The 57,671-nt window shown below is 42.4% G+C and carries 53 protein-coding genes and 1 riboswitch (2 of these 54 cut by a window edge); of the genes, 40 read left to right on the top strand and 13 right to left on the bottom strand.

All coding sequences use genetic code 11. The features are described 5' to 3' along the window. The 6 genes from LJD61_RS14070 to LJD61_RS14045 form a co-directional block, all read left to right on the top strand. A protein-coding gene (locus LJD61_RS14070) for an acetamidase/formamidase family protein (RefSeq protein WP_255228185.1) crosses the window boundary here: on the top strand, positions 1-619 show its 3' portion. The gene continues 263 nt to the left of window position 1, outside the view; 619 of the gene's 882 nt are visible here — the last part of the coding sequence; its start codon lies off the left edge, out of view; it ends in the stop codon at positions 617-619. Positions 620-669: 50 nt separating this feature from the next. Further along, the gene (locus LJD61_RS14065) at positions 670-2,253 is read left to right on the top strand and encodes a PucR family transcriptional regulator (RefSeq protein ID WP_255228184.1); all 1,584 of its coding nucleotides are present in this window, start codon (positions 670-672) and stop codon (positions 2,251-2,253) included. A 126-nt stretch (positions 2,254-2,379) separates the two neighbouring features. After that, on the top strand, positions 2,380-3,078 hold the full coding sequence (locus tag LJD61_RS14060) for a DUF5058 family protein (protein WP_255228183.1): 699 nt from the start codon (positions 2,380-2,382) through the stop codon (positions 3,076-3,078). A gap of 19 nt (positions 3,079-3,097) precedes the next feature. Then, positions 3,098-3,772, top strand: coding sequence for a hypothetical protein (locus LJD61_RS14055; protein ID WP_255228182.1), 675 nt, complete (start codon positions 3,098-3,100; stop codon positions 3,770-3,772). Between the two features lie 23 nt (positions 3,773-3,795). Further along, positions 3,796-4,983 (top strand): M20 metallopeptidase family protein, encoded by a 1,188-nt coding sequence (locus LJD61_RS14050; RefSeq protein WP_408615511.1) that lies wholly within the window; start codon positions 3,796-3,798, stop codon positions 4,981-4,983. Between the two features lie 15 nt (positions 4,984-4,998). Further along, positions 4,999-6,120: a M42 family metallopeptidase gene (locus LJD61_RS14045; protein WP_255228180.1), complete on the top strand. Its 1,122-nt coding sequence runs from the start codon at positions 4,999-5,001 to the stop codon at positions 6,118-6,120. Between the two features lie 8 nt (positions 6,121-6,128). Here the strand turns inward: LJD61_RS14045 and LJD61_RS14040 are convergent, their stop codons facing one another. After that, positions 6,129-6,791, bottom strand: a complete 663-nt coding sequence (locus LJD61_RS14040) for a GntR family transcriptional regulator (protein ID WP_255228179.1) — start codon at positions 6,789-6,791, stop codon at positions 6,129-6,131. Between the two features lie 196 nt (positions 6,792-6,987). On the opposite strand from LJD61_RS14040, the gene LJD61_RS14035 reads away from it, so the two are divergent. The 3 genes from LJD61_RS14035 to LJD61_RS14025 are packed head-to-tail and all read left to right on the top strand — an operon-like array spanning position 6,988 to position 10,213. Then, positions 6,988-8,928, top strand: coding sequence for an FAD-dependent oxidoreductase (locus LJD61_RS14035; protein ID WP_255228178.1), 1,941 nt, complete (start codon positions 6,988-6,990; stop codon positions 8,926-8,928). Continuing rightward, a complete protein-coding gene (locus LJD61_RS14030) occupies positions 8,925-9,209 on the top strand; it encodes a 4Fe-4S dicluster domain-containing protein (protein ID WP_255228177.1) in 285 nt (94 codons plus the stop codon). Before LJD61_RS14035 ends, LJD61_RS14030 begins: the two co-directional genes overlap by 4 nt. 5 nt (positions 9,210-9,214) lie before the next feature. Next, positions 9,215-10,213: a M42 family metallopeptidase gene (locus LJD61_RS14025; protein ID WP_255228176.1), complete on the top strand. Its 999-nt coding sequence runs from the start codon at positions 9,215-9,217 to the stop codon at positions 10,211-10,213. Between the two features lie 47 nt (positions 10,214-10,260). Here the strand turns inward: LJD61_RS14025 and LJD61_RS14020 are convergent, their stop codons facing one another. Further along, positions 10,261-10,857 (bottom strand): TetR/AcrR family transcriptional regulator, encoded by a 597-nt coding sequence (locus tag LJD61_RS14020; protein ID WP_255228175.1) that lies wholly within the window; start codon positions 10,855-10,857, stop codon positions 10,261-10,263. Positions 10,858-11,140: 283 nt separating this feature from the next. On the opposite strand from LJD61_RS14020, the gene LJD61_RS20575 reads away from it, so the two are divergent. The 24 genes from LJD61_RS20575 (at position 11,141) to nagB (ending at position 37,453) form a co-directional block, all read left to right on the top strand. Next, the gene (locus LJD61_RS20575; RefSeq protein WP_255228174.1) at positions 11,141-12,103 is read left to right on the top strand and encodes an ABC transporter permease; all 963 of its coding nucleotides are present in this window, start codon (positions 11,141-11,143) and stop codon (positions 12,101-12,103) included. An 11-nt stretch (positions 12,104-12,114) separates the two neighbouring features. Further along, complete coding sequence (locus LJD61_RS14010) at positions 12,115-12,978, top strand: ABC transporter permease (protein ID WP_255228173.1); 864 nt, start codon at positions 12,115-12,117, stop codon at positions 12,976-12,978. Positions 12,979-12,980: 2 nt separating this feature from the next. Beyond that, the gene (locus LJD61_RS14005) at positions 12,981-13,949 is read left to right on the top strand and encodes an ABC transporter ATP-binding protein (RefSeq protein ID WP_255228172.1); all 969 of its coding nucleotides are present in this window, start codon (positions 12,981-12,983) and stop codon (positions 13,947-13,949) included. Beyond that, positions 13,950-14,945 carry an oligopeptide/dipeptide ABC transporter ATP-binding protein gene (locus LJD61_RS14000; protein WP_255228171.1) on the top strand — a complete coding sequence of 332 codons (996 nt, stop codon included), beginning with the start codon at positions 13,950-13,952 and terminating at the stop codon, positions 14,943-14,945. 15 nt (positions 14,946-14,960) lie between these two features. Next, the gene (locus LJD61_RS13995; protein ID WP_255228170.1) at positions 14,961-16,550 is read left to right on the top strand and encodes an ABC transporter substrate-binding protein; all 1,590 of its coding nucleotides are present in this window, start codon (positions 14,961-14,963) and stop codon (positions 16,548-16,550) included. Positions 16,551-16,939: 389 nt separating this feature from the next. Continuing rightward, positions 16,940-18,328 carry a M14 family zinc carboxypeptidase gene (locus tag LJD61_RS13990; protein ID WP_255228169.1) on the top strand — a complete coding sequence of 463 codons (1,389 nt, stop codon included), beginning with the start codon at positions 16,940-16,942 and terminating at the stop codon, positions 18,326-18,328. A 12-nt stretch (positions 18,329-18,340) separates the two neighbouring features. After that, entirely contained in the window at positions 18,341-19,492 is a 1,152-nt protein-coding gene (locus LJD61_RS13985; RefSeq protein WP_255228168.1) for an amidohydrolase family protein, read from the top strand. Further along, the gene (locus tag LJD61_RS13980) at positions 19,483-20,634 is read left to right on the top strand and encodes an amidohydrolase family protein (protein ID WP_255228167.1); all 1,152 of its coding nucleotides are present in this window, start codon (positions 19,483-19,485) and stop codon (positions 20,632-20,634) included. Before LJD61_RS13985 ends, LJD61_RS13980 begins: the two co-directional genes overlap by 10 nt. 366 nt (positions 20,635-21,000) lie before the next feature. Next, a complete protein-coding gene (locus LJD61_RS13975) occupies positions 21,001-21,219 on the top strand; it encodes a hypothetical protein (protein WP_255228166.1) in 219 nt (72 codons plus the stop codon). 132 nt (positions 21,220-21,351) lie between these two features. Then, positions 21,352-21,435, top strand: a riboswitch (cyclic di-GMP riboswitch). 121 nt (positions 21,436-21,556) lie between these two features. Next, complete coding sequence (locus LJD61_RS13970; protein ID WP_255228165.1) at positions 21,557-22,024, top strand: chemotaxis protein CheX; 468 nt, start codon at positions 21,557-21,559, stop codon at positions 22,022-22,024. Between the two features lie 105 nt (positions 22,025-22,129). Continuing rightward, a complete protein-coding gene (locus LJD61_RS13965; RefSeq protein ID WP_255228164.1) occupies positions 22,130-23,233 on the top strand; it encodes a serine hydrolase in 1,104 nt (367 codons plus the stop codon). A gap of 79 nt (positions 23,234-23,312) precedes the next feature. Beyond that, positions 23,313-24,656 carry an MATE family efflux transporter gene (locus tag LJD61_RS13960; RefSeq protein WP_255228163.1) on the top strand — a complete coding sequence of 448 codons (1,344 nt, stop codon included), beginning with the start codon at positions 23,313-23,315 and terminating at the stop codon, positions 24,654-24,656. A 15-nt stretch (positions 24,657-24,671) separates the two neighbouring features. Then, a complete protein-coding gene (gene nagA / locus LJD61_RS13955; RefSeq protein WP_255228162.1) occupies positions 24,672-25,802 on the top strand; it encodes an N-acetylglucosamine-6-phosphate deacetylase in 1,131 nt (376 codons plus the stop codon). Positions 25,803-26,450: 648 nt separating this feature from the next. Next, a complete protein-coding gene (locus tag LJD61_RS13950) occupies positions 26,451-27,311 on the top strand; it encodes a MurR/RpiR family transcriptional regulator (protein ID WP_255228161.1) in 861 nt (286 codons plus the stop codon). A gap of 4 nt (positions 27,312-27,315) precedes the next feature. Further along, complete coding sequence (locus LJD61_RS13945) at positions 27,316-28,623, top strand: anhydro-N-acetylmuramic acid kinase (protein WP_255228160.1); 1,308 nt, start codon at positions 27,316-27,318, stop codon at positions 28,621-28,623. A 25-nt stretch (positions 28,624-28,648) separates the two neighbouring features. After that, complete coding sequence (locus LJD61_RS13940) at positions 28,649-29,149, top strand: GNAT family N-acetyltransferase (RefSeq protein ID WP_255228159.1); 501 nt, start codon at positions 28,649-28,651, stop codon at positions 29,147-29,149. 15 nt (positions 29,150-29,164) lie between these two features. After that, positions 29,165-30,232, top strand: coding sequence for a serine hydrolase domain-containing protein (locus LJD61_RS13935; RefSeq protein ID WP_255228158.1), 1,068 nt, complete (start codon positions 29,165-29,167; stop codon positions 30,230-30,232). A 16-nt stretch (positions 30,233-30,248) separates the two neighbouring features. Continuing rightward, the gene (locus LJD61_RS13930; RefSeq protein ID WP_255228157.1) at positions 30,249-31,790 is read left to right on the top strand and encodes an ABC transporter substrate-binding protein; all 1,542 of its coding nucleotides are present in this window, start codon (positions 30,249-30,251) and stop codon (positions 31,788-31,790) included. A gap of 165 nt (positions 31,791-31,955) precedes the next feature. Further along, a complete protein-coding gene (locus LJD61_RS13925; RefSeq protein ID WP_255228156.1) occupies positions 31,956-32,900 on the top strand; it encodes an ABC transporter permease in 945 nt (314 codons plus the stop codon). 44 nt (positions 32,901-32,944) lie between these two features. Next, positions 32,945-33,751: an ABC transporter permease gene (locus LJD61_RS13920; protein WP_408615509.1), complete on the top strand. Its 807-nt coding sequence runs from the start codon at positions 32,945-32,947 to the stop codon at positions 33,749-33,751. A gap of 15 nt (positions 33,752-33,766) precedes the next feature. After that, a complete protein-coding gene (gene murQ, locus LJD61_RS13915) occupies positions 33,767-34,702 on the top strand; it encodes an N-acetylmuramic acid 6-phosphate etherase (protein WP_255228154.1) in 936 nt (311 codons plus the stop codon). Between the two features lie 2 nt (positions 34,703-34,704). Next, a complete protein-coding gene (locus tag LJD61_RS13910) occupies positions 34,705-35,691 on the top strand; it encodes an ABC transporter ATP-binding protein (RefSeq protein WP_255228153.1) in 987 nt (328 codons plus the stop codon). After that, positions 35,684-36,649 carry an ABC transporter ATP-binding protein gene (locus LJD61_RS13905; protein WP_255228152.1) on the top strand — a complete coding sequence of 322 codons (966 nt, stop codon included), beginning with the start codon at positions 35,684-35,686 and terminating at the stop codon, positions 36,647-36,649. Before LJD61_RS13910 ends, LJD61_RS13905 begins: the two co-directional genes overlap by 8 nt. 75 nt (positions 36,650-36,724) lie before the next feature. Then, positions 36,725-37,453 carry a glucosamine-6-phosphate deaminase gene (nagB, locus tag LJD61_RS13900; RefSeq protein ID WP_255228151.1) on the top strand — a complete coding sequence of 243 codons (729 nt, stop codon included), beginning with the start codon at positions 36,725-36,727 and terminating at the stop codon, positions 37,451-37,453. 257 nt (positions 37,454-37,710) lie between these two features. Here the strand turns inward: nagB and LJD61_RS13895 are convergent, their stop codons facing one another. The 8 genes from LJD61_RS13895 to LJD61_RS13860 all read right to left on the bottom strand — a co-directional run bounded on the left by LJD61_RS13895 (position 37,711) and on the right by LJD61_RS13860 (position 44,455). After that, positions 37,711-38,388, bottom strand: a complete 678-nt coding sequence (locus LJD61_RS13895; RefSeq protein ID WP_255228150.1) for a HesA/MoeB/ThiF family protein — start codon at positions 38,386-38,388, stop codon at positions 37,711-37,713. 268 nt (positions 38,389-38,656) lie between these two features. Beyond that, on the bottom strand, positions 38,657-39,658 hold the full coding sequence (locus LJD61_RS13890) for a 5-oxoprolinase subunit C family protein (RefSeq protein ID WP_255228149.1): 1,002 nt from the start codon (positions 39,656-39,658) through the stop codon (positions 38,657-38,659). A gap of 4 nt (positions 39,659-39,662) precedes the next feature. Beyond that, positions 39,663-40,397 (bottom strand): 5-oxoprolinase subunit PxpB, encoded by a 735-nt coding sequence (gene pxpB / locus LJD61_RS13885; RefSeq protein ID WP_255228148.1) that lies wholly within the window; start codon positions 40,395-40,397, stop codon positions 39,663-39,665. Between the two features lie 19 nt (positions 40,398-40,416). Further along, on the bottom strand, positions 40,417-41,604 hold the full coding sequence (locus tag LJD61_RS13880) for an NRAMP family divalent metal transporter (protein ID WP_408615507.1): 1,188 nt from the start codon (positions 41,602-41,604) through the stop codon (positions 40,417-40,419). A 136-nt stretch (positions 41,605-41,740) separates the two neighbouring features. After that, complete coding sequence (locus tag LJD61_RS13875) at positions 41,741-42,514, bottom strand: LamB/YcsF family protein (RefSeq protein ID WP_255228146.1); 774 nt, start codon at positions 42,512-42,514, stop codon at positions 41,741-41,743. A gap of 521 nt (positions 42,515-43,035) precedes the next feature. Next, entirely contained in the window at positions 43,036-43,824 is a 789-nt protein-coding gene (locus LJD61_RS13870; RefSeq protein ID WP_255228145.1) for an IclR family transcriptional regulator, read from the bottom strand. A gap of 142 nt (positions 43,825-43,966) precedes the next feature. Next, positions 43,967-44,242 carry a spore coat protein gene (locus LJD61_RS13865; protein WP_255228144.1) on the bottom strand — a complete coding sequence of 92 codons (276 nt, stop codon included), beginning with the start codon at positions 44,240-44,242 and terminating at the stop codon, positions 43,967-43,969. A 12-nt stretch (positions 44,243-44,254) separates the two neighbouring features. Continuing rightward, positions 44,255-44,455: a hypothetical protein gene (locus LJD61_RS13860; RefSeq protein ID WP_255228143.1), complete on the bottom strand. Its 201-nt coding sequence runs from the start codon at positions 44,453-44,455 to the stop codon at positions 44,255-44,257. 181 nt (positions 44,456-44,636) lie between these two features. Here LJD61_RS13860 and LJD61_RS13855 point away from each other — a divergent pair, with 181 nt between their 5' ends. After that, positions 44,637-45,095, top strand: coding sequence for a hypothetical protein (locus LJD61_RS13855; RefSeq protein WP_255228142.1), 459 nt, complete (start codon positions 44,637-44,639; stop codon positions 45,093-45,095). Here the strand turns inward: LJD61_RS13855 and LJD61_RS13850 are convergent. Next, entirely contained in the window at positions 45,092-45,742 is a 651-nt protein-coding gene (locus LJD61_RS13850; protein ID WP_255228141.1) for a YigZ family protein, read from the bottom strand. The genes LJD61_RS13855 and LJD61_RS13850 overlap by 4 nt on opposite strands. 156 nt (positions 45,743-45,898) lie before the next feature. Here LJD61_RS13850 and LJD61_RS13845 point away from each other — a divergent pair, with 156 nt between their 5' ends. Then, positions 45,899-46,903: a hypothetical protein gene (locus tag LJD61_RS13845; RefSeq protein ID WP_255228140.1), complete on the top strand. Its 1,005-nt coding sequence runs from the start codon at positions 45,899-45,901 to the stop codon at positions 46,901-46,903. 40 nt (positions 46,904-46,943) lie between these two features. On the opposite strand, the gene LJD61_RS13840 is transcribed toward LJD61_RS13845, so the two are convergent. Continuing rightward, complete coding sequence (locus tag LJD61_RS13840; RefSeq protein WP_255228139.1) at positions 46,944-49,520, bottom strand: calcium-translocating P-type ATPase, PMCA-type; 2,577 nt, start codon at positions 49,518-49,520, stop codon at positions 46,944-46,946. Positions 49,521-49,702: 182 nt separating this feature from the next. On the opposite strand from LJD61_RS13840, the gene LJD61_RS13835 reads away from it, so the two are divergent. Then, a complete protein-coding gene (locus LJD61_RS13835; protein ID WP_255228138.1) occupies positions 49,703-50,254 on the top strand; it encodes a hypothetical protein in 552 nt (183 codons plus the stop codon). A gap of 4 nt (positions 50,255-50,258) precedes the next feature. Here the strand turns inward: LJD61_RS13835 and LJD61_RS13830 are convergent, their stop codons facing one another. Then, positions 50,259-51,428 (bottom strand): class I SAM-dependent rRNA methyltransferase, encoded by a 1,170-nt coding sequence (locus LJD61_RS13830; protein WP_255228137.1) that lies wholly within the window; start codon positions 51,426-51,428, stop codon positions 50,259-50,261. Between the two features lie 426 nt (positions 51,429-51,854). Between LJD61_RS13830 and LJD61_RS13825 the strand changes: the two genes are divergently transcribed. From LJD61_RS13825 to LJD61_RS13810, 4 genes are all read left to right on the top strand, one after another. Further along, entirely contained in the window at positions 51,855-54,239 is a 2,385-nt protein-coding gene (locus LJD61_RS13825) for a hypothetical protein (RefSeq protein ID WP_255228136.1), read from the top strand. Then, entirely contained in the window at positions 54,239-55,168 is a 930-nt protein-coding gene (locus tag LJD61_RS13820) for an ABC transporter ATP-binding protein (RefSeq protein WP_255228135.1), read from the top strand. The genes LJD61_RS13825 and LJD61_RS13820 overlap by 1 nt, the downstream gene beginning before the upstream one ends. Further along, positions 55,165-56,067, top strand: a complete 903-nt coding sequence (locus tag LJD61_RS13815) for an ABC transporter permease (RefSeq protein WP_255228134.1) — start codon at positions 55,165-55,167, stop codon at positions 56,065-56,067. Before LJD61_RS13820 ends, LJD61_RS13815 begins: the two co-directional genes overlap by 4 nt. A 102-nt stretch (positions 56,068-56,169) precedes the next feature. Next, positions 56,170-57,671, top strand: partial view of an SMC family protein gene (locus tag LJD61_RS13810; protein WP_255228133.1) — the 5' portion only. 61 nt of this gene lie beyond the right edge of the window; only the first 1,502 of its 1,563 coding nucleotides appear in the window; it begins with the start codon at positions 56,170-56,172; its stop codon lies off the right edge, out of view.

Raw genomic sequence — 57,671 nt, 5'->3', positions numbered from 1 at the left:
TGTGATGGCAGCTATTCCAGGCGGTGGTATTTTTGGAGGCAATATTGGGGAATCAAGCATAAAGATATTGCCAATAATAGAAGGTAAAGCAATATTTAATGATAGCATATACATCCCGTGCAAGCCTATGATAGGAGTTATAGGCGTAGTTCCGGACGGAGATGCTATACCTAACGGAGAGCCCGGATCTCATGGCGGCAATATGGATAATAGCAAAATTGCCGAAGGTGCTGTCCTATATCTTCCGGTTTTTCATGCAGGCGCGCTGCTGGCCATGGGAGATCTTCATGCCGCTATGGGGGATGGTGAGGTTATGGTTACCGGCATAGAGATTGCAGGCAAGGTAAAAGTAAAAATAGATTTATTGAAAAATCATGAAATAAGGAATCCCATATTGGAGTATGAGGATAAAGTATACACCATAGCCTCTCATGAGGATTTGTTACAGGCTGTAAAAATCTCAGCCGAAGACATGCTTTACAGGGTTATACGAAAACTCCATATGGATATTAATGAAGCGGGCATGCTTTTGAGCGCCATTGGAAATACGGAGATATGCCAAGTGGTAGATCCCAAAATGACAGCGAGGTTTTCAATGCCCAAATGGGTCTTTAAATAAAGCTGGAGTTCATGATACAAATGAGATATATACGATTTTGAGGTGACGCATTGTTTACAGTAAAGGAAATGATTGAAAAATGTGGCCTAAGCGATTTAAAAGTGTTAGCCGGAGGAGAGGGCCTCGATAACGAGGTAAGCTCTGTTACAGTTTTTGATGCCCCTGATGCATACCGCTGGTCAAAAGGCGGAGAGTTTATAATCACTACGGGTTACTGCCTTAAAGATACTCCGGAGCTTTTTGAAGAAATTATTGAAAACATTAAGACCAGAGGAATGGCTGGAATCGGAATAAAAACAGAAAGATTCCTGCATAGCATACCGGATAATGTTATTAACAGGGCTAATGAGTTAAATGTCCCGATCATTTATATTCCCAGCCGCTATGCATTTATTGAGATCATCAATCCGGTTCTGGCCAAAATAATAAACGATCAAGCCGATAAATTAAAGAAATCAGAGACAATTCACAAATCTTTTACTCAATTGGTTATTAACGGCGGCGATATAAAGGATATATTGGTAAACCTAAAGAGGATAATTGAGTTTGAATCCGCCTATGCTGATTTTTACTTCAATACCGTTGTTTATGAGTCGGCGGATTCGAGCTTTATAAGCACCATAGAGAGTATGAAGCTTTTCAACTTTCAAAAATATAAGGTTTATGAAATATCCTATGAAAACAGGATATACGGATATCTTGTCATAAATACAAAAAAAGAGCTGGATCAGCTTGAAGAGATAGCGGTTGAACATACCTGCACTGTGCTGAAGCTTTATATACAGCGCAAAATATCCAACAACCAGATAGAGATGAGATATAGAGACGAGTTTGTAAGGGACCTGATAACAAAAAACATAAGATCCATTGAAGAGGTAAAGAAGAGAGCCAAAATCTTCGGATGGGAGTTTAAAGGCAAAATTGTCGTAACGATGTTTGATATTGATAATTATAAGTCCGAGTATTTTAAGATGAGCCATAAAAAAGACAATTTAAATCTTGAAATGACCAGGGAAAAAATATTCAAAACAATCACAGAAAGCGTTAAGCGGGATTTTTCTCAGTCGGCATATACAACATTGAGCGACAGCATAACCTTTATCTTGAATGTCGACAACTCTGATAAAATAAAAAGCAAGCTTTCAAAAACCTGCAGCGAGCTGCTGCTTAAGGTTAAAAACGAGACAGGATTTACATTGAGCATTGGAATCGGAGGAATTAAAGCCGGGATCATGCTGGCAAAGGAAAGCTATACTGAAGCCTTCCGGGTCGTTCAAATAGACAGGCTTTCAAAAATGACAAACAGCTATAAATTTTATGATGAAGCAGGTCTGTATAGGCTGTATTATGATATATCATCCACTGGCTATGGAAAGGAATTTTGCAGGGAGAGCCTCGATAAGATCATTGAATATGATAAAATCAATAAAACATACCTCTTTGATACATTGAATCATCTGGTGGAAAACGAATGGAGCCTGAAGGAAACCGCCAAGAACATGTTTATACATTATAATACGATTAAATACAGGTATAGAAGGCTTTGCGAGGTATTAGGCGTGAACTTCGACAGCTTTGAGCAAAGGATGAAATACACGGTTTCCGTGAGAATATATAATATACTCTGTCAGTAATTGTCTGACAGGTATATTTTTTTTATTATCTTTTTATACTATAAAGACAAAGCTAATTCAAGCTAAGTATTGTAAGATCAATTAGGAGAGGTTGTGAAATTATAAACAAATTATGGAGGTGTATTTATGAATCAAGAAATTTTAAGGGTAGCTAACGAAATAGGAGTTTGGTTGGCAGCAGCTCCTGTAGTAATCCTTACGGCTATTCAAGCCATTATTTACACCAGGCTTGCAAGAAAGACCGCCAGGGAATTGAATATTCCTGATGAAAAGTGTGACAGAGCTTTTAAGACCGGTCTTTTGACTGCTATCGGGCCTGTAATTGCTATTTTTATAGTAATGGTAGGCATGATGTCTGTTATCGGCGGCCCTATAAGCTGGTTAAGATTATCTATAATCGGTTCGGCGCCGACAGAGCTCACGGCTGCCAAAACAGGTGCGGATGCTCTTGGTGTCAGCTTTGGAGGAGCAGATTACGATTTAAATGCTCTTGCTACAGGATGGTGGACTATGGCTGTTAATGGTGCTGGCTGGCTCGTCTTTGCCGGACTTTTTACCCATAAGCTGGAAGGCATAAGGAATAAAGTCGGCGGCGGGGATGTCAAGTGGCTTGCCGTGTTAAGCTCTGCTGCAATGCTTGGGGTATTCGGCTATTTGAACTCGGGAGACATTAAAAATGGCGGCGGCGGGCTTATAGCAGTCATAGCAGGGGCTATTTCCATGGTCGTGGTCATTAAGCTGACTGAGAAGCTTCCGAAGCTTAAAGAATATGCTCTGGGTATTGCTATGCTCGTTGGCATGCTCGCAGCAGTAATATTTGGATAATAAACAGGGAGGTGGAATTATGGATAATAAAAGATTTGAGGAGCTATGGTTCAAACCGGTTATAAGGGTTGGAATGGTAACATTATTGCTAGCGGCAGCTTTAAGCTTCTTTCCAGTGATTTTCCTTTATATGAAATATGGCGTGTTTCCTCCTTTTGAGGTGGCTATGAAATCCTGGGGCATGATTGCAGCACTGTTTGGTGCATTTTATGTGGTTGAGCCTATATCATATTACTCAGTGCTTGGTATGTCGGGTACTTATCTCTCATTCCTGTCGGGAAATATTTCAAACCTGAGGCTTCCATGCGCGGCAATGGCTCTTGAAGTAACAGATACCGAGCCGGCGACTAAAGAAGCCGAAGTGATATCCACTCTCGGTATTACAGGGTCAATTATAACAAACCTTATCGGCACTACCCTTGCGGCTTTCGTAGGGGCGGCTCTTATCAAGGTACTGCCTCCGGTTATTGCAAGCGCATTCACAAATTATACAGTCCCTGCAATCTTCGGAGCGGTTTTCGGACAATTTGCCATCAAATATCCAAAGCTGGCAGTAGTGGGAATAGGAATCCCCGTAATACTTCGATTTACAACAACACTTCCTGCCTGGGTACTCATAATTGCTTCTGTATTTGGAACAATTATAATAGCCAGATTATTTTACAATATGGAAAACAAATCAGTAAAAAGCTAGCCTTGAAAGGAGGATTCAAATTGATTGACATTGTAAGTGAAGCGAAAAAGCTTCAACCTGATATCGTGTGCTGGAGGAGGTACCTTCATCAGATTCCGGAGGTGGGCCTTGAGCTTCCTAAGACAGCCGCTTATGTGGCAGAAAGATTAAAGGAAATAGGAATTGAATATAAAACAGGCGTAGGAGTATCCGGAATAGTGGGAATCATCAAAGGTGAGAAACCCGGAAAGGTTATAGGCCTTAGAGCAGATATGGATGCTCTTGCAATAAAGGAGGAGGCGGATATATCCTTTATCGCGACCAACGGCAATATGCATGCCTGTGGTCATGATACTCATACTGCAATGCTTCTGGGAGCAGCAAAGATATTGCATGAGAATAGGGACAAGATACATGGAACCATCAAGCTTATCTTTCAGCCGGATGAAGAGGGCAGCCATGGCGCCAAGGCTATGATAAAGGATGGCGTATTGGAAAACCCCAAGATGGATGCCGTATTAGGGCTTCATATAGGAAGCATCTTTAAAGAAACAGGCCCCGGCCAGATATCGATAAGCTATGGAAGGGCAATGGCATCCTTTGATAAGTTCAACTTAAAAATCAAAGGGCATGGCTGCCATGGAGCGATGCCCAATATGGGCATTGACCCGGTTGTCATGGCCGGCCACGTGATCATTGCTCTTCAGACAATAGTGAGCAGAGAGATGAAGCCCACACATCCTGCAGTTGTCACTATAGGCAAGGTCCACGGGGGAACAGCCTATAACATCATACCCGATGTGGTTGAGATAGAAGGAACCTTCAGGGCTATAGACAATGAAGAGAGGGAAATGATCGCAAAGAGGATAGAAGAAATAGCCCAGGGCGTTACAAAGGCTATGAGAGGATCCTACGAATACGACATCACCTGGGGAGCTCCGCCTGTAGTAAACGATGCGGAATTTACCAGGGAATTTTATGAAACAGCTAAAAAGGTCATCGGTGAAGAAAATATCTTAGAAATCACAGAGCCCACAATGGGCGGAGAGGATATGGCCTATTACCTGTCAGAGGTGCCGGGAACATTCTTTTTCCTGGGCGGAGCTAATCCTGAGAAGGGGCCGGTATACCCGCATCATAATTCAAAGTTCATAGTAGACGAAGATGTTTTCTGGAAAGGGACTGCCCTTTTAGCCCAGGGAGCTTTTGACTGGCTTGAAAATAATAAGTAGAAGAGATGCTTTACTGTGAATAAACTTAGGATAAGGGGCGATAAAGTGAAGGAAGCTATAAGAAAAAGGTTGAAAGAACTGACCTCCATAATCGGCTTAAGCGGTTACGAATGGGATGTTGCCAGATATGTAAAAAAAGAATTGGAAGGATATGCAGATTCCATTGAGGTCATGAAAAACGGAATGCTGGTGGCTGCAAAAAAAGGTAAAAAGCCAGGGCCCAGGGTCATGATCAGTGCCCACATGGATGAAGTGGGGTATGCGGTAAAAACAATATCCCCTGACGGGTTTCTATATTTCTCAAAGGTGGGCCTGGCTTCAGAAGCATGCCTTCCCGGAAGAAGAGTGCTGGTAAAAGGAGATAAGGGAATAGTGCCCGGAATAATCGGGACACGTTCGGCCCATTTGCTGACCCCGGAGGAAATGGCGAGACCCCAAACGGTGAAACAATCATATGTTGATATATGCGTGAGCTCCAGAGAAGAGGCGGAGGCGTTGGGCATACGAACAGGCTCCCAGATCATTCCTGATTCGCCCTGCGTTGAAATGCTCAATACAGATTATTTATCAGGACGTGCCATAGATGACCGAGTTGGCTGCGCTATCCTTATAGAAGCCATGAAAAATCTTAAAGCCGAGGACATCCATGGAGAAGTGTTCGCGGTATTCGGCATTCTGGAGGAAAGCACTGTCAGTGCTGTTTCTTCGGCTGTAAACTATTTGAATCCTGATTATGGCCTGTTTATAGATACCGTTCCGGCAGGTGATGTTCCTGACAGCGATTATTTGAAGGAGCTTCCCGTAGGCCTTGGGAAGGGGCCGGTGATCATTATTTCTCAGGCCTATGCCGGAGCGATGATCTATGCGGCCAGCCATCCGAAATTGGTCGAGGCACTCCGGGACTCCGCATCCTCTGCCGGGGTCAAGCATCAGGAATTCGCTTTCATAAATGCCGCTTATGTCACTGATGGAGCGAGATGCATCTATGCGGGCAATGGCATGGCCGTTGTGTCATTGGCTATACCCAGGAGATATTCCCACTCGCCGGTTGAAGTATGCAATCTTAACGATGCGGTTGCTGCATTGAAGATTACGGAGGATTTCCTGAAGAAAAATATTGATCTCACTATGATATAGTCAGGGTTTTAATAAATTTCTTCTCCAAGGGATTTCAATAAATAATTCTTGCTGTGTTCAAAATGCCTTGTCATAAGTGATGAGGCATTTTCTATATCCTTTGATTTTATTGCTTCAAGGATTTCCTTGTGTCCGGCTAAAATCAACGCTCCTGCATTCAAGAAATTTTGATATTTGGTGGTCAGTATGGTAAACTGGCTTCTGATATTTTTGGCAGCATCATAGAGACGTGAATTATCCGCATACTTATATAATATGTCGTGGAAATTGTCCGAATGCAGCTTGAAGCTCTCCATACTCCCGTTATCTAAGCAGATTTCTTGAGACTTTATGCAATTTTCCATTTCCTGAAGCATTTCATCAAATCTATCGCTGTTGATTGCGAATCTGAGAGCAGCAACATCCAGAACAGAACAGAAGTCGTAAATTTCTCTGATGTCTTTTTCATCTATGTCGATGACTTTTGCACCTACATTGGTGACATGCTCAACCAGGCCTTCCTGGCTTAATCTTTTTATAGCTTCCCTTATCGGGGTGGAGCTGATATCGAATCTTTCCTGCAGGGCTTTTAATGTAAGCTTCTCACCGCATTCTATCCTCTGATTTATGATGTCGTCTCTCAAAACGGCATAAATTTGATCTCCCAATGTAGCTTTAATAATATCTATCATGGCTATGCTCCCTAACTTTTCTATTATTTACTCGGCGGCATTTTGTGCCCCTTGTTTTCACCGCATATTTTAGCATAAAAAGATATACAAGGCAATAGCATTTAACATTTTGCAAAATGCAATATATATATTGCAAAATACCCGCTGCTGTGTTAACATCATTATAAAAATATTTAAACAGTTTGGGAGGGTTATTATGCATAATTATGAATGGCCTTATCCCCTGGAGTATGACAAGGAAGAGATCATAGCCGCAGATGTTCTGGTGCTCGGAGGGGGCATAGCCGGCTGCATGGCTGCCATTGCTGCCGCCAGAGCAGGCCGGAGTGTTGTGCTGGTGGAGAAAGGCGCCACCAGGAGAAGCGGAGCAGGCGGCTCCGGCTGCGATCATTGGGAATCGGCGGCTGCCAATCCTTGTTCCAAGGTTACTCCTGAGGAATTGGTGCAAGCTATGCTGGATGACAATGAAGGCTTCAACAATGGAATATCTCACTATATAGAGTGCAGGGAGGGATATGACAGGCTTTTGGATATCGAAAAAATGGGAGGCAAAATAAGGGATACAGATGATGAATTCGCGGGAGCGGAGTTTCGTGATGATGAAACAAAGCTCATGTTTGCATATGATTATGAAAATAAATTTACTTTGAGGATCTGGGGTTCAACCTTTAAGCCCGCGATGTATAACGAGCTTCGCACGATGGGGGTAAGGATTCTGGATAGAGTGATGATAACATCCTTGCTCACGGAGGATGGGCGGCAGGGGGCCAGATGCATAGGCGCAACAGGCATACACACGAGGACAGGCAAATTTTATATTTTCAGCGCCAAATCCAGTATAATATGCATGTCCCGGCCGGCCAGGGTGTGGCTTTTTTCTGCCGAGCTTCCCGGCCTATGCGAATTCAGGCCCACACAATGCATCGGAGATGGACATGCCATGGGCTGGAGGGCCGGCGCTGAGTTTGCCATGATGGAAAAATCCGTACCGGCAGAATTTTCTGCTTCAGGAAGGAGCTATCCGCCATATGGTACCGGCAATAATCATAATACCTGGTATGCTGCTTCAATAATAGATTCAAGGGGACAAGAAATACCTTATGCAGACAGGGACGGAAATATACTGGAAAGTGTAAGCGACAGGTTCAAGCCTGCCAGGGATCAGAAGTTTTTCCTCAAGGGGGGAAGCATCGATTATCCTAAGTATGGTATTGAGGGGCCGGAGACCCTATCTTTTTCGAAGATGATAGAGAAAGGCTATAAGCTGCCTTTTTACGCCGATTTATCGGCTTTGCCCGGCGATGAGAGACGGGTGATCTGGGGCATGATGGTGGGAGAAGAAGGCAAGACCAAGGTTCCCATATACAAGAATTACACAGAAGCAGGTTTTGACCCTGAGGAGCATGTTCTTCAATGCTATGGCACCGGCTGGACCTCCGCGAGCTTTCTTCCTCAGGAGCGGCAGTTGTTTGGCCTGCCCGGCGGCTTTTTCAACGATTGGTCTCTAAGCACCAATCTGGAAGGCTTATACTCGGCAGGAGACGCCCTTTACGCTTCAAATTGCTATGGCCATGCTGCCACTACGGGCTACTATGCAGGCAGGCACGCCGCTAAATTCGCTGATGCCAATGAATCTGCAGCATGGAATAGAAAGCAGGTAGAAAGAGAAAAAGCCAGAGTATACGCACCCCTGAAGAATGACCCGTCTGTGAGCATAGGATGGAAAGAGCTGAATATGGGCATAGCCAAGACCATGCAAAACTACTGCGGAGAGGTCAAATATCAGGAGCTTCTGGAGGTTGGCTTGTCCAGACTGAAGGAATATGAGGAGAACGTGGTGCCTCAGACCTTTGCTTATAATCCTCATGAATTGGTAAGGCTTCTTGAGGTTTTTGACATACTAACAGTAGCCCAGATTATCATGGAAGCGTCATTAGCCCGGAAATCCAGCTCAAGGCCCTTGTGCTTTGACAGGGGAGACAGCATAGAAGATGAAGCTATGAACAAGAAGCTTATCATAATAAAGCAGCTTGATGGAAAAGTGGAAAAAAGAGAAGTGCCTGTTGACTATTTCGGTGATGTGAAGGAAAATTATGAAAAGCATAATCAAGATTATATAAGGGGGGATAAGGAATGAGAGAGATGCCTGCTGCAAACCCTATTATTTACGACCCGGATAAATGCATAGGCTGCAATAGATGCGTAGAAATATGCCAGGTGGATATCCTGATTCCCAATGCCGAGAAGGGAAAACCCCCGATAGTTGCCTATCCGGGGGAGTGCTGGTATTGCGGCTGCTGTGTTATGGAATGCCCCAAAGATGGTGCCATAAAGCTGCGCCACCCCCTTATGAATCAAGTACATTGGGTAAAGAAAAAGGCTTTGACTGAAAAGGAAAAAGCCAGATTGGAGAGGTGAATAAAATGTTGTTGAAGGATTTGACCCAGGCCTTCGGGGTCAGCGGCTATGAGAAGGAAGTAAGAGAGATGATAAAGGATGCTGTGAAGGATTGCGCAGATGAGGTTATGGTCGATGCACTGGGAAATTTGATCGTCTATAAAAAGGGATCAGCTAAGGACAAGAAAAAGATTATGGCAGCAGCTCATATGGATGAGATCGGGCTCCAGGTCACCAAGATCGAGCCCAGCGGCCTGATAAAGGTTAAGACCTTGGGATTTTTATGGGCTGATACCACCTACATGAGCAGGGTAAGGTTCAGGAACGGCATAACCGGCATAGTGACCAGCACTACCAAGATGGAAAACGTCAAGGGAGATTTTACTAAGCTTTGTGTGGATATCGGAGCCAGGAGCAAAGAGGAAGCCATGGAGTATGTAAAAATAGGTGATGTGGCCAATTATATCGGTGAATATGCGGAGCTGAAGGGCGGAAATATCACTGCTAAGGCTTTGGATAACAGGTCAGGCTGTTATGTGATGATAAAGGCCTTGATGGATATGGGCACTCCGGCAAATGATGTATATCTGGTCTTCACCGTCCAGGAGGAGCTGGGCTGCAGAGGCGCCAAGATTGCTGCACAGAGGATACAGCCTGATATAGGCATTGCGGTAGATATCACTCCCGCCCACGATTATCCCTGTGATCTGGAGGGCAGCAATGCTTTGGGAGCCGGTACAGGAATAAAAGTATCAGACCCGTCGGTCATATGTGATGAATATCTCATAAGCGAGATGGTCAGATGCTGTGAAGAAAACAATATCAAGTATCAGTATGACGTAATCGATAAAGGCGGCACTGACGCAAGCTCCATCAACCTTTCCAATTATGGAGTGAGGGCCAGCGGCATAACAATAGTGACGAGATATCCCCATGGCCCTAACAGCATGGCCAATATGGAGGATATAGAGGCTTCCGTAAGGCTGCTTGCTTTATTTGTCAACAGAGATTTCTCCTTTGAATAAGGCCTTTTATTGAGAGCAGCGGTAATATTAAAGGCTGGATAGTATGCCTATTCAGCCTTTAATATGCCGGTTAAAAATAAAGTAGTATAGAATTCATTTTTTATCTTAAGCTTCTCATCGTGATCTTCGATATTATGCTCTCTAAAATACATCAATATGTTGAACATTAATGTTACAAATAAGTAGAAAATAAAATCAATATCAAGGGAATCCTTTAATTTACCGGAGTTTTTAAGCTCTATCAATTCATCTCTGATAATGCTGTTCAATTCTTTGCTGTATTCTCCGAAATAGAACTTCCTCATAACCTCTACAGGAGCTTTATACCAGGTTTTATCAAATTCGATTTCCCTTTTTGAACATATCTTTTCAATAGGTATATAATCTTTTCTCAATAAAAAAATACCCTTAAACTCTTTTTCTTTATCATATATTTTTTTCTCAATAGAAGTTAACAAATATAAATACAATTCATCTTTGTCATCAAAATATTTATAAAAGCTTCCTAATGATATGCCTGCTTTTTTGGTGATAGCCCTGATGCTTACTTTCTCATATTCTTCCTCAACAAATATATCATACGCTGCGTCGATTATTCTTTGCCTTTTGTCAGGGGGTAAGTTAAAAAACGTTTTTTTGGGCATATTTACCTCCTTAGAATTATTTAATCGATTTCATTGTACCAAAGATTAGGGAATCTAGTAAATATAAATAAGCTGTAAAATCAATAAATTTATATTTTAGTAAATAGTAAGAATAAAGAGATAATGCATTGACACGAGATTTTAATAGTGCTAGTATAATAAATAAAAAAAGTGAACGTGTTCACCATGGGCTTACAATTATTATATCATGTTTGCAGTGAAGCGGTGATACAGTGTTATTGCTTTCAAACACAGGTTGAAATTCAGCTTTGGAGGGGATTGAGTGAAAAGATACATTGGCAAAAGATTATTAACAGGCCTTCTTACTATAATCATTGTTTTTGCCATCAACTTCATTATTATCAGATTAGCACCGGGCGATCCTATAAAGACTCTGATGGGTAAAGAGACTGACGATCCGGTCTTGAAAGCTGCATTAGAGCATAAATATGGCCTGGACAAGCCTTTGCCTACCCAGTTTGTAATGTATTTGAAGACAGCCCTTACAGGAGATTTAGGAACTTCAATAATATACAATAGACCGGTCACGGATATGATAGGCGAAAAGCTGGGAGCCACTATATTATTGGTGCTCACTGCGGCGATACTTTCTTTATTTATCGGAACATTGATGGGCATAATGGCGGCCCGGCGAGAGGGTTCATTTATAGATGTCGCTTTCTCAGGAATTTCATATGTCTTGAATTCAATGCCTTCATTCTGGCTGGGACTTATGCTTATTATAGTTTTTTCATCCAGATTAAACCTGCTTCCTACATACGGGATGACTAATGCCAGAGCGAACTACACCGGCATGAAATATATATTGGATGTAATTGTACATATGATCTTGCCTGTGGGGACACTCCTATTGATCGAAATACCGATTTATTTCAGAATTGCAAAATCATCTGTTTTACAGGTCACTAATGAAGATTTTATTGTTACTTTCAGAGCTACAGGAATGAATGAGAAGAAAATATTCAACAAGTACATATTCAGAAATGCAATACTGCCGACCATAACTATCTTCGGCATATCATTAGCCTACTTGATTACAGGAGTAGCACTTATAGAGATAGTATTTGCCTGGCCGGGGACAGGGCGTTTGGTTCTCACCGCCATCACTCAGAGAGATTACCCTACTTTAATGGGGATATATCTTGTCATGTCGGTATCGATTGCAGTGGTTATGATGATAGTAGATATAGTATATGCAGTGTTTGATCCAAGGATAAGATACTAAGGAGGGTCTTCATGAAGCTAGATGTAAAAAACATTTTTAAAAAAATCCGAGAATTTATTGCTAAAGACATACAATTGAAATGCGGGTTTTACGGTATTATTCTGCTCTTATTAGTCGTAATATTCGCATCAGGTTTAGCAAGCCACAATCCATATGATTTTGGTCCGGATATATTGAATAGAATAGGGCAAAACGGACACCTCCTGGGGACCAATAATATGGGACAAGATATTTACAGCATGATTATTTACGGAACTCGTACCTCCCTTAAGGTTGCTGTCATCTCAGCTCTTATATCTGCTGCAATCGGAACCCTCGTAGGAGGTATCGCGGGGTATTTTGGGAAAAATGTGGACCAGTTTGTATCGGAAATAATTAATATTTTTATGATGCTGCCTACTTTTTTTCTCATTCTTCTTATAATCGCCCTGTTTGGTAACAGCATTGTAAACGTAATGATAGTAATAGGCCTGACAACCTGGCCGAGCAATGCCAAATTGATGAGAGCTCAAGCTTTATCCCTGAGGGAGAGGACCTTTGTAAAAGCAGGTACTGCAATGGGGGAAAGCAGGCTCCAGATACTTTTTAAGTATATCATTCCCAACGGCATATTTCCGGTGATTGCAAATACAACGGTAGGTATGTCCAATGCCATACTGACAGAAGCAGGCCTCAGCTTTTTGGGCCTAGGTGACCCTAATGTCATAAGCTGGGGGCAGATGATTTATTCAGGCAAGGCATATATCACCAGTGCATGGTGGATATCAACCTTTGCCGGTTTGGCTATTGTTATCACGGTAATAATATTTTATTTATTAGGCGATGGCTTAAATCATGTGCTTAATCCTAAGCGTATCGGCAGAGGGGGTGCCTAGTAATGGAAAGAGTTTTGGAATTAAAAGACTTTAATGTCACTTATGTGAATAAATATAAAAAAGTTTATGCAGTAAAAAATGCAAATCTTCAAATCCAAAAAGGAGACTCCCTGGGAATAGTGGGTGAATCAGGCTCCGGAAAATCGACACTGGCTATGGCATTATTGAGGCTTCTGCCCGAGAAAAGCACGGAGATATCCGGAACGGCCAATTTTATAGGTAAAGATATTACAAAGCTAAGCAAGACAGAATTGCAAAAAATGAGATGGAAAGAATTAGCCGTTGTATTTCAGAAATCTATGAACTCATTAAGCCCGGTTCATCGCATAGGAACTCAGATCGAGGATATTTACAGAGTTCATCACCCTGATGCCTCAAGAGAAGAGATTTTTAAAAGGATAGAATATCTCCTGCAGTTGGTAAATCTCTCGGGGAGGGTATACAATCTCTATCCCCATGAGCTGTCGGGAGGAATGCTGCAAAGAGTTTCTATCGCCATAAGCCTTATGCATAATCCTAAGCTGCTGATTCTCGATGAAGCTACTACAGCTCTTGATGTTGTGACACAAGGCCAGATTTTGGATGAGATTCTAAAAATGGAAAAAGAATTGGATATGACCAGAATTATGATAACTCATGATATGTCTGTGGTGTCAACCTCATGCAATAAGGTGGCTATCATGTATGCGGGAGAGTTTATGGAAATAGGGTACGTCAAGGATGTTTTAAAAAATCCGAAGCATCCATATACCAAAGGTTTGCTTTCATCTTTTCCTTCTCTTAAAGGAGAAAAGTCAAAATTAGAAGCTATAGATGGCTTTTTACCGGATTTGTCCAAGCTGTATGACGGATGTATTTTTGCTCCCAGATGCCAATCTGCAATGGATAAATGTTTTAAAGCCAAGCCCAGGAAACTGGAGACGGATGAAGGGTTTTTGCTTAACTGTCACCTGTATGGAGGTGAAAATTAGATGGAGAATAACAAATCGTACATAAAGATAGATAATGTTTCCATGTGGTACCCGGTTAAGAGCGGTATAAAATTGTTTGCAAAAGAAAAACAATGGGTTAAGGCAGTAGACAAAGTTTCTTTAGAGATGGAAGAAGGCGAAGTATTAGGCGTCATAGGAGAGAGCGGCTGCGGGAAATCCACCTTGGGGAGAATCCTTGCCAGGCTTGAGAATCCGACGGACGGAGACGTATATATTGACAATGTGTCCACAGGAGAGTTGATGAAAAGAAACTCGAAGGAGTTCAGAAGATTAGTTCAGATAGTATTTCAGAATCCCTATGATTCTTTTACTCCAAGAGATACTATCGAAAATATATTGATGAGGCCTCTTAAGATACATTCTATCGCCGGCTCAGATGAGGAGAAGAGGCGAATTTGTATAGAAACCTTAGAATCAGGAGGGCTTCATCCTGGTGAAGATATTATGAAAAGATACCCTCATGAATTGTCAGGAGGACAGCTGCAGAGAATTTCTATATTGCGTGCCATGCTCTTAAATCCTAAGTTTATCATCGCAGATGAGCCGGTTTCTATGCTCGATGTTTCTGTCAGAGCCGATATCATCAACATGCTTTTGAATCTGAGCAAGGAAAAGAATGCTGCAGTCGTATTTATCAGCCATGATATTTCATTGACAAGATACATATCCGACAAAATAGCAGTTATGTATTTGGGAAGGATAGTGGAATACGGAGAAAGCGATGAAATTATAAAAAATCCGAAACATCCATATACCCAAGCATTGATTTCAAATTGCGGATCTATTGATCCCGATGAAATTATGGACAGAATCAGTATTGTTGGAGAGCCCCCTACTCCGATCAATCCTGGACCGGGCTGCTATTTTGCACCTAGGTGTTTTAAAGCGAATAAAGAGTGCCTTATCAAATATCCTGCTGCCTATGACTTAGGGAATGGCCATTATGCAGCTTGCGATAGATTGAATAATGAATAAGTGAGGAGGATTTTTATGAAGAAAAAAATATCGTTGATAACCGCAATAGTGTTAATGCTCTCTATTATTGCAACCGGATGCTCAACTTCCCAAAACGCATCCGAACCTGCTTCCGCACAGGCGCCTGCGGAGGAAAAGGTACTGATTGTAAGGGCTATTGGGGATCCAATGTCTTTTAATCCGGACACACTGCCTGATGATAATAATTATCCCATTGTCCAAAATATCTTCAACAGGCTTGTGAAGTTAGACACATCAAAACAGATTATACCTGATCTGGCCAGCAAGTGGGAGGTCAGTGAAGATGGTAAGGATATCACATTCTATTTGAGAGAAGATGCCAAATGGCATGACGGAAATAAAGTTACAAGCAAAGATATAAAATACACTTTCGATACTATTAAAGCCAATGAAACATATTATATGAGCACAAGACTTGGAATTGTTGATTCTATTGAAACTCCGGATGATTATACTGTAGTTTTCAAAATGAATAAAGCAGACGTTTCTTTTATTGCGGATTTGGGCTGGTATGGAACATTCATTTTGCCTGAGCATCTGTTTAATAACGGGCAAAAATGGGAAGACAATCCTGCTTCAAAGAATCCTGTAGGTTCAGGACCATTCAAGTTCTCCGAGTTCAAACAGGGTGAAAGCATCACTCTTGTTCCAAACAAGGATTACCATGAAGGTTCACCTAAGCTGGACAAGCTTATATTCTCAATAATTCCGGATGATGCAACTGCAGTACAGGCTCTTATCAACGGAGATATAGATATGTTTGAAAATGTGCCTGCAGGAAATGTTGAGGAGCTAAAAGCAGACGGGAATATCAGATTAGCTTTGAATGAATACCCGTCTCCCATGAGAATCATATTTAACTTAAAAGATAAAGCAGTACAAGATGTGAACCTAAGAAAAGCTATAGCTACTGCCATAAATAAGGAAGAAATATCTCAAAAGATATATGCAGGAGTGCAAAAACCTGAATACAATATGTATCCTTCTTTAATAAAATGGGCATCTAACAGTGAGGAAACATCTCCGCACTTCAATATAGAGGAAGCTAAGAAAATATTGGAGGATGCAGGTTACAAGAAGGATGCAAATGGATTCTATGTAACGGGCTTGACTTTGGATGTATTTGAAGGCAGCGGTTATCCTGAAGCTGCGAAATTGATCGAAGCTACTTTGGCTCAAGCCGGAATAGATATTGAAGTACAAGTTCATGAATATAATGCCTGGTCTGAAAAAGTAGGAACCAGGAGAGATTTCATGTTGGAAATGCAGGGTGGATTCATGGGACCGGATCCTGCTGCTCTGGCAAAAAGATTTGGCACCGGACAAGCAAGTAATTATGCGGACTACAGCAGTGCAGAATTTGACGCATTATGCGAACAGGGAGCTGCCACAGGAGATCAGGCTAAGAGAGCAGAGTATTACAAAAAAGCACAGGCTCTGTTGGTGAAGGATCTGCCTTATGTTCCGATAGTAACTTTTGCAGGATATGATGCCAATAGATCCGATTATATCAATCTGCCTATTGATGGCACAGGTAAATGGGGCTGGGCAGAATTCACTTATACAGATTTAGCTGCAAATTGAACGAGACTTCATTCAGAGGGGGATTCAACCCCCACTGAATGCTAGTCGAGTCCATACTGGACTTAGCCGCTCTTGGCACCCGCCGCCTATAGAGGCGGGGGTCTTAGAGCGGATTAGTTCAGTGATAAATTAACTCGTTGTGGCAGCTGATAAAAGAGTATTTTGTGAAAAGGCTTAGAGTTTGTTAGCGAAGTATAGGAAAAGCTGTGTCAACTGTTTGAGCCAAAGCGAGTTTTGACGCAGCCCTATGCAAGCTTACAAAGTCTTAGCCTTGAAGCTCTATACTTGTTATCAGCTATCACAACAGATTAAATTAATATTAGATAAACTGACTAATTGCATATCTGGTTTAAGTGGATATGCAATTAGCTCTTTTAGGAGGACATGACATGAAAGAAATATTTCAAAGGCTTATAGACGGTATTCCTGACTACAAGGAATTTCTGACTGTAGAAGAGATGGATAATAGCAGTAAAAAATTAGCGCAAGAATTTCCTGACTGCGTAGAATTATTTGAAATGGGAAGATCAAGAGAAAATCATCCTTTATACTGCTTAAAAATAGGGAATGGCTCCCAAAATGCTTTAATGTTTGGCTGCCCTCACCCGAATGAGCCTATCGGAACAATGATGCTGGAATACTTCTCCAGAGAACTGGCACAAAATAAGGAGCTGAGAGATGAGCTTGACTATACTTGGTATATAGTGAAAGCCTGGGATGCAGACGGCACAAAACTAAATGAAAAGTGGTTCAAAGGCCCATATACTCTTTATAATTATTCGAGAAATTTTTTCAGACCAGCAGGACATCAGCAGGTAGACTGGACCTTCCCGATAGATTATAAAAATCTTCATTTCCACGATACGATTCCTGAGACAAAGGCTATGATGGACCTTATAGAACGCATCAGGCCAAAATTTATATACTCCTTGCATAATGCGGGTTTCGGAGGAGTCTATTGGTATATAACCGAAGAAACGAAGGAAATCTATGATGCTATGAGAGAAGCCGCTAAAAAGCAGGGAGTGCCTTTGAATTTGGGCGAACCCGAAGCGCCCTATTGTGTAGCATATTCTCCTGCCATTTATCAGAATCTGGGCATCCAGCAAAGCTATGATTATTTAGAAAAATACGGTGTGGAGCATCCGGAAGACAGCATAAAGGCCGGAACCTGCAGCTCTGATTATGCTCAGGATCTATGCGGATCATTTACACTTCTGACTGAATTACCATATTTTTACGACAAAAGGATAAATGATTTATCTGAAGCCGGCATAACCCGAAGTGATGCAGTGCTAATAAGCCTGGATAACAGCGAAGAGGCAGATAAGTTCATAAAATCTACCCTCGATATTTCGATAAAGTATATGAAAAAGAACAATCCTTTCAGACTTGCTTTGGAAGCTTTTACAGACAATGCCGAAAGAAATGAAGCTGAACGAAAGATGGTAAAGGAAAATCCGGATTTTGCCAAAAAAGCTACAGTAGCTGAAGAATTCGATAATTTACTGGTAACCAAATTTTACAAAATGTTGTCTTATGGATTATTGGTCAGAGCTAATGAATGTGAGTTGGAAAAGATGGCTGCTTCAAATGAAGACGACAAGGAAAAGAAAGAAGCCTTGGAGAGAGCTTTTAAGCTTGCAGAAGACAGGTTAAAGGCACTGAGTGTGGAATTGGAAGAGAAGATACATTATGAAGTAGTGCCGATAAAGAAACTGGTAGCCATTCAATTGGAATGCGGACTGATCATGGCAGATTACTTGAAAAACAATTAAGGAGGGCTGATCATGATTCTGATAAAGAAGGGTATTTTGCATGATGGGAATGGCAGTGTATTAGATGGCGTGGATATTCTCATAGAGAATACCCTGATAAAAGATATTGGATATGATCTAAAAGCTTCTGATCTTACAGAAGTGGTAGATGCAAAGGATAAGGTCATATTGCCCGGATTCATTGATTCTCTTAATGTTTGGGGATGTATGGGACCCGGATGGGGTGATAATGATTTGAATGAGCATTCCAATCCGGTCACCCCGGCTATGGATGTGGTTTATTCCTTTGATCAAGACAGCATGATGTTCCAAAGAGTTTTTGAATACGGCGTAACAAGTGCAGGTATAACTCCATCAACGAAAAATGTTATCGGAGGCAATGCAGCAGTATTTAAGACTTATGGCGATCATCCATACAAAATGCTGGTGAAAGAAAAGGCAGCGATGATATCCTCTATAACAGCAGAAACAAAAAAATTATATGGCCCCAAAAACCTCACCCCTATGACCAAGATGGGAGCTTTCTCTCTTCTGACGGAAGCCCTGAGGAAGGCTTTGGAATACAAAGGGAAAAAAGAGAAGGACTATAATGGGGATTATGAAGCCTTGTTGAAGGTTTTGGACAAAGAAATGCCTCTTTTCATAAACTGCAGCACAAAGGCCGATATGGATGCAATAGAAATGGCTTTGAAGGATTTCGATATAGATGTAGTATTTACAGGCGCTTTCGGCATCCATAAAGATGTCACCAAGATACTCGGCAGGAGGACAGGCATAGTTCTTGGAGATTTGACCTGTGCCATGTCGTATAAAAATTCTATGGTAGACTTTTCTGCAATAAAAAAATTGGTAGAAGAAGATATGGATATTGCTATCAGCTCTTGCGGAGATAATGCAGCGTCAGGCAAAGAATCTCTGTTATGGAATGCCATATTATATTACAAGAATGGCCTGGACAGTGAAGACGTGCTCAAAATGATTACCTCGATACCTTCTAAGATATTGGGTGTTGATAATAGGATAGGTTCTGTTGAAATAGGCAAGGATGCTGATTTATCTATATGGTCTGCTAATCCTATTGAGACATATGCTGCGAGGGCTGAAGCAGTCTATATAAATGGTGAAAATATCCTAAACTCTAGGAGGGTTGCTTCATGCTGGTGATTAAAAATGCTAAAATATATACTTGTGCCGGAAAAGTTATTGAAAAAGGAGATATCCTTATTTCTCATGGAAAGATAAAAGAGGTTGGTGTAAATTTAAAATGCAGCTGCGATGATGTAATAGATGCAGAAGGCATGGTTGTAATACCTGGAATTATTGATGCCCACAGCCATATCGGCGGTTTTGGCACAGATATGAGCGATCAGGATTTAAATGAAATGACAAAAAACGCCACACCGGAGGTCGAATCAATATATTCTATCGATACCGGTTCAAAAATGTTTGAGAGAGTCAGGAGAGTCGGAATAACAACCTCTGCAATTGCTCCGGGAAGCGGCAATGTGGTGGGAGGCTTAGTATGTGCAGTAAAATCCTATGGCAACAGTATTGAGAATATGTGCATAAAAAACCCTATAGCTTTAAAAATGGCCTTGGGCGGCAATCCAAAAGGAGTCTACGGCAAGCGCAACCAAATGCCTATGACCAGAATGGGAATCGCACAAGTCATGAGAGAGACATTTATTAAGGGAAAGGAATACATGGATAAAAGGGCAGAAGCCAAGGATGATGGATCATCGATGGTGCCTTATGATACAGGATTGGAAAATGTCTGCAGAGTGCTTAGAAGGGAAATACCCATTAAAGTTCATTGCGAGCAGTTTGATATGCTTACAACTATTAGGATAGCAAAGGAATTTGATGTGGAGTTTACTTTGGATCATGCTTGGGGAGCCGGTGATTTTATTGATGATATAGTCAACTCGGGCTGCAGAGGAGTTATTTATGGACCTATTGGTGTACCTTTACTGCCGGGGGAATGCGGCAAAATCGATATAGGAGTCCTGGTGGAATTGGACAAAAAAGGAGTAAACTGTGCGATAATGACTGACGGTCCAATACTAAACCCGGAGGTAATCATTATACAAGCCGGCGAAGTAATTCGCTTTGGCGGAGATATAGAGAGAGTACTCAATATGCTGACAATCAATCCTGCCAAGATATTGGGCATTGAAGACAGAGTGGGTTCTATTGAGGAAGGTAAAGATGCAGACATAGTTATTTTTAAGGGGATGCCTGCAGTAGATACGAATGCAACTGTTGCCTATACAATTATTAATGGTGAAGTAGTATATAAAAAATAAAGATGAATATCGTTCAAGCTATGTAGAAGGAGAGAAATGTAAGTATTCTTAAAGATACACATCTAAATTGATTCATGCCTTCTATATAGTTTCACAAGGGCTCTCACCTTACGTGAAGCATTTGACATTGAAGGGTGTAAAAACTATAATTGAGCTAAGATTAGGGGGCAATTATGTAAACTGTATTTTATAATGCCTGTTTACAGATTACCTTAATTTTGAACAGCGACGCTATAGTAAACATTTAGATACAGAGTTTCTTAACCTCCTATATCTTTCTATGGATTAGGAGGTTTTTATTTTCTTTATATTATGAGGTTTGGAGCTTGTACGTTATAAAATAATTTTAAAGGAGCGGATTGTCAAATGAAACCGGATCAATGCGAAGAATATGAATGCAGCAGCTATAATTATGGGGACAAGGTAAGATTGAAGACGGATTGGTATCAGAAGCATGGATTTCCTTATAAGAAAGGAAGCTGTTTCAAGGTTTATTATCAGTTTTTCGATTGGATTGTAACAAACGGAGCAGATTTTCACATCGATGATATAGAACTGGTAGAAACCAAGGCTAAAACAGCATAGAACCACATTTGCAGACATGCCTGACATCCATATAACGCTCAAGTTCCTCCTCGTCATTTGACAAAATAACCGAAAAAAAGATAAATATTGACATGTATATTCTCGGATGGTAATATAAAAATGATCTGTATAATTAATAATGGGCAAACCTGTCGAAAGCCAGGGACGCAAAGCTACGAGTCTAATGTGGGACACTACGATAGTCGGGCTGCAATAGGAGTTCTGTCTTATTAAAACCGTGGTAAATTTGTACTATGGTTTTTTTGATTTGTCAGCCGGATTGGTGCACTTCCCGTTTAAAGTAGCAAAAATTACAATATAAAAGGAGAACCGATAAATGAACGTTGAATACATCAATCCATTCATTGCAGCAAGCCGGAGCGTTATAAGCCAGACTACCGGATTTGATCCTGCTATTGGACAGCTATATGTCAAGGCTACGCCATATACCGGCGACAAGGTTATGATTATAATAGGCCTGGCAGGCAAAATCCGCGGAAATGTAGTCGTATCCTTTGACTATGAAACAGCTTATAAGATCGTTTCTGCAATGATGGGCGGAATGCCTATACAGACCCTCGATGAAATGTCCAAAAGCGCCATTGCAGAGCTGTGCAATATGATATTAGGGAATACGGCAACAATTTTTTCGAAAAAAAATATTCATGTGGATATAACACCTCCCACAGTCTTAACCGGAGATAACATGCAATTAAGTGCAGCTAAATCAACGGTTGTGTGCATACCCTTAATATTAGACGATAACGCTAAAATAGAGCTGGATATATCATATATAGAAAACTGATAGGCAAAGCAGTCAATTTGATGTAATATCCACCCGTCCTACAGCATATCTAAAATTCAGGAGAACTTTTGTTGCTTCTTAATTTCTGGAAGGCTGGGTGGTTTCGTGGATCATAAAAGAATTTTAGTTTTCATTCTTACTTTATCATTTACTTTTACCTCTGTGCTGCTGCCATACTGCGAAGGCTTTACAGAGCCTGATGCACCAGCGGATGCTGCGGCAGCTCAACAGGATAAGGCGACAGAAGATACAATACAGAAAAATAAGCTGCCCTTCGACGGGCTGACCAGTGATCCCGACTGGCAGGAGGATGGGCAGGCCTTAGAGCTGGAAGAGCAAAGGATGACAGAGGCGGAAAAGCGCTTCTATGATGATATTGATGCCATGGTAAAGAAACAATTGAATAATTTTATGAAAAACGGCGGCAAAGGCACCATAGGCATATATATAAAGGAACTAAAAACAGGCTATGAATATGATTACAACGGCAGTAAGCTATCCGACAAGTATGAAGGTGAGGGCTTTTTCCAGACTGCGTCGACCTGCAAGCTGGCAGCGGCGGCGGTTGTATATTATTTAAATAATTTGGGAGAGCTGGATATCGATAAAGAGTATGTGGATGAAATTACAGGAAGCAAGTACAATATGAAGCAGCTCACCTATAAGATGATAACTCATTCCGTTAACGGATATTTTAATACATTGCTGAGGCATTTTGGCAACGTTAAGCTCAATGAAGTTTTTTTAGAGCTGGGGCTGAAGAATACCTATGTATATAGTGAGATAGGCCCTGCCCCGGCCATGTCCTATAATGAAAACATCAAGAGGTACGGTATCAGCAAAGGGCCCAGGACTACGCCAAAGGATCTGGGGCATATCTTGGATCTGCTTTATGAGGGCAAGGCCTTCGGAGAGGCTAACAGCAAATATTTTGATGAGTCCCTGAGAAATAATATTTACAGCAACAGGCTTCCCCAGGGCATTGGATACAAATCCCCGGTAGCCCATAAGACGGGAACCAATGACAGCGGTGTATATAATGATGCGGGCATAATATATCTGAAGGATAATCCATATATCATGGTTGTTATGAGCTTGGGCAGCCAATCATCGGTGCAGACCAGTTACCGGGCTCTGGCAAAGGAAATATACAACTATATGGCAAAGCGAATAACGGTTGAAAATCATTCACAGGCTCCTTCCAATTAAAGGGGCCTTAAATTTTTATTGGAGTATTTATCAGTGTCTGGTACAATATATATTGCAAAAAGATTATTTGGAGGATCATATGGCTTTAATAGATAGAAAAATGGACAGCAGAATTTTTGCTTTGGCATTGCCTGCAATCGCAGAGATGATGGCTCATACGCTTGTTTGGACAGCTGATACCGCAATGGTAGGAAGGCTTACGGCAGCGGATATTGCAGGTGTAAACTTAGGAGTACAGATCATGTTTACCCTGGGCAATGTCATGGGAGCTATAGGCATAGGGGCTACAGCACTTGTAGCCAGAAATATAGGGGCAAAGGATAATGAGAGGGCGGAATACATAGCAGGGCTTGCTATAAGCCTGGGGATAATAGTGGCGCTGGTACTGGGTACTTTAGGCATTGTTTTCGCCAGGTCGATATTCACTGCCATAGTTAAAGATCCTGAAGTGATCAGGATAGGCAGCTCTTATTCCAGAATTGTATTTACAGGCACGTTTTTTGTAATACCCTTGATCATATCCAGCTCTATTTTGCGGGCTGCGGGCAATACGGTGGTACCGATGATTTCTGCCATGGTAGCCAATGCAATAAATATAGTGGGAGATTATGTATTGATATTCGGCAAGCTGGGCTTTCCGGCTTTAGGGGCTGATGGTGCAGCCATAGCCACTGCAGCTTCGCAGGCTATAGGCTTTTTCATATGCTTCGCTTTTCTTGTAAAGGGCACCAACGGCATCAAGCTCAGGAGAAAAAATATGTTCAATTTCAAGAAGGAATCTCTGGGCACATTGATAAATCTCAGCATGCCTGCAGGTATGGAGACCTTTATGAATGAGGGGAGCAGGCTTTTATCCTCCTTCTGGATAGCTCAATTGGGCACCATAGCCTTTGCAGCTAATTCCCTGGCTGTGGCGGCGGAGTCTCTATCCTTCATGCCAGGCAACGGATTCGCCGTTGCAGCAGCGGCCTTGGTAGGCCAGAGCCTTGGAGCAGGCGATCGGGATACGGCTGAGAGAATAGCCAAAAGATCTGTAACCTATGCGGCTTTGCTTATGGGAGCCGTGGGGCTTGCGTTTTTCTTTTTCCCTTACAATATAATGAGGGTTTTCAGCACGGATCTGGCCTCAGTTGCGGAGGCTTCAAAGGCTATCAGGATAGGAGCCTTTGAGCAGGTGCCCATAGCTATCGGGATGGTTATGTCGGGCGCTCTGAAAGGAGCCGGGGATACTAAAGGTCCCTTTAGGATATCTCTGGTAACGAATTTCCTGTTCAGGCTTCCCTTGATCTTTGCAATCGTATTTTTGATAAACGGAAATATCAGCTATGTTTGGGCTGCTACTGCCTTGCAATACGGAGTGGAGGCAACTCTTATGGTCATAAGATACAGCAAAGGGCATTGGAGAAGGATAGATATAAGATGATGAGAGGTGATAGCTTTGTTAGCCATTATAAACGGTAAGGTTATAGTTGGTGACTCCATCGAGGATAAAGCGGTTTTGCTGGAAGGTGAAAGGATACTGGATGTCTGCCCTAAGGTTCCGGATGAGGCTGAGGTTATAGATGCCAAAGGCCGATATGTATCCTCCGGTTTTATCGATATCCATATTCACGGCTGTAAAGGCTTCGACATAATGGAAGATACCTATAAAGCAGTTATGACCATGTCTCAATATCTATTGAAGACAGGCGTTACCGGATTTTTGGGAGCCACAATGACAGAGAGCATACCGAAGATAAGGGAAGCCATAAAGGAAGCCAGGAGAGCCTCAAATGCTACCGCCGGAGCAGACCTGCTGGGAATACATATGGAAGGGCCTTTCATATCCGGCAAATATAAAGGTGCTCAGGAAGAGCGTTATATGTTGGAGCCGTCCATAAAGGGTTTTAAGGAAATCTGCGGTGATAACGAAGATTTTGTAAAGCTGGTGACTTTATCCCCTGAGCTGGCAGGCGCCAGGGAGCTTGTAGGATATCTGGAGGGAAAAGGGATAATACCTTCGATGGGGCATACGGGAGCCAGCTATGAGGAAGCCAAGGCAGGGATAGAATGGGGAATAAAAAGCAGCACCCACACCTTCAACGGGATGAAGGGCTTTGGTCACAGGGATCCCGGAGCCTTGGGGGCAGTACTGGATTCAGATATCGCTGCAGAATGCATAGCCGATGGAGTGCATGTTCATGGAGGAGCATTGAGGATACTGGTAAGGCAAAAGGGCGTGGACAAAATTATTCTGGTGACCGATTGCATGATGGCAGGAGGCATGGCGGACGGAGAATATGCTCTTGGAGGACAGAAGGTCTATGTGAAGGATGGCATAGCAAGGCTTGAGGAAGGCCAATTGGCAGGCAGCACCCTCAGCATGGACAGAGCTGTCAGAAATATTTTATCCATCCTGGATATAAGCGTTCCCAAGGCCGTGCTTATGGCAACCCGGAATCCAGCAATGCTTCTGAAGCTGGAAGACAGGGGCAGGATCGAAAAGGGATGCATGGCAGATTTGGTAATATTCGATGAGGATATAAACATAGATATGGTCTTGAAATCAGGAAAAAGAGTAGATGTGTGATATATGCTGCAAATTTCAGCTTGTTGATACAGCAGCTACAAGTAGAATGGTATGTATATCTGTACACAGTTATGCATTTTGACATGTCTATTGCTCGCCTTTGGAAAACTCCTAACGGTTCCAAACAGGCCTCCTGCCTGGTGGAACCTAAGCTGTCGTCCATGACAGCTTTACGAAGTTTTCATCAAAGCCATCGCAAAGACCTGTTAGCAAAATACATATAAGTGACATCTATACATACCATTTACTTATTCCGCTATACAAACAATAACAGCTATATATAGTAACTTATTCTGCTACAGTAAAATAGCATCCATGTATAGACTAAGTATGCTTATATAAAAATTGCCAATGACCCTTATGAGCTGAGCCTAAGAAAAGCCGTAAGCGAGGCACGGATGCCGAGCAAGCTTTCCAGGTCACGGATGACCTTTGGGAAGCGTAGGATTTTCTTAGGCTCAGTGAATTAGTGTCATCAATTTTTATATACTATATGTGGCTATACATGGATGCTATTGCTTATGGAGCTTGTCAACGGCATGAGATGTGTGATATATATCACGCATCTTTTTATTTTTATGGTTGTAATAATATTTCAATAAACATATAATAAAAGTGAAATATTATTTTAATAAGGGGTGGCAGCGAATGACTCATAAACAGGGAGCATTGACTATGCTGCGGGATATGTCAAATGACTTGCCTTTATCAGAAAAGAAGGTAGCTGAATATATTCTGGAAAAGCCTCAAGAGGTCATCAATCTCACTGCGGCAGAGATAGGCAAATACAGCGGGACAAGCAGTGCGGCAGTGATTCGTTTATGCAAATCCCTGGGGCTTAAAGGGCTTCAGGACTTGAAGATGAGAATTCACGGAGATATGAAAAAGAACGACAGCATAGCCTATAGGGACATAAAGGCTGATGAGAGCCAGGAGTCCGTGGTTCAGAAGATCACAAACAACAATATCAAGTCTATAATGGAAACTTCAGAAATAATGAACTTTCAGGCATTGTCTGCGGCTGTTGATTCTATGCTTGCGGCTCAGACTGTCTGCTTCTTCGGCATAGGAGCATCCGGAGTGGTTGCTAAGGATGCCCAGCAAAAATTTATAAGGATAAACAAAAACAGCCAATGCTTTGAAGACCAGCATTTGACTGCTACGGTTATTGGAAATATGAAATGCAAGGACGTGATGATGGGCATATCTTACTCAGGTGAGACCTTGGAGGTTATCAAGCTCCTCAAATTCGCCAAGGACAATGGCATCACCACAATAAGCCTTACCAAGTACGGCAAAACTTCTCTATCCGAGATTGCCGATATCAATCTCTTCACTTCATCCTGCATAGAGGTGCCTTTCAGAAGTGCTGCTACTTCGTCACGAATGGCCCAGCTCCACGTCATGGATATTTTATTCATGTGTGTTGCCACGAGACAGTACGATGACACCATCAAATATCTGGATCAGACGAGGAGAGCAACTGATATATTCAGAGAAGGAAGGTAGCATCATGATAGATATTTTAAACACTGAACTAACCCGATCTAAGTCCCCCGCCTCTATAGGCGGCGGATGCCAAAGAGCGGATAAGTCCAGTATGGACTCGACTAACATTCAGCGGGAGTTGAATCTCCCACTGAATGAAGTTTCGTTCAACAATATAATAAAAAAGGATAAAAAGCTTTGCATAGGCCTTATGTCAGGCACTTCTCTGGATGGCATAGATGCTGCACTGGTTGAAATAGAGGGCAATTACAAGGATACAAAAGTAAGGCTTCTGGAGTTTTTGACGCTGCCGTATTCGCAGGTCGAGAGAGAATCCATATTAAAATTGTGCAGTCCGGATACTTCAAAGATCAATGATATATGCGAGATGAATGTATATTTGGGCAATAAGATGGGCCAGGCTGCTGTGAAAGTTGCGCAGAAGGCCGGCATGAGCCTGAAGGAGATAGATTTCATAAGCTCCCACGGTCAGACGATTTATCATATGCCGGAAAAGAACAGCACATTTCAGATCGGAGAGCTTGCCGTTATTGCAGCGGTAACTGAAGCGATAACCGTAGGAGATTTCCGTCCCAGCGATATGGCTTACGGAGGGCAGGGGGCTCCATTGGTGCCCTATGTGGACTACTTGCTTTTTTCCCATCCGGACAAGAGCAGGGTTCTGCTCAACATCGGAGGCATGAGCAATATTACGGTTTTGAAGGCTGACGGCAATGAGGATGACGTATGGGCCTTTGACACCGGTCCCGGGAATGTTTTGATAGATGCCGTGATGAAGATAGGGACAAATGGCCGAATGAACTATGACCTGGGAGGTGTTATGGCATTATCGGGGAGGACATGCCTGGATTGGCTTTCTAAGATACTGGCAGAAGATTCATATCTTGATAAAAAACCGCCTAAAAGCACGGGAAGAGAATATTATACATTGGATTATGCCGGAAAGCTCTATACCGACGGTATAGGCATGGGTTTAAGCTTTAATGATATTCTGGCTACAATAACCTGCTATACTGCTCATGCTGTGGAATCTCAGCTTCGTAGATTCGTAGAGCCAAAATGCAAGGTGGATGAAGTCTTTGTCAGCGGCGGAGGTGTCCATAACAAGGCTTTGATGCAGGAGTTGAAAAGAATAATCAAGGCAGAAGTGAAATCGGCGGAGGAATTGGATTTCTCTGTTGATGCTAAAGAAGCGGTGGCTTTTGCTATATTAGGAAATGAGTTTTTGTCAGGACGCACCAATAATTTGCCTGGTGCTACAGGTGCGGCAAAAAAAGTAGTAATGGGGAAATTAGCTTTACCAAGCAAATAATTAGAAAACAGGGAGGAGTGCCTATATGGTTGATATAAGGCCCATAAGGATTGAAGATGCTGAAAAGTACATGAACCTATTCAATATGCTGGATGAAGAAACTATTTTCAGGCTTTATGAGCCGGGTGAAAGAGTTATCACCTTGGAGCAGCAAAGAGAAAACATAAGGCAAATAATGAGCAATAAAAAATCGCTTCTTTTAGTAGCAGAAGAGGAAGGAGAGCTTTTAGGCTATCTGATGGCTGCAGGCAGAGAAATCAAGCGTATCGCCCATATGGTGCATATAAGCATAGGCATATTGCAGAGTCATGCAGGCAAGGGCATAGGCACAAGGCTGTTTACGGAGCTTGAGAGTTGGGCCAAAGAAAATGGCATACATAGGTTAGAGCTCACTGTAATGGAGAATAATGAGGCCGGCAAGGCATTGTATAGAAAAATGGGCTTTGAGATCGAAGGTATAAAAAAGCATTCTCTTTACGTCGATGGAGAGTACATAGACGATATATACATGTCAAAGCTCATATAGGGAGGTAAACCATACATGGGGAATGCGATTGACAGCATTATTAAAAAGTATATGGTGGCAGGTTATTTTCCCGGTGCCGTATGCAAGGTATCCGTCAGGGGAGAAGTGATTTATGAGAAGTCTTTTGGTTATGGAAGCCTTGAACCGGTTTTGGTCCCTGCAAACGAAAAGATGGTTTTTGATGCAGCCTCATTGACAAAGATCGTTACTTCTACGGTAGCTTTGATGTTGATCACAGATAATAAAATGAAGCTTGAAGACCCTGTGCTAAATTATTTTGCTGAGGCTGCGGACTATCCTGCATTGACGGAGCGATTGAAGGATGTGACAGTCAAAAACCTTCTGACACACAGTTCAGGCTTGATAGATTGGTATCCTTTTTATAGCGAAAAGGGAACTTTTCTTCAGGTCCTCAATGAGATTACCGGGAGGACCGAAAAAGTAAAGGGTGTATTGTATAGCGATTTAAACTTCATGCTGTTGGGAGAGATGATCAAAAGGATCATCGGCATGGGACTGGATGAAGCATTGGAGCAGTATATAAGGATACCTTTAGGCATAGATAATATGAATTATTGTCCAAAGGATAAACTGAATATTGCTTGTACTGAGTTTGGCAACAGGATAGAAAAGAGCATGTGCAAGGATAGAAATATAAGCTTTGACGGATGGAGAGCAGAGAATTTGCCTATTTGCGGTGAGGTCAATGATGGAAATGCATTCTATTATTTCGGAGGCATGTCAGGCCATGCAGGAATTTTTTCAGATGCAGACGGCTTCACAAATATATGCCAATTATACTTGATGGGTGGTGAGTGGAGATCTAAAAGGCTTATTGAAGAGAGGCTTGTAAAAGAAGCTATGAAGGAGCAAAAGGATGGCAGAGGACTAGGCTGGCAAATTTCTGAAATTTTTCCTCAGGGCTGCGGGCATTCAGGCTTTACAGGTACATCCCTATGGCTGTGCCCTGAAATGGATATCGTTGCCGTGACTTTGACCAACAGGCTTCATACAAGGCAGCCCAGAAATTTGCAGCCGTTCAGGCAGGAGCTTCACGAAGCAATTTTAAATCAACTAAAATGATAAGGGGGAAATCGAGTTGAAGAGAAAATTATCAATTATTGCACTTCTATTGGCATTTGCTGTTTTATTTACAGCTTGCGGACAAAAGCAGCCCGCTCAACCGGCAGGAGAGAGCAATGGGCCGGCAAAGGAACAAATCCTGCAATATGCTACCGATGGAGAACCTGCAGGCTTAGACCCTCATAAGGTCCCGGCAGCTGCATCCATCAGGATATACGGCAAGATATATAACAGCCTTGTGGATATGGATGAGAATGGAGAGTTTCAGCCGGAGCTGGCAGAGTCATGGGAGCAGCCCGATGATGTCACTTATATTTTCAAGCTGAAACAAGGCGTAAGGTTTCATAACGGAAGAGAAATGACTGCCGACGATGTAAAATACAGCTTTGAAAGAATACTGAACCCCGACACTGCAGCAGTAGGAAGATCATATTTCTCAAAGGTCCAAAGTGTAGAAGCAGTAGACAAATATACTGTAAAGTTCAGCTTATCAGACCCTTATGCACCCTTCATGGCTTACATGACAAGCGTATATGCTTCCATAGTGCCTAAAGAAGCGGTAGAAGAAAAAGGGAATTTGATGCAGACAGCTTGCGGCACCGGACCATTCATGCTTAAGGAATGGATACCTGACAATCATGTAACTTTGGTTAAGAACCCGAGCTATTTCATGGAGGGTCAGCCGAAGCTCGACGGCATAGTATTCCACATAATGCCTGACGAGTCCTCTCGATTGGCAGCGCTTAGGACAGGTAAGGTTCATATTACAAAGCTTTCGCCTCAGAGCATACCCTTGGTAAAGGATAATAAGGATATAAATATTATAAGCTATCAATCAAATGAATACAGCTATTTAGGATTCAATATGACTATAGAGCCCTTTAATAATAAGAAGGTCAGACAAGCTATAAGCCTTGCAGTCAACCGCCCGGAAATAGCGCAGACCATATATGGAGGAAACGCTGTAGTATCAGGACCTGTGCCTCCGTCACTCAAGAAATGGTCCATAGACGCGGAAAGCACTGAAATGTATCAATATAATATTGAAAAAGCCAAGCAGCTTTTGGCTGAAGCAGGATATCCAAATGGCTTTGAAACAGTGATAACTGCAGGCTTATATGATGATATAAGGGATACAGCCCAATTGCTTCAGAAGCAGCTTGAAGCCATCGGCATAAAAGCCACTATACAAAACCTGGAATCAGGCCAATATGTAGATGCCTGGAAAAATAAGAATCATCAGATGATGGCCGGCAGAAACGGCTCCGGCTCCGACCCGGACAGGGCATTGGGATTCTTCTTCTCTACCAAAGGCTCCGCAAACGTTTGGGGATATTCCAATCCTGAGTTTGACGCGTTGACAGAAGAAGCAAAGATAACAGTGGATGAGACAAAGAGATTGGAGCTTTATAAAAAAGCTCAGGAGATACTTATTGATGACTCACCAAATTTGTTTATAATATCGCCAATGGATTATTATTTCACCAGAACGGAGTTAAAGGGATTTAACCCGGACACATTCAATACTGAAGACTTTGAAAATGTAGTCATCGAATAGTATATAAAAATTGTGATGGGGAACGGCGAACACGAAAAGTCACTGAAACTTCACAAAAAATCCTCCCGCGTTTTTTCGTGAAAGATTCCGTGTCTTTCCGTGGTTTCCGTCTCCTTTTCTGTCGCATTATTTATAAAATGAGTTATTACATTAGGATGTGAGAAATTGAAGGATTATATCATCAGAAGGATACTTATGCTCATTCCTGTCTTAATAGGTATAACCCTATGCATTTTTCTGATAATGCATATGCTGCCGGGAGATGCCATATCAAGCATGCTTGGTATAGAGGAAACCCCTGAGGCTAGGCAAAGGCTTGAGGAGCAATTTGGTTTAGATCTTCCCTGGTACAAGCAATATTGGAATTGGATATCGAGAGTTCTGCAGGGAGATTTCGGCAATTCGCTGAGAACTGACAAGCCTATACTTCCCGAGATGCTGAGCAGATTCAAGCTAACCTTTGAGCTTACTCTTTTGGCAGCTGCTATATCTTGGATAATAGCAATACCTTTGGGTATTATCTCTGCTTTGAAGAGAAATACATGGGTAGACGGAGTTGTAAGGGTTATGTCCTTAATCGGAGTATCCGTACCGAATTTTGCATTGGCGACACTGCTTATATTAGTTTTGTCCCTAGGTTTTTCTTATTATCCTCCGGTAGGATATGAGAGCTTTATTGAGAATCCGGCTGTCAATTTGCAGATAATGATTTTGCCTGCCTTTGTGCTGGGGGCTATAATGTCGGGTTCTGTAATGAGAATGACCAGATCTTCCATACTTGAGGTTCTGAGGCAGGACTTTATCAAGGCTGTAAGGGCTAAAGGAGCAAGTGAAAAGATAGTGATATTTGTGCATGCACTGAAAAATGGAATGATACCAATAATCACCCTCATAGGGATGCAGATAGGCTCCCTGCTGGGCGGCACTGTTGTTACGGAACAGATTTTTTCTCTGCCGGGTTTGGGACAAATGGTCCTTACTGCTATCAACCAGAGAGATTACCCTGTTGTCCAAGCCTGTATAATGTTCATAGCCTTCATATATGTAATAGTTAATCTGATAGTAGATATACTTTATACCTATATAGATCCGAGAATATCCTATAAGTAGCATGGCAGGAGGTGAAAAGTTTGCATATTTTATTGAAGAATTTGATGAAGGACCGCCTGGGCAGGATAGGACTGCTGGGTGTATTGGTTGTAGTTGCATTGAGCCTTTTGGCTCCTGTTATAGCTCCTTATGAGCCTACCGATATGTTTTCCAAAAACATTTTAAATCCTCCGGGAAGCAAATTTATTTTTGGTACTGATGAATTCGGGAGGGACATATTCAGCCGTGTGATATTCGGAGCGAGGGTATCCCTCATAGTAGGCATAATATCTGTAGGCATAGCAGCCACTTCCGGATATATACTGGGTCTTATTGCAGGATACTTTGAGGGCAATGTAGATAATGTCATAATGAGGCTTATGGATGTGCTCTTTGCATTCCCGTCGATACTTTTAGCACTGGCGATAGTGTCTGTGTTAGGTCCGAACCTTTCTAATACCATGATTGCCATAGGTATAGTGTCTACACCTGTATTTACAAGGACTGTCAGAGCGTCTGTAATTTCTGTAAAATCTATGGAGTATATTACAAGTGCAAAAGCTATAGGATTGAAGCCCCTTGATATAATAATGAAGCATATTTCGCCTAATATTATGGCTCCATTTATGGTGCAAGTAACTCTGGCCCTATCAGGTGCCATATTGACAGAGGCATCAATGAGCTTCTTAGGCTTAGGCATACAACCGCCCAACCCTTCTTGGGGATCCATGCTCAATGCAAGCCGGAGCTATATGGAGCTGGCTCCTTGGACAGCTATATTCCCTGCTATATTTATCATTTGCACCATACTGTCATTTAATATACTTGGGGATAGTTTGAGGGATATTCTGGATCCAAAACTGAAATTATGATATGGGAGAATAGAAATGGTAGAAGATAGATTAAACATGATAACAGAAAGCATAAATGAGAACAGTATAGATATAGATAAAATCAGCATAGAAGGAGCCCTCCATCTGATGAATGAGGAGGACAAAAAAGTTGCTTTTGCTGTTGAAAAAGCACTGCCTCAAATAGCTAAGGCTATAGAATTGACGGTCTCAGCCATAAATAGGGGAGGAAGACTCATATATATCGGTTCCGGGACCAGCGGCAGACTCGGCGTATTGGATGCTTCTGAATGCCCTCCCACTTTTAATACGGATCCGGAAATGGTCAAGGGGATAATTGCCGGAGGAGACACCGCGTTGAGGAAAGCTTTGGAAGGGGTGGAGGATAACGAGGAAGAAGCAGTCTCATACCTTAAACAGGAAAGATTGAGTAATTCCGATGTACTTATAGGTATAAGCGCCAGCGGCAGCACTCCTTATGTGCTTGGGGCACTAAAATATGGCAGGATAATTGGCGCATCCACTGTGGGCATTGCCTGCAATCCGGAGTCTCCAATGGCCGATTTATCTGATGTCATGATAGAAGTCATAGTGGGGCCTGAGATCATATCGGGATCTACGAGGCTTAAAGCAGGTACAGCCCAGAAAATGGTGTTGAATATGATAAGCACTATAACCATGGTGCAGCTGGGCAAGACCTACAAGAATTTGATGGTGGATTTGCAGGCTTCAAATGTTAAATTAAGAAACAGAGCGCTGAGCATACTAAAAAAAGTCACCTCTGTCAAAGACGAAGGTGAGGCTCTTCGACTATTGGAAGATACAGGATGGAGTGTTAAGGAGGCCATTGTTATGGAGAAAACAAAACTTCCTGCAAAAAAGGCCAAGCAATACTTGAAGAACTCTGAGGGAAGGGTTTCCAAAGCTATTGAAATGGCTGAAAATCAAATTTCTTCAGGCGGGGTGGTATGACCATGAGTGCCTTGCTTCAAATTAAGGATCTTGATATAGAATTGAGAACTCAAAAATCCGCTTATAAAGTGGTTGAAGACATAAACATAGAAATAGGAAGGAAGCAAACCTACGGCATCGTTGGAGAATCGGGCTGCGGCAAAAGCTTGACAGCCATGTCCATAATGGGACTCTTATCAAATCCGCCATTGAGAGTGGGGCGGGGAGAAATAATATTTGACGGGCGCTGTGATTTGCTTAAGCTCACCGGAGAGAAAATGAGAAAAATTAGGGGAAAGGAAATATCCATGATATTTCAAGAGCCTATGACGGCATTGGACCCCCTTTTTAATATAGAAAGTCAGGTCGTAGAAGTATTGAGGTTTCATTCGAATTTGAGAGAAAATGAAATGAAGGAAACTGCCCTTGAAATGCTGAAAAAGGTTGGAATACCCAGGGCAGAGTCGATAATGAAGGAATACCCCCATCAGCTTTCAGGCGGCATGCTTCAGAGGATAATGATAGCCACGGCTCTCATCTGCAACCCAAAGCTTCTCATAGCTGACGAGCCCACAACTGCATTGGATGTCACCATACAGGCACAAATTTTGGACCTCATGAACGAACTGAAAAATTCCTATGATACTTCCGTGATAATGATAACCCATGACTTAGGTGTTATAGCGGAGACCTGCGACCGGGTAGCGGTATTCTATGGAGGCCAGGTAGTGGAAGAGGCGGATGTAGTAACTTTATTTCATAATACTGCCCATCCCTATACTTTCGGACTCTTAAAAGCCGTGACATCTTTAGGCGATAAGAATAAAGGCCTGTATTCCATACCCGGAGTCGTACCCTCCGCGGATAAAATGCCCAAAGGCTGCAGGTTCGCAGAAAGATGCGGCAAGAGGCTGGATATATGTATGGATACCGCCCCGGGGTTGATTGAAATAGAAGAAGGGCATAAATGCAGATGCTGGCTTCATGAAAGGGGGTATAGCAATGGCTAAAACACTGCTTGAGATAGAAGGGCTGAAGAAATATTTTCCAGTGAAATCCGGCGTCTTCAAAAGGACTGTAGGCTTTGTGCATGCTGTGGATGATGTGAGCTTTTCCGTTTCTGAGCGGGAGACCTTTGCTCTGGTGGGAGAAAGCGGATGCGGCAAATCCACAACAGGGCGAAGCATACTGAGAATTTTGGAGCCCACCGAAGGCAGCGTGATATTTGACGGAGAAGATATTCTTAGCTGCTCCACGGAGCAAATGAGAAAAAAGAGGAAGGACATGCAGTTGATATTCCAGAACCCTTATAGTTCGCTAAATCCTCGAATGACTGTAAAAATGCTCTTATCCGAGCCCTTGAAGACTCATTTTAACTTATCTTCAAAAGAGGTTCAAGATAAAGTCGCCTGGATGCTGGAGGAAGTGGGACTTGCCAAAGAGCACCTGAACAGGTACCCTCATCAGTTCAGCGGGGGACAGAGACAGAGAATAAGCATTGCCAGAGCCCTTATCACGGAGCCTCGTTTTGTGGTAGCTGATGAGCCTGTTTCGGCTTTAGATGTATCTATACAATCACAGATACTGAACCTTCTGATGAAGCTCCAGCGGGATATGAGCCTGACATATGTATTCATATCCCATGATCTGAACGTCGTCCGGCATATAAGCAGCAATGTGGGGGTAATGTACCTGGGGCAGATTGTAGAAAAAGGGGAAACGGAGAATCTGTATGAAAGGCCTCTGCATCCTTACACCAAAGCTTTATTATCTGCAGTGCCTTCCAAGGACCCGCTGAATAAGAAAAAAAGGATAATCCTTCAGGGTGATGTGCCCAGTCCTGTTAATCCTCCTAAGGGCTGCCCCTTTCATCTAAGATGCGATAAGGCTTTCGGGCCTTGCAGCAGCTCAAGACCGGAGCTTAAGGAAGTAGAGCCCAGGCATCATGTAGCGTGTCATTTATACTAAAAAAGCATTTATCTTTAGTCAGCTTTATGTTATTCTAATATAGTAAAATAAGGGGATAAAATAGGAGATGCGTATATGAATATAATTTTTGCACGTGACTATGATGAATTAAGCCGCCTGGCGGCAGCTAAGGTCGCTGATACAATGAGATCAAAGCCCGGTGCAGTTTTGGGACTGCCTACCGGAAGCACTCCCTTGGGCATGTATAGAGAGCTTATATCGATGTACAAAGAAGGCAAGCTATCCTTTAAGGATGTCACTACCTTTAATCTTGATGAATATGAGGGCATTCCCAAGGAAGATGAGAACAGCTATTATAGGTTTATGAGGGATAATTTCTTCAGCCACATAGATATAGACAAAGAAAGGACCAATATTCCTGATGGAATGTCCTGCGACGTGGAGGGGGAATGCAGAGATTACGAAAGAAGGATTGAAAAAGCCGGCGGGATTGATTTGATGGTCTTAGGAATAGGCAATAATGGCCACATAGGCTTTAATGAGCCGGCATCATATTACGCCGGAATAACCCATAGGGTGAAGCTTCACGAAAACACTATAGAGGCCAATTCAAGGTTCTTCGGCTCTATTGAAAAGGTGCCCAAATATGCTGTCACCATGGGAATCAAAAGCATAATGCAATGTCGAAGCATAATGATGCTGGCCAGCGGCAAAGCAAAGGCCGATGCAATAAAAAAAGCCCTGGAAGGGCCTATAACTCCTGAGCTTCCTGCTTCCGTGCTGCAGCTTCACAGGGACTTGACAGTAATAGTAGATGAGGAAGCAGGTTCTTTGCTGAAGTAAGGGGAACGGGGAACACGGATTAACACGGAAGGGTTGATAATATTAAACTTATGTGAAATTGCTGATTGAGATATTATGCTATATATTACGCATGAAATTAGTTACTATTCACAGTTAAAAAGGCGTATGCCGTCATTCAGAGTGCAAGGTCGAATCTTAGCCAGATTATTCTCTCAACTTTGTTTCGCTCATAATGACAATTGTGTAAAATATGAAATAAAAAATCTCTCTGTGTTTTTCAGTGGTTACCGTTCCCTTTACATCTCGATTATTTCATAATTATTATCCAAAAGGTTTATAAAAAGCATTTTGTTTCTTAAAAGCTCTCCTCTGCCGATAAGGAGCTTTAAGACTTCAGAAACCTCAATGGATGCCGTCAGAGCAGGTGTGAATGACGGATTTCCAAGGGGGTTTTTTATTTCTGCATCGTTAAGCCCTGAGTATATTTTATCCAAGGTCCGGTCTCCCGGAAGTATGGTAGCAATCTGTGCATACCAGCCTGCTATGGCGCCATGAACCAAGGGCACTCCAAAATCCTCGCAGGATTGCTGCAATATCATTCTGCCGCTCACATTATCCAAAGCATCGATGACCACTTCGGCTTTTTGCAGTATGATCCCGGCATTATTTTCATCGATCCTATTCATTACAGGCAGAAGCTCCACATCCGGATTGACCAGCTTCATCCTTTCCAAAGCCGCCAATGCCTTGGGCTTGCCCAGATTTTGCGTATGAGATAGTATCTGCCTGTTAAGATTGCTGTCTTCAAATACATCGCCGTCTATGGCTATTATTTTACCTACACCCAATCTGCCAAGCATTTCTATTATGTGGCCGCCCAAGCCTCCGCAACCTGCCACGGCTACTGTTTTATATCTCAATGAATTATTTTCTTCTTCGGATATACACATCATATTTCTGTCATATCTACCCACTGGTGCACCTCCAATGCAATTTTGAATACATTATACCATAATCCGGGATATATAAAAAATACGCAGTATTTTTTATGCCTCTGGTCTCTAGCCGCTGGCCTCTGGCATTAGGGGATTCCTTTTGGGTCGTGTAAGGACGCTGAACACGGATTTACACAGAGCCCAGCATTGTAGTCATTCTGAACGTATGAGAAGGATCTTTCCCAAAGCGAAAAGATCCTTCAGTCGTTCCTCTTTCAGTGTCTTTCTGTGGTTTCCGTTCTCTTTCTCATTTCTTATTTATTGTAACATTATAGGTTTTAGCTTCCTCCTGGATGATATGGCTGTTTTCTATTCTGAATTTTATATTTTTGATGTTTTCTTCATATTGAGCGAAGATATCCTGACCTTCTTCTATAGTGACTGCCTGAAAATGTACTGCATCTCCGGGTCCCATTTGCGCAAGCAGCGGTAAATCTGCCCAGATCACAGTGGCAATCTTTGTATAGCCCCCGGTGGTTTGCCTGTCTGCCATCATGATAATGGGAGAGCCGTGTCCCGGCACCTGGACTGAGCCGAATGCTATTCCGTCGGATATTATATCAGGGCCCTTGACGTGAGTGAGAGTCGGCCCTTCCAGTCTGTAACCCATTCGATCTGCTTCCGCAGTAATTTTGTATTCGGATTTCAAGAAAGTCTCTATCATTTCAGAAGAGAAATGATCATCCTGGGGACCCAATACAACTCTTACAACATTATTTTTATTAAATCTCGGTATATATCCGGGAGAAATATATTTTCCTGCTTCCGCCTTTGAGTTCGCTAAATCTATCGGAACTTCATCGCCTTCCATAAGCTTTCTTCCGTTATAGCCTCCAAGGGAACCTCTTACATAAGTAGATCTGCTCCCCAATATTGCAGGGACGCCAATGCCTCCGCCAAAGGCTATATAGGATCTGAGGCCCTCTGAAGCCCCGGAGAAGGTGAGGCTGTCACCTTTGCTTACCTCAATGCTTCTCCACATATGAACTTTATTGCCGTTCAGTCTTGGCTCCATATTGGCGCCGGTTATAGCTATATATCCGTTAAATTCCATCTGGATGCTGGGACCCATGAAAGTGGTCTCCAAGGCTGCCGTATTTTCATCATTTCCTACAAGAATATTGGCAATTCTGAAGGAAAAGTCATCCATTGCTCCCGCTACAGGTATGCCATATCTTTGAAGACCCGTTCTCCCGCTATCTTGAACAGTTGTAAAAAGTCCTGGTTTTAACATTTTTATCATACCCATAACATTACTCCTTATCAAGCAAAGCAATATTTACTTTGTACTTCTTTTCTTCAACCAGCTTCAATATAGATTTATACTCCTTTTCATCTACAGGTACAAATCTTACATAATCTCCTGCATTCAATAAAACAGGAGGTTCACCGAAAGGATCATAAAGCCTTACGGGAGTTTTGCCTATCAACTGCCAGCCTCCGGGGCTGTCGATAGGATAAATGCCGGTTTGCTTACCAGCAATTCCTACAGAGCCCCCGGGAATCTTAGTTCTCGGAGTTTTCAGCCTGGGAGTTTCAATCTTTTCCGACATGCCTCCAAGGTATGGAAATCCGGGCGTAAAACCAAGCATATAGATCAAGTAGTCTTTTGAGCTGTGAATTTTAACGACATCATCTATTGACAGATTGTTATGCTGAGCCACGAATTCTATATCGGCGCCGTATTCTCCGCCGTATACGGTAGGAATTTCCACTACCTTTGCCGGCTCTGAACCGGTATCGCCGAGATTTTCCTCGCATTCTCTCAATCTGCTGCAAAGCTCGCTGTAACGGATTTTCACCGGGTTATAGGAAAGAAGCAGAGATCTGTAAGTCGGAACCATTTCAAGTATTCCTTCCAGACCTGACTTTTCTATAGCAAGATACATATTTCTTATTTTCTTATTTATCTCCGGACTAATGCTGTCACCAAACTCTATGATGAGGGATTTGTCTCCGGCAGGCAAAAACCTTGCGTTTTCGTACATAGTCTCACCACCATTTAGTCTATTTAAATAATGCCTTGATTCCTGTTAAGGACTGGAGTCCGAGGTAGAGCGTGATCAGAACTACGAGGATCCCCAGTATAAGCATCCATTTAGGATGTTTATATTCTCCCACAACTTTTTTATTCACTGAAGCCACGAGTATTGTTCCCAGAGTTATAGGAAGTATAAGGCCGTTCAAGGAGCCTGCGATTACCAATAGTGTAACCGGTCTGCCTATTGTTATGAATATCAGTGTGGACACTGCGATAAAAGCTATTATCCATTTATTTTCATGATCATCTATTGCTTTAGAGAAGCTCTTTAAGAAGGATACTGATGTATAAGCGGCACCTACTATGGAAGTCAGAGCTGCAGCGCATATTACCAGACCAAAGAACTTATAGCCGATAACTCCTGCTGCAAGCTTGAAGGCAGATGCAGGAGGGTTGGCCGGATCTAACTGTATTCCCTTAGAAACTACACCCAGTACAGCTAAGAATAAAAGAACTCTCATTATAAGTGCAATGGAAATTCCCATTATGGAGGAGTTTGTGATTTCATCCAAGTTCTCTTTTCCGCTGATGCCGGCATCTAACAGTCTATGTCCGCCTGAGAAGGTGATATAGCCGCCGACGGTTCCTCCTACTAAGGTGATTATTGCCAGCATAGGCATTTGTGTGGGCACAAAGGTTCTTGCTATTGCCTCACCTACAGGAGGTTGAGTTGTTAAAGCAACATAACCCACCAATAATATCATTAGCGCACCTAAAACTTTTGTGAATAGGTCCATTGCTTTGCCTGCTTCTTTTGATAGGAATATGGTGATAGCTATTGCAGCGGAGATTGCTGCACCTATCTTCAGATCTAGTCCCAGGACTACCTCTAAGCCCATTGCAGCTCCGCCCACATTACCGATATTAAAAGCAAGGCCGCCTAAAGCTACAAGGAAAGCTATGAAATAACCTAAACCGGGTAGAACAGTATTTGCAATATCTTGGCCTCTCATGCCGGATATGCCTATTACTCTCCAAACGTTTATCTGTGCTATAAAAGATAATATGATCGATGTTAAGACTACAAAGCCAAAGTCAGCTCTCAATTGTTCTGTAAAAACTGCTGTCTGTGTGAGAAAACCGGGGCCTATGGCTGATGTAGCCATTAAAAATGCTGCTCCCAATAGAACTGAGAAATTCTTATTCTTCATAATGACGACTCCTCTCTAAATTAGCATTATTCTTAGTTCGGACGTGTATTATCACTCTGAGTGAACTTCAAAAGATGTTTTATACAAAAGCTTAGCACAGCTTATCAATTTAGGGGACATTCAATTTCGGAGCATTCAGCTACCGGATAAATTGATTCAAAGGCTTTAGCTCAACACCTTCTGCTTCGAGGCTTTTTCTTATTGTGTTTACAAAGTTTACAGCCTCCGGATTGTCCCCATGGACACATATGGAATCGGCTGCTATAGATATCTCTTTCCCGTCGATGGCAGTGACCTTACCTGCCAATACCATTTTTTTGACTCTCTCGATAGCCTCATTTTTATCATGAATCACTGAACCGGGCAGCTTGCGGGATACCAAGGTTCCATCTGAGTTGTAGGCTCTGTCTGCAAATACCTCCTGGGCAACCCTTAAACCTTTTTCCAAGGCTCTCTTTGCGATATAACTACCAGACAGTGCCAATAATATTACGTTCTTATCAAATTCTAAAATTCCATTTATTACTTCTTCAGCAAGATCCGGCTTTACAGAGGTTGTGTTGTAAAAGGCTCCATGAAGCTTAACATGCTGAAGCTTTGCGCCCGAGGCCTGGACAAAAGCGTGAAGAGCACCCAGCTGATATAGCATGTATACCCTTGCTTCCTTTGGCGTGATGTCCATATTTCGCCTGCCAAAACCCATAAGGTCCGGATAACCGGGATGTGCGCCAATTCCTAATCCATTTGCAGCGGCCATTCTTACTGTGTCATCCATGATCAGAGGGTCTCCTGCATGCCATCCGCAGGCAATGTTTACCGAGCTTACATGCTTAAGCACTTCTTGGTCAAGGCCAAGTTTATAGCTGCCAAAGCTTTCTCCTACATCACTGTTTAGATCAACGAATTTGGACATAAAATTCCTCCTCTAATGGTTCACAATATGAACCGGCGATTTAATTATAACAATTTGATTCTACAAATAGTCTGAAAAATCCTTCATTGTTAAATGATTGTCTATGCTCAGATTATTTATATATTATATTCACTTCAGGCCAATATTATTTCAAAATAAAAAGACATGCATAAGAAATAGCATATCTTTCAAGGCTGCTGATACATCAGCTATAAGAAGAATGGTATGTATATCTATACACGGATATTAAGAACTCAGGATTCAGAGCTCAGGAGATTAGGGTTGGGCTCTGGGGTCTTGGGAACGGAAACCACTGAAAGATACGGAATTTTGCACTGAAAAACACGAAAATGTTTTTTAATGCCATATCACCGCAGGAATGCGAGTTGCGAACCGGCTTAGATATGGGATTAGTGAAAATAGAAAACCGTGTTCATCCGTGTTCTCCGTTCCCCTATGACTCCAGCGGGCTACCCTAGCTTTCGCGACACGCAACTCGAAACTTTTATATATTCCGCTACTTATCCCCTGTAGCCTAATGCCTGGGATATTCCGCGAGTGGCTTTCAAGACTTCGGCCACATAGAGGTCGATGGTATCATCATTAAGACGGTTTTCCGGTCCCACTATGCTTAGCGATCCTGCTACATTTCCCGTATAATCCATGATGGGAGCGCCTATGGCATAGGTTTCTTCAGCCAGCTCGCTGTAGCTTATGGTATAGCCCAGCTTTCTTGTTTCCTTGATTGTTTTCCAGATCTCATCTTTATCTATAACTGTATTCTTTGTATATTTTATAAGCTCAACCTTGCTCAATATCTTGTCAATTTCTTCATCAGGAAGAAAAGAAAATATTGCCCTAGGGCAGGCTCCTGCGTAGAGAGGCGCTCTTCGTCCCACCCTTGTATAAGCCTTTACAGGCCTTGAGCATTCCAGTTTTTCTATATATATGGCTTCATCGCTGCTTTGGACCACAAGCTGGGAGCATTCGTTTATCGCACTTCTAAGCCTTTCCATATAGGGTCTGGCTATAGCCTTAAGCTCGATATTATTGCTGACGATATTGCCAAGCTCCAGAAATTTAAGCCCTAGCTTATATTGGCTTTCTTTACCCATCACGTCCACCTTCTGCAGGTATCCTCTGCTTTCCAGAGTAGACAGTGTTCTATATACGGTAGCCTTTGGTATGTCTGATATTCGGGATAATTCGCTTAAACCGATGGTATCCCTGTCATAATTAAAATAGCTCAGAAGATATAGTGCCTTATCCAGGCTGTTATTTTTTGAGCCCTTTTTTTCTTTTTCTTGCATGGCAATCTCCCCACTCATATCTAAGCACTGTAGTTATTTAATAGGCATTTGGCCTTAAATACTTTTCTTATTATATCATATCATAAAAAAAAGTAACGGTCATGCATAGGATTTTTATCTGCGCATGACCGTTGACCGGCTCTTACAATTGATTTTTTATATTGGAATATTTATTTTTAGCATTATTTACATCCTGATCTTGAGCATCCTTTGTTTGGTACCAGCCTTTTTTCTTCATTGTATCAAATATAGTATATTGCAACTGATGAGTTTCCAGCAGGTTGCTTGTGAGCGTCTGCCTTAAGTTCTGACAGGAAGACTCTGTTATTCCCGTGTTGTAAGCAGATATTATTTGTTTTTCCATGGTGAGCAGATCATCCATTATATCTTGATCATTAAGCTGTGCATTATTATTCATCTATAGTTCCTCCTATTTGTGAGAATTTAAATAATTGAGCAGCTGGTCGAAGTGGGCCTTGTGTTTTGCTGCCGCATCATTGCAAATATTTGTAAGCTCTCCATTGGTGCATTGCTGCGCAGCCTGCCGATATTTTTTTACAGCCAGAGCTTCATAATTTAATTGATCTTCTAATACTGTAAGGTTTTTTGCTTCTATCTGGGGATTGTTCATGTACATTTCCTCCATTCATTTCATTTCAATATTTTCACATATATTTTATATATATTATGAAAAAATTATTAGTGGAAACAAAATCTATATATGGACAAGCCTTCTCATAGATAGGTTTGAACATGCACGTAAATTTTTACCATGCATATATTAGAATAAGTATGATTTAGGAGGTAGGTTTGTGAATAGAACGATGACTTGCCCTATGATGAATAATATGAATTGGGCAATGGCACCTCAGATGTATCAGGGTATGGAATACGGTATGGAGCCTGATATGGAAGATATTTATGCTGAAGATGATAGAGATGAAGAATACTTTAAGGATATGCACCCTGAAAGCTGCAAAAAGATCATGCCTTATATAAATAAAGAACTGGATAGGATGGAAACAGAAGAAAGTCCGTTGTATGAAGAATATCCGGATAGAGAACTGCTTGAGCGCATGGGGGACAGGATATATGACAAAGCAGTTGCAGATATGCCTGAGATGGAGGAACAGTGGGAAGGGAGGCAGTTCGGCCGCAGAAGATTCCTTAGGGACTTGGTAGGAGTTTTGCTTTTAGGAGAACTTCTTGGCAGAAGGAGAAGGCGCAGGAGAAGAAATTACGACTATTACAATAATGATTGGTACTACTAAAGCGGCCGGCCGGTTTGAAGGTCTACCTTCATCATATCATTTTTTATATGCTCAATGACGGCATTGCCATTGGTCCAGTTATTGATGTCCCCTATGAGAGCATCCTTTTGCTCAGGCGGTATGAGGAAGGTCATTTCAACCATGTCTGTATAAAGAATATCCTTTATTAAATACTCCTTTTTCATAGATTCGCGTTGGATTTTGCCCAGCTGGCTGTAATCGATATGGACTGAAAAAAATGAAAAGGCTCTCACTTCAATAATTCCAGCTGCCGAGACTGCAAGCTTTGCACCTTCGGCGTAAGCCCTTATGAGGCCTCCGGCACCAAGGAGAATGCCGCCGAAATAGCGGGTAACGACGACAATTGTATTAGTGAGGCCTTCTTTTCGTAAAATTTCTAAAATAGGCATTCCGGCTGTGCCGGAAGGCTCACCGTCATCACTGGAGCGTTGTATAGAGGCACTTTCTCCTAAAATATAGGCATAGCAGTTATGAGTAGCATCATAATGCTTTTTTTTAATAGAATTCAAAAATTCTATTGCTTGCTCCTCAGTGGTTGCCGGCATTGAATAGGATATAAACCGGGACTTCCTCTCAATAAAAGAAGCCTCTCCGTATTCCTTTAACGTTTTGTATGATTTTTCCATAGCACACCTGTAAAAAAGTATTTTCAGCACATATTATACAATAAAGCACACATATTTGCCAGTTTCAAAATATTACATAGTATTTATAGTCAATATCCTTGTTAATATCCTTTCATTGTGTTAATAATATTCTTATCAATTTACTTGGAGGATCATATGGATACAAGAATTTGGTGTGAGTTTGCTAAGCCTCTGGAGGTTTGCTCTGATCATATATTGGACATTTTTAAAAAACATGATGTAACGTTAAATTATAGGCTTGATTATGGAGAGGATAGCTCCGAGTTCTATAAAATGCTGGAGATATACAATAAAAGTGGAATTCCGGTGTCTATCTGGGCAACCTTATCCGACGATATGGGATATTGGGTAAACGAGCAAAATGCCCAAAAATTTTTTGATTATATAAAGGCTTTGCTGAGCAGGATTGAGAGCAAGGGCTTAAAGATCAAAGGATTGTGTATTGATATGGAATCTCCGCTGGAGGATATAAGGCGTATCGGATCGCCCAGAAACAAGCTTGAGCCCATAATAGCCTATGGGAGAATGCTTACTTCCAACCTCAACAAGAGTCGGTTTAAAAAATCAACGGATATTTTTACCGATGCGGCCTGCTATATAAGGGAAAAAGGTCTGGAAGGATATGCAACCTGCATACGCCATAGCTATTATGATCTCAGATTCGGCAGTGAGCTGATGCAGAATGCCCTGGAAATACCGGTCTTTAAGGTGCCCTGGGATAAATACAATCTTATGTATTATGCCACGATGATAAGAAATGAGATGAAAAAATATAAGAAGGTCAATGTGGATTATTTGATATATCATCAGGTTTCTTATTTGAAGAGAATTCTCAATGACAAGCTGGCCGTATCCGTCGGGGTCACAAATATAGGAAAGCTGGGAAACGAGCCCTATTATGAGTGCATGGATGATTTTGAGAAGGATATAGGCATTTTGAAGGAATGCGGTGTGGAGGACTTTTCACTGTTCAGCTTGGACGGCATCATGAATAATAGGGCCAGGCTGGAAGAGTTTTTAAGCAGGATGAAAAATGCAAAGCCTCTGAAGCCGGAGCCTTGTTCACGTGTTATACGAAACGAAGCCTTGGTAGGTTATATGATGAATCTGGGGAAGCTGTACTATCAACTATTCAGATGAATATGGAAATGGGAAGGCGGAGAACACGTTCTCCGTTCTCCTACCTGCGCTTTTTCTTGGTAGTGAATACAGATACTATCGTCCATATCAAGGACATGGAGACTACTATGATCCATTCGATTCCTCGAAGCGCAACCGTATCAAATATGGTGTGGAAGAAGGGTACATAGATGACCATGAGCAAAAGCCCCAAGGAACACAAGACAGCAAGTATCAGCCATATATTGGTCAGAGGGTTGATTTTAAGTATTGATCTATGCTCCGACCTGCATTCAAATACGAAGGACAGCTGAGAGAGCACAAGGGAAGCGAAGGCGCAGGTCCTTGCTCTCTGTATATCGTTGTATGTCAGATAAAGCATAAGTGCATATACTGACAAAGTGCCTAAGCCGATGGCGATCCCTCTCATCAATATCTTTAAACCCAGACCTTCTGAAAAGATGCCTTCTTTTTTGCTTCGAGGCCTTCTCCGCATTATATCATTATCAGGCGGGTCTATCCCTAATGCCATGGCAGGAAGTCCGTCGGTGACTAAATTTACCCACAATATCTGGATTGGTATCAGCGGCACAGGCATATACAAAAGAGAAGCCAGAAACATGGTCAATACTTCCCCAATATTGCAGGATAGCAAGTAACGAATGAATTTTCTTATGTTGTCATAAATGATCCTGCCTTCTTCAACCGCAGCTACGATGGTGGAAAAATTATCATCCAAAAGCACCATTGAAGATGCTTCCTTAGTTACATCGGTTCCGGTTATGCCCATAGAGATGCCTATATCTGCCTCTTTTATTGCAGGTGCGTCATTAACCCCGTCCCCGGTCATGGCAACTGTATGGCCTGAAGCCTTCAACGCCTTCACTATTCTGAGCTTATGCTTCGGAGATACTCTGGCATATACTGCTATGCGGCCTGATGCCTTTTCAAGCTGTTTGTCGCTCAGTTTATCAAGCTCACTCCCGGCCAGTATCTGGCTTTCTGAAGTTAAAATTCCTAATTCTTTCCCGATTGCAGCCGCTGTCATTTTGTGATCCCCTGTTATCATGACGGGCCTGATGCCTGACATGATACAGGTTTCAACTGCTTTTGCAGCCTCCGGCCTTGGAGGATCTATCATGCCGGTCATACCAAGAAATATAAGATCCTTTTCCAGTGAGTTTTTGTCTATTGAGCCATCAAGCTTTTTGTAGGCTGCACCCAGAACTCTCAAGGCTGATGATGCCATCCTCTCATTTGCAGATAATATGTTCTTCATATCCAGATAGGTCATGGGCTGCTCCCCTTTAGGCCCATAATATTTGGAGCATAAGCCTAAGATAATGTCTACTGCACCCTTTACGAACACATAGGATTCACCGTTCTTCCTTTTCACTGCCACTGTCATTCTTTTTCTGTCAGAATCAAAGGGTATTTCATGAATACGCTTATATTCCTTATCCAGATTTGGTTTTTTTATGCCTGCTGTCCATGCCGCTTTGAGTATTGCCAGCTCCGTAGGGTCTCCCGAGCTCTCCGGCTCCGCCATCAGCTTTTCTTCATAAAAAGCATCATTGCATACTGCGGAAGCTGTGAAAAAAAGCTTTACAGCATCTGAAGAAGGGAATCTATCCTTTTGGGGCTCTATAAACTTGTCTCCTATATACAGCTTTTTTACCGTCATTTTGTTCTGGGTCAGGGTACCGGTCTTGTCGGAGCATATTACAGTTGTGCTTCCCAGCGTCTCTACTGCAGGCAGCTTTCTTACCAGTGCATTTCTCTTATACATCCGTTGGACACCTATAGCCAGCGCCACAGTGACGATAGCAGGCAGTCCTTCAGGTATAGCTGCAACTGCAAGGCTTATGCCCGTGAGGAGCATATTGTATGGTTCTTCTCCTCTCATTATCCCGGTTATTGAAACTACAGCGCATATGATAAGGCATATGGCTACTATGTATTTGCCTAACTGAGCCAACCTTCTTTGCAGCGGCGTATATTCATCAGGTATTTCCTGCAGCATGTTGGCTATTTTACCCATTTCCGTATTCATACCCGTAGAATATGTGACGACCTTTGCCTTTCCTGACGTGGATATGGTTCCCATGAACACCCTGTCAGAGCCCCTGGGTTTTTTCTCTACGGGGACTGATTCTCCGGTAAGCAGGGATTCGTCTACCATAAGACCTGTGCATTCAAGGACTATTCCATCCGCAGGTATTCTATCGCCTGCCTCTATGAGCAGCAGATCCCCCGGAACCACATATTTGGCACTGATATGAGACAGCTTGCCTTCCCGTACGACTTTGGCCCCCGGTGCAGAAAGCTCCATCAATGCTTCTATGGAGCGCTCTGCCTTGAACTCCTGGATAAAGCCGAGTATGGAGTTCAATACTATTATTGCCAGTATGGTTATTGCATCTGCTCTCTCACCAAAAAACCAGGATATCAGGGCGGCTCCTATCAGCACTAATGTCATGAGATTTTTAAACTGTTCAGCGAAAATAGTTATAGGACCTTTTTTATTCTTTTTTATCAGCTCATTGAACCCGTGTTTTTTTAGTTTCTCCAGAGCCTCTTTTTCGCTTAGCCCCTTAGTCAGCGGCTCTTTTCCCCAGTTGATATTTATGTTTTCCATATTAGTCCCCTCTTTTCCCTATGCTTTTCCTTTTAACACTGAATGAAGTCTCGTTCAATTATTATTCTTGAAAAGGGGATAATATGTTATCAGACAGGCACATTATGTACAAAGAAATCAGCCATCGGATAAAAAATGCATGACAGGAAATAATATGAGCAAAAGCTTTGGGAGGGATAGGATTGAAGTTTAATAAAACAAAATACAGAATCCCTGTTTTTATTATAGCAGCGGGGCTATTGGTGTTTTTAGCCAGCTTCTTTTTTGCTGATAGAGGGTATTTCGGGCAGTTATTTACCAATATAAAAAAGCCTAAGGTTGAAGAAAATGCTGATCCGGGGGAAAAGTCGGAATCAGATATATCTATGGAAAAATCAGAGAAGGATATCATTGATGAGACTATAGAAAAGATGTCTCAAAACTTTGTCGCAAGCTGTTTTGCAAGAGATGAACATATTATTAACGGCTTGCTTTCTAAAGATGCAGCCTATATCAAGTCTCCCGACGGTTCATCCTTTATAAGATATACAGGAGGCGGTCAACTGATAGAGGGCTATATGGCTACGGACAGAGGCCTGGCAGATTACAGGCAGCGCTGGTGCTATACGGAGGGTGAGACAGCCATGGCCGGTGTGGAGATAACACTTGAAGGCAATAACAAGCCTGTTGTATGGTATCTCCACTATAAAAAGGAAAACGGTCAGTGGAAGCTTTTTATGCTGGAAAATGAGTAAGGACCTACAATACCTGCATTATGACGCACTTCAGGTAAAGGGATTCATTATAGGCCGATACTATGGGATGGTCCTTTGCCTGGACTCGTGACTCTATGATGCGCAGTGTTTTTTTCGCGTCTTTGGCAGCCTCGAGGAGCATTTTTTGAAATATTTCGGGATACATGTAGTGGGAGCATGAGCAGCTGATCAAGAAGCCGCCGGGATTTATTATCTTCATTGCTCTCAGGTTTATTTCCTTATAACCTCTATAGGCTCCTTTTAGTGCTGATTTTGACTTGCAAAAAGCGGGAGGGTCTAAAATGACCACATCAAATTTTTCTCCCTTTTGCTGATATTCCTTCAATATGTCGAATACATTGGCCAAAACCACATGAACCTTTCCCTGCAGACCGTTCAGAGCCGCATTAGCAGCTACATATTCTGCTGCATGGTCTGATATATCTACTGCGATAACATCTCGGGCTCCGTAATGAGCGGCATGGAGAGCGAAGCCTCCTGTATGGGTAAAGGTATCCAGTACCCTTGCATTGCTTACAAGGGGCTTGAGAGCGGCCCGATTTTCCCTTTGGTCCAGAAAATAGCCTGTTTTCTGGCCGTTTTCAATATCTACAAGCATTTTCACTTCGTTTTCCGTAATTTCAACCTTGGTGTCAAAAGGCCCCTTCAAAAATCCCTTCTTTTGCTCCATACCTTCCAATTCTCTGATCTGCACATCATTTCTTTCATATATGCCTTTAGGATTCAGTATCTCATCCAGGATTTCCACGATCATATCCTTATATTTTTCTATGCCAAGGGATAGGGTCTGAATGCTCAAATAATCTTCGAATTTATCGACTATAAGGCCTGGAATGAAGTCGGCTTCGCCGAATACAACTCTGCAGCTTGCTGTGTCCACCAATCTTTTTCTGTATTCCCAGGCATCATTTATTCTTTTTTTGAAGAACTCCCTGTTTATTTCCTCTTGCTTTCTGGTCAGTATCCTTACTCTTATCTTTGAATTATCATTTATGTAGCCTCTTCCGATGAATTTATCCTTCCAATCATATATATCGACAATATCGCCATTGTCATAGCTTCCATGGACCTTATCGATTTCATTGTCATATACCCATGGATGGCCTTCAACGACCCTTTTATCTTTTCCCTTTTGCAGCTGAAGCTTTATCATATTTTTATTTTATCCTCCTTAAAATTCAGAACTCAAAGCTCGTGACTTGATATTAATAATATTACATTGCCCGAAAGTATTGTACAATAGTATTAATATAACTCATTGTGGTAGCTGATAAAAGAGTATTTTGTGAAGAGGCTTAGAGTTTGTTAGCGAAGTATAGGAAAAGCTGCGTCAACTGTTTGAGCCTATATGTTGTTAAATCTAAAGCTCTCATAACTCACTTGAATTTTAACAGTAATGACAAACGCTGCATGCGAGTTTTGACGCAGCCCTATACAAGCTTACAAAGTCTTAGCCTTGAAGCTTTATACTTGTTATCAGCTACCACAACCGATTAATATATGTAAACTTGTAACTTTTTAGATAGTGTTGCGTCTTAATTAATGATGCATTCGGGACTTAAATTTTGGAGGTATGATGATGAAGAAGATTATTGCGGTTTTATTGATGGGAATATTGATGCTCACAAGCATAATGCCTATATATGGAGATGACGGAAGTATTAAGGTCAGTACGGAAATAGGGTTCAATAAAGTTTACAGGACAGGCTTTACGACTCCTGTAACCATAACGGTGGAAAATAATAAAAAGGATATTGACGGGGAGATTCAAATCGAGATTCCCAGCTCGGCAGGCCCTATGGGTGTAGAGACGGTCAATATTTACTCTATAAATATAAATCACCCCCAAAATACTGTAAAAAAATATACCATGAATATACCCATACCTGCGTCCTTGCTTACTACAAAGCTGAGGATAGTAGAAGGGAAAAAGATTCTGCATGAGCACTATATGAGAATAGACATGGGCATAGCAGAAAATGTAATGCTTGCAGGGGTGATAAGCGATAACCCTGGAAATTTGGGCTATATGAACGGCTTTACCTTTAAAAACCTTCAAGGAAGCAACAGCATGAAAATGGCTGACTTGAATGAGGAATCCTTTCCTGTGGATCTTGAAGTGCTGAACGGCTTTAACGCGATAATAATAAATGATTATGATACTTCAAAGTTGGATGAGGAGCAATATAAAACCTTAAAAAGGTGGGTAAACCAGGGCGGAATTTTGATCTTGGGGACGGGTCCTAACGGAGGGAAGACTCTATCGGTTTTCAAGGATGATTTTATGACCGGGGAAAGGGGAAGCTTGATCAAGCTATCTGCAGCGGGGTTGGGCGCATTAGCAGGAGACGGCTTTGCAGAAACCATTGAGGTGCTGGATATAAAGGCGAAGGGCGGAGAAGCCCTGATCTCCGAGAATGGAATAAATATAGCGCAGCAGATCGACAAAGGCAAAGGGAGAATACTTTTATTATCCTTTGATATGGGCCTTGAGCCCATATCCTCCTGGAAGCTCAACAGGTACTTTATGGAAGCCCTGCTTCAGAGGGCAGCCCCGGCGGTTTATTCAGGAGAATACTTTGAAAAGTATATGGCCATGGATCGAGGCTACGAATACAGGATTGACAGAGCTCTGAGGAACATCCCGGAGCTTCCGCTTCCCGGATATAAGACAATCATCATATTATTTGCAGTATATATTTTACTCGCTGCTCCCGTGAGCTATATTGCATTGAAAAAGAAGGACAAGAGAGAGCTGATGTGGGCAGTAGTACCCGCATTGTCTGTAGTATTCACAGTTTTCATATACTTTGTGGGCTTCGGTACCAGGCTTACCGGACCTATATTCAATAAAATATCTGTCATATACGGTGACAGCGCAGGGAAATTAACCTCAAGATCCTTCGGGGGAATATTTACACCGAGCAAAACGGATTTGAAGGCGGAAGGCGTAGGAGGGACCAAGATAAGACCGCTGATGAGACAGAGTTATTCCGACAGCTCCTATACAAATTGGGAGGATAAAAAGGTTGAAACAAAGATCACTGCGGCACCGAAAGCAAGCGTGGAATTTTATGACATAGGGGTATGGAGCATGAAGACTCTGGCCCTGGATAATGCTGAGGATATTGCCGGCAGCATAAAGAGCGAAATAAGCTATGCAGATTCAGGGTTTACCGGGTTTGTTGAAAATTCAGCGGGCTTCGACCTGGAGGACTGCTATATAATATCTTCTTACCAGTATATGCATATCAGCGACATAAAAAACGGCGAGAAGAAGGAGATAAGCGGAGCGGCAGAAAAATACTACGGCAACAAATATGATCTCATGGAGGGCTTATATAATGTACGTCAAATAAGAAACAGAGGGCAGAAGCTGACGGATAGTGATATTGCTCAGCTCCGAAAAGATAATCAAAAAAGGGATATACTGGAATATTACTTTTCTGATATATCTTCCGGGATAGAAGGCATTAAGCTGATAGGCTGGACAAAAGCTCCCATAGGCGGCCAGGTAAAGATAAACGGGAAAGATATAAAAAGCTATGAGAAATCTTTGGCGGCAATAGATATGAAGCTGGTCATGCAGCCCGGAGAAGAAGTGGAACTGCCCTTCGGATATATACAGCCTGTAATAAAAGGGAGCATGATGAATGGTAATTATGATTCCTATAACAATATGTATTACGGCAACGGAACATTAGAGGTTTCTTTCAAAATAGATGAAAATATAGAACCAAAAGCAATAAGCATAAGCTATGACAAGCCGGAACCAAATATAAAGCAGTATATATGGAATGAAGGGATAAAGGATTGGGAGGCTGGAGATTTCAGCAGCTTTGAGATTGAAGGAGCAAGTATGGAAAAATATTTAGATCAAAGCAAGGCCATCAGGTTTATGTTTGAAATAAACGGCAGCGAATTTCGACTTCCGCAGATTTCAGTGAAGGGAAGTGTGAAGTAATGTTGAAGATAAGCGGACTTGTAAAGAAATACGGAAGGTTTACTGCCGTTGATGATCTGAATCTCAGCGTGCCTGAGGGTGAGATATTCGGCTTTGTAGGGCCTAACGGTGCGGGAAAGACCACCACCATGAAGATAATATGCGGGCTTATGGCGGCAGACGGCGGAAGCGTTTTTGTAGAAGACATAGATGTGGTAAAGAACAGCAGAAAAGCAAAAGAGGTAATAGGATATATGCCGGATTTTTTCGGTGTATATGATGATTTGAAGGTAACCGAATATCTGGATTTTTATGCGTCCATATACAGTATGAACGTCGGCGAGAGAAAGAAGATTTGCAACGATCTGCTGGAGCTGGTAGATCTCAATGATAAAAGGGATGCCTATGTAGACAGCTTATCCAGAGGCATGAAGCAGAGGCTCTGCCTTGCCAGAAGCCTGGTGCATAACCCCAGGCTTTTGGTTCTGGATGAGCCTGCATCAGGTATGGACCCAAGGGCAAGAGTTGAGATGAAGGAGATCCTCCGCACTCTCAGGGAGATGGGCAAGACCATAGTAATAAGCTCTCACATACTGCCTGAGCTTTCGGAGCTTTGCACCTCCATAGGCATAATCGATAGGGGCAAGATCGTCATAAGCGGTACAGTATCGGATATAATGCAGCAAATATACAGCAAGAAATATATAAAGATCAGGCTGAGCGGCAAAGCGGCGGAAGCGCAAAGGATGCTTCTCGAGTTTCCGTTGATCACAAGCACCAGAGAAGGTGAGGGCTTCATAGAGGCCGGCTTCGAAGGAAATGATGAGGATATGAGCATGATTCTTAAGAAACTGGTAAAAAGAGATATCCCTGTCATAAGCTTTGCCCAGATGGATGGCAACCTTGAAGATGTGTTTATGAGAGTGACGAAGGGAGAGGAAGCGCAATGAAGATAAATCCAGTGCTGCACAAAGAAATGAAGATACGAATGAGAGGCTGGCGGGCTGCCGGAATGATAGGCGTATATCTGATATTCCTGGCTTTGACGGCTTCTTTTGTCATGATAATAGCCAGGCAGGATTATTATAGATCTACAATAGACTCTGAATTAGCTATGGGAAGCTATATCGGGCTTGCCATTATGCAGTTCGTCTTGATATCCTTTATCGCACCGGCACTTACTACCGGGGCAATATCAGGGGAGAGGGAAAAGCAGACCCTGGATCTTTTGCTTTGCACCAGGATGACGCCTTTTTCTATAGTGATAGGGAAGCTTTTTGCATCAATAAGCCAGATAATATTATTGATAGTCGCATCCCTTCCCATATTTTCCATCGTGTTTCTATTCGGGGGGATATCCTTCAAGGAGCTTTTGGAGCTCTTTGGATTCTTTATTATAATCGCTATAACCTTTGGCAGCATAGGCATCTTTTACTCCTGCTATTTCAAAAGAACCACTGCCGCCAATGTTCTGGCATACGGCACCATAGCCTTTTTGTACTTCGGCACTATATTTCTTACGCTCATGTATCTGAGTGCAATACAAGATTTTGATTATAAGGGGGTCTTTCCTCTTTTATATTCCAATCCTATCGTGGGCTTTGCTTCTCTTTTGTGGAGCCAGTTCAGAGGGGGCAGCCTGGACTTCCTCCCGGGATTCAGCATAGGCAGCCAGGGTGCAGGCAGCTATGTAAGCCCATGGCTGATCAATTTGATTTTTAATATTGTATTGTCTATATCATTGCTGTTATTATCGGCCAATAAGATAAATCCTCTGAAAAGCAAATTTAAAACAAAGGGCAGGATTAACAGGGCAAATAAGCAAATAAGCAAACAGGCAAATGGGTAGATAGGCTAATGGGGGGACGGAGAACACGACCCAAAGGGAATACCCAAAAACCTGAGTTCTGAATCCTGAGTTCTGAGCTCTAAGAAAAGGATGTGATTGATTGTGGAGGCTTCCAACAGAGATATTTTAAGATATATAAGAAAAGCCAGAGACAGGATGCATATGGAATTTATGCTGAAATTTACGGCAAAAGCCTTGACTATAGCCTTGGGATTATACCTGGCGCTGGTAATTTTAGCGCGCTTTGTGCCTGTTTACGACGCTTATGCCAAAGGAGCGGTGCTGGTGGGGGCCCTGGCCGGCATAGGCCTTCTCATATCGCTTTTTATGACGCCCAAGAATAGGGCCGCAGCAATGCTGCTGGATTCAAAAGGCCTATGTGAGAGGACTTTAACGGCATATGAGCTTTTAAACGACAGTTCAAATATTGCAAAGCTTCAGCGGGAGGATGCCCTGGAGCACTTGGGGAAAATGAATATCAATAAGGAGATCAAGATGAGGATTCCCAAAAAGCTTTCCTTGATTTCCATCCTTCTGGCGTTGATGATTTTGGCATCCGGATTTATACCTAATCCTATGGATGAGAGGGCTGCAGAGCTTCACCATATGAAAAGGGAGGCAGTAAAGCAGCAAAAGGAAATAGATAAGGTCCTGTCGAGGCTTGAGAATAACAATAAGCTCACTATGGAGCAAAAGAAGGAAGCCATGGAGGCTTTGTCCGAGCTCAAGAAGGAGCTTAAAAATGCGAAAGATGCCAGGGAAGCGGAAAAAGCATTGCAAAGAACGGAGAACAAGATAGATATGCTGAAACAAAAATATACAGATAGGGATCTGGATAATATCATAGAAGCATTTTCTAAAAATGAGGCGACGAAGAGCCTGGCGGAAACCTTAAAAAAAGGCGACGCATCAAAGCTTAAAAAGGATCTGGGAAGGACAGCGGAAGGCTTGAAAAACCTTAACAGCCAGCAAATCGGAGAGCTGTCCCAAAACCTTTCGGAGCTGGCCAAAAACCTTAGTGAGAATCCTGAGCTTGCTAAAGCTTTCTATGATCTTTCACAAAAGATGGCAGCGGGAGAGCTGGGGGATATGCAAGATGAACTGAGCGGCCTGGAGGAGCAGATAACCCAGTTGATGGAGAATGATGAATTCAACAGAGCCATGGAAGAGGTAATGGAGGCTCTCAAAAATTCATCGGCTCAGGCAAATGCTGCAGGCAACGGGAATAATCAGGGACAAGGTACGGGCCAGGGTCAAGGGCAAGGCCAGGGTCAAGGCCAGGGCCAGGGGAACGGAAATACGGGAGCCGGTGCAGGCAGCGGCACAGGCGGAGACAGCGAAGCCCAAAGCCGGCAAGGCAAAGGTCAGGGACTAGGCAATAAGCAGCCTTCACCGGGAGACGTGCGGGAGTATGAGAAGGTTTTTACTCCCAGCCTTGTCGGCGGCGAAGGGGATAAATCCCAGCTTAAAGGCAGCAAGGGCAATGAAGGGCAGACAAAGGAGTATACGGTTGACAACGGCATGGGAATAAGAGGAGAAATGAAGCCCTATGATCAGGTAATAGGGGAGTATAAGGAAAAAGCCTTCCAGAGCATCGAAGGCAG

It is taken from the genome of Lutispora saccharofermentans (assembly GCF_024363565.1).
GTDB classification, from domain to species: domain Bacteria; phylum Bacillota; class Clostridia; order Lutisporales; family Lutisporaceae; genus Lutispora; species Lutispora saccharofermentans.
This window is presented reverse-complemented; position numbering and strand designations above follow the sequence as displayed.

Coding starts and splice junctions, on each gene's coding strand:
- LJD61_RS14040 (WP_255228179.1), bottom strand. CDS start 6,791: ATGATAGATATTATTAAAGCTACATTGGGAGATCAAATTTATGCCGTT.
- LJD61_RS13875 (WP_255228146.1), bottom strand. CDS start 42,514: ATGTCCAAATTCGTTGATCTAAACAGTGATGTAGGAGAAAGCTTTGGC.
- LJD61_RS13920 (WP_408615509.1), top strand. CDS start 32,945: ATGAAGGACCGCCTGGGCAGGATAGGACTGCTGGGTGTATTGGTTGTA.
- LJD61_RS13970 (WP_255228165.1), top strand. CDS start 21,557: ATGAACGTTGAATACATCAATCCATTCATTGCAGCAAGCCGGAGCGTT.
- LJD61_RS14025 (WP_255228176.1), top strand. CDS start 9,215: ATGTTGTTGAAGGATTTGACCCAGGCCTTCGGGGTCAGCGGCTATGAG.
- LJD61_RS13945 (WP_255228160.1), top strand. CDS start 27,316: ATGATAGATATTTTAAACACTGAACTAACCCGATCTAAGTCCCCCGCC.
- pxpB (WP_255228148.1), bottom strand. CDS start 40,397: ATGTACGAAAACGCAAGGTTTTTGCCTGCCGGAGACAAATCCCTCATC.
- LJD61_RS13840 (WP_255228139.1), bottom strand. CDS start 49,520: ATGGAAAACATAAATATCAACTGGGGAAAAGAGCCGCTGACTAAGGGG.
- LJD61_RS13815 (WP_255228134.1), top strand. CDS start 55,165: ATGAAGATAAATCCAGTGCTGCACAAAGAAATGAAGATACGAATGAGA.
- LJD61_RS14060 (WP_255228183.1), top strand. CDS start 2,380: ATGAATCAAGAAATTTTAAGGGTAGCTAACGAAATAGGAGTTTGGTTG.
- LJD61_RS13830 (WP_255228137.1), bottom strand. CDS start 51,428: ATGATAAAGCTTCAGCTGCAAAAGGGAAAAGATAAAAGGGTCGTTGAA.
- LJD61_RS14000 (WP_255228171.1), top strand. CDS start 13,950: ATGGAGAATAACAAATCGTACATAAAGATAGATAATGTTTCCATGTGG.
- LJD61_RS13860 (WP_255228143.1), bottom strand. CDS start 44,455: ATGAACAATCCCCAGATAGAAGCAAAAAACCTTACAGTATTAGAAGAT.
- nagB (WP_255228151.1), top strand. CDS start 36,725: ATGAATATAATTTTTGCACGTGACTATGATGAATTAAGCCGCCTGGCG.
- LJD61_RS13980 (WP_255228167.1), top strand. CDS start 19,483: ATGCTGGTGATTAAAAATGCTAAAATATATACTTGTGCCGGAAAAGTT.
- LJD61_RS13825 (WP_255228136.1), top strand. CDS start 51,855: ATGAAGAAGATTATTGCGGTTTTATTGATGGGAATATTGATGCTCACA.
- LJD61_RS13975 (WP_255228166.1), top strand. CDS start 21,001: ATGAAACCGGATCAATGCGAAGAATATGAATGCAGCAGCTATAATTAT.
- LJD61_RS14055 (WP_255228182.1), top strand. CDS start 3,098: ATGGATAATAAAAGATTTGAGGAGCTATGGTTCAAACCGGTTATAAGG.
- LJD61_RS13985 (WP_255228168.1), top strand. CDS start 18,341: ATGATTCTGATAAAGAAGGGTATTTTGCATGATGGGAATGGCAGTGTA.
- LJD61_RS14005 (WP_255228172.1), top strand. CDS start 12,981: ATGGAAAGAGTTTTGGAATTAAAAGACTTTAATGTCACTTATGTGAAT.
- murQ (WP_255228154.1), top strand. CDS start 33,767: ATGGTAGAAGATAGATTAAACATGATAACAGAAAGCATAAATGAGAAC.
- LJD61_RS14030 (WP_255228177.1), top strand. CDS start 8,925: ATGAGAGAGATGCCTGCTGCAAACCCTATTATTTACGACCCGGATAAA.
- LJD61_RS13890 (WP_255228149.1), bottom strand. CDS start 39,658: ATGGGTATGATAAAAATGTTAAAACCAGGACTTTTTACAACTGTTCAA.
- LJD61_RS14035 (WP_255228178.1), top strand. CDS start 6,988: ATGCATAATTATGAATGGCCTTATCCCCTGGAGTATGACAAGGAAGAG.
- LJD61_RS13940 (WP_255228159.1), top strand. CDS start 28,649: ATGGTTGATATAAGGCCCATAAGGATTGAAGATGCTGAAAAGTACATG.
- LJD61_RS13865 (WP_255228144.1), bottom strand. CDS start 44,242: ATGAATAATAATGCACAGCTTAATGATCAAGATATAATGGATGATCTG.
- LJD61_RS13950 (WP_255228161.1), top strand. CDS start 26,451: ATGACTCATAAACAGGGAGCATTGACTATGCTGCGGGATATGTCAAAT.
- LJD61_RS13960 (WP_255228163.1), top strand. CDS start 23,313: ATGGCTTTAATAGATAGAAAAATGGACAGCAGAATTTTTGCTTTGGCA.
- LJD61_RS13845 (WP_255228140.1), top strand. CDS start 45,899: ATGGATACAAGAATTTGGTGTGAGTTTGCTAAGCCTCTGGAGGTTTGC.
- LJD61_RS13935 (WP_255228158.1), top strand. CDS start 29,165: ATGGGGAATGCGATTGACAGCATTATTAAAAAGTATATGGTGGCAGGT.
- LJD61_RS13995 (WP_255228170.1), top strand. CDS start 14,961: ATGAAGAAAAAAATATCGTTGATAACCGCAATAGTGTTAATGCTCTCT.
- LJD61_RS13870 (WP_255228145.1), bottom strand. CDS start 43,824: ATGCAAGAAAAAGAAAAAAAGGGCTCAAAAAATAACAGCCTGGATAAG.
- LJD61_RS13905 (WP_255228152.1), top strand. CDS start 35,684: ATGGCTAAAACACTGCTTGAGATAGAAGGGCTGAAGAAATATTTTCCA.
- LJD61_RS13990 (WP_255228169.1), top strand. CDS start 16,940: ATGAAAGAAATATTTCAAAGGCTTATAGACGGTATTCCTGACTACAAG.
- LJD61_RS13820 (WP_255228135.1), top strand. CDS start 54,239: ATGTTGAAGATAAGCGGACTTGTAAAGAAATACGGAAGGTTTACTGCC.
- LJD61_RS13850 (WP_255228141.1), bottom strand. CDS start 45,742: ATGGAAAAATCATACAAAACGTTAAAGGAATACGGAGAGGCTTCTTTT.
- LJD61_RS14010 (WP_255228173.1), top strand. CDS start 12,115: ATGAAGCTAGATGTAAAAAACATTTTTAAAAAAATCCGAGAATTTATT.
- LJD61_RS14020 (WP_255228175.1), bottom strand. CDS start 10,857: ATGCCCAAAAAAACGTTTTTTAACTTACCCCCTGACAAAAGGCAAAGA.
- LJD61_RS13910 (WP_255228153.1), top strand. CDS start 34,705: ATGAGTGCCTTGCTTCAAATTAAGGATCTTGATATAGAATTGAGAACT.